The organism is Halorubrum sodomense, from assembly GCF_900111935.1.
Lineage (GTDB): Archaea > Halobacteriota > Halobacteria > Halobacteriales > Haloferacaceae > Halorubrum > Halorubrum sodomense.
Genome location: NZ_FOYN01000001.1, coordinates 110278 through 166563 on the forward strand (window position 1 = coordinate 110278; position 56286 = coordinate 166563).

54 protein-coding genes (2 of these 54 cut by a window edge) are annotated in these 56286 nt (G+C 70.5%); 19 read left to right on the plus strand and 35 right to left on the minus strand.

Annotated elements, in window-relative coordinates:
* The 3 genes in view from BM286_RS00570 to BM286_RS00580 are tightly spaced (at most 27 nt apart) and all read right to left on the minus strand, a layout consistent with a single transcriptional unit that may run on beyond the window.
* Positions 1-153: the 5' end (the start) of an ABC transporter ATP-binding protein gene (locus BM286_RS00570; RefSeq protein ID WP_092919404.1), read on the minus strand. 993 nt of this gene lie to the left of the window's left edge; only the first 153 of its 1146 coding nucleotides appear in the window; its start codon is at positions 151-153; its stop codon lies beyond the left edge, outside the window.
* The gene (locus BM286_RS00575; RefSeq protein WP_092919406.1) at positions 143-1993 is read right to left on the minus strand and encodes an ABC transporter permease; all 1851 of its coding nucleotides are present in this window, start codon (positions 1991-1993) and stop codon (positions 143-145) included. The genes BM286_RS00570 and BM286_RS00575 overlap by 11 nt, the downstream gene beginning before the upstream one ends.
* Before the next feature lie 27 nt (positions 1994-2020).
* Positions 2021-3244, minus strand: a complete 1224-nt coding sequence (locus BM286_RS00580; protein ID WP_092919408.1) for a thiamine ABC transporter substrate-binding protein — start codon at positions 3242-3244, stop codon at positions 2021-2023.
* 168 nt (positions 3245-3412) lie between these two features.
* Here BM286_RS00580 and BM286_RS00585 point away from each other — a divergent pair, with 168 nt between their 5' ends.
* The 3 genes from BM286_RS00585 (at position 3413) to hisB (ending at position 6595) form a co-directional block, all read left to right on the plus strand.
* On the plus strand, positions 3413-4231 hold the full coding sequence (locus BM286_RS00585) for a hypothetical protein (protein ID WP_092919410.1): 819 nt from the start codon (positions 3413-3415) through the stop codon (positions 4229-4231).
* A 588-nt stretch (positions 4232-4819) separates the two neighbouring features.
* Entirely contained in the window at positions 4820-5560 is a 741-nt protein-coding gene (gene hisA / locus BM286_RS00590; protein WP_092919412.1) for a 1-(5-phosphoribosyl)-5-[(5-phosphoribosylamino)methylideneamino]imidazole-4-carboxamide isomerase, read from the plus strand.
* 438 nt (positions 5561-5998) lie between these two features.
* Entirely contained in the window at positions 5999-6595 is a 597-nt protein-coding gene (gene hisB, locus BM286_RS00595; RefSeq protein ID WP_092919414.1) for an imidazoleglycerol-phosphate dehydratase HisB, read from the plus strand.
* A 42-nt stretch (positions 6596-6637) separates the two neighbouring features.
* Here hisB and BM286_RS00600 read toward each other — a convergent pair whose 3' ends face one another.
* Positions 6638-6859, minus strand: coding sequence for a hypothetical protein (locus BM286_RS00600; protein WP_092919416.1), 222 nt, complete (start codon positions 6857-6859; stop codon positions 6638-6640).
* 104 nt (positions 6860-6963) lie between these two features.
* Between BM286_RS00600 and BM286_RS00605 the strand changes: the two genes are divergently transcribed.
* Positions 6964-7860: a YkgJ family cysteine cluster protein gene (locus tag BM286_RS00605; protein ID WP_092919418.1), complete on the plus strand. Its 897-nt coding sequence runs from the start codon at positions 6964-6966 to the stop codon at positions 7858-7860.
* A gap of 45 nt (positions 7861-7905) precedes the next feature.
* On the opposite strand, the gene BM286_RS00610 is transcribed toward BM286_RS00605, so the two are convergent.
* From BM286_RS00610 to larE, 8 genes are all read right to left on the minus strand, one after another.
* Entirely contained in the window at positions 7906-8193 is a 288-nt protein-coding gene (locus BM286_RS00610; protein WP_092919420.1) for a DUF7861 family protein, read from the minus strand.
* Positions 8194-8212: 19 nt separating this feature from the next.
* A complete protein-coding gene (locus BM286_RS00615) occupies positions 8213-8926 on the minus strand; it encodes an N-acetyltransferase (RefSeq protein ID WP_092919422.1) in 714 nt (237 codons plus the stop codon).
* A 60-nt stretch (positions 8927-8986) separates the two neighbouring features.
* Complete coding sequence (locus tag BM286_RS00620; protein ID WP_092919424.1) at positions 8987-10153, minus strand: Brp/Blh family beta-carotene 15,15'-dioxygenase; 1167 nt, start codon at positions 10151-10153, stop codon at positions 8987-8989.
* Positions 10146-10976 carry a lycopene cyclase domain-containing protein gene (locus tag BM286_RS00625; protein WP_092919426.1) on the minus strand — a complete coding sequence of 277 codons (831 nt, stop codon included), beginning with the start codon at positions 10974-10976 and terminating at the stop codon, positions 10146-10148. The genes BM286_RS00620 and BM286_RS00625 overlap by 8 nt, the downstream gene beginning before the upstream one ends.
* A 105-nt stretch (positions 10977-11081) precedes the next feature.
* The gene (gene serB, locus BM286_RS00630) at positions 11082-11732 is read right to left on the minus strand and encodes a phosphoserine phosphatase SerB (protein WP_092919428.1); all 651 of its coding nucleotides are present in this window, start codon (positions 11730-11732) and stop codon (positions 11082-11084) included.
* Between the two features lie 81 nt (positions 11733-11813).
* The gene (locus tag BM286_RS00635; protein ID WP_092919430.1) at positions 11814-12002 is read right to left on the minus strand and encodes a hypothetical protein; all 189 of its coding nucleotides are present in this window, start codon (positions 12000-12002) and stop codon (positions 11814-11816) included.
* A gap of 89 nt (positions 12003-12091) precedes the next feature.
* Positions 12092-12295 (minus strand): hypothetical protein, encoded by a 204-nt coding sequence (locus tag BM286_RS00640; protein WP_092919432.1) that lies wholly within the window; start codon positions 12293-12295, stop codon positions 12092-12094.
* A gap of 110 nt (positions 12296-12405) precedes the next feature.
* Positions 12406-13329, minus strand: coding sequence for an ATP-dependent sacrificial sulfur transferase LarE (larE, locus tag BM286_RS00645; RefSeq protein WP_092919434.1), 924 nt, complete (start codon positions 13327-13329; stop codon positions 12406-12408).
* Between the two features lie 130 nt (positions 13330-13459).
* Here larE and BM286_RS00650 point away from each other — a divergent pair, with 130 nt between their 5' ends.
* Positions 13460-15523, plus strand: a complete 2064-nt coding sequence (locus BM286_RS00650) for a MutS-related protein (RefSeq protein ID WP_092919436.1) — start codon at positions 13460-13462, stop codon at positions 15521-15523.
* Between the two features lie 53 nt (positions 15524-15576).
* Here BM286_RS00650 and BM286_RS00655 read toward each other — a convergent pair whose 3' ends face one another.
* Positions 15577-15957: a RidA family protein gene (locus BM286_RS00655; protein ID WP_092919438.1), complete on the minus strand. Its 381-nt coding sequence runs from the start codon at positions 15955-15957 to the stop codon at positions 15577-15579.
* A 118-nt stretch (positions 15958-16075) separates the two neighbouring features.
* On the opposite strand from BM286_RS00655, the gene BM286_RS00660 reads away from it, so the two are divergent.
* The gene (locus BM286_RS00660) at positions 16076-16333 is read left to right on the plus strand and encodes a hypothetical protein (RefSeq protein ID WP_092919440.1); all 258 of its coding nucleotides are present in this window, start codon (positions 16076-16078) and stop codon (positions 16331-16333) included.
* Between the two features lie 537 nt (positions 16334-16870).
* Here the strand turns inward: BM286_RS00660 and uvrA are convergent.
* Entirely contained in the window at positions 16871-19822 is a 2952-nt protein-coding gene (gene uvrA, locus BM286_RS00665; RefSeq protein WP_092919442.1) for an excinuclease ABC subunit UvrA, read from the minus strand.
* 105 nt (positions 19823-19927) lie between these two features.
* Positions 19928-22153 (minus strand): twin-arginine translocase subunit TatC, encoded by a 2226-nt coding sequence (gene tatC / locus BM286_RS00670; protein ID WP_092919444.1) that lies wholly within the window; start codon positions 22151-22153, stop codon positions 19928-19930.
* 154 nt (positions 22154-22307) lie between these two features.
* Between tatC and BM286_RS00675 the strand changes: the two genes are divergently transcribed.
* Positions 22308-23507, plus strand: coding sequence for a twin-arginine translocase subunit TatC (locus tag BM286_RS00675; RefSeq protein ID WP_092919446.1), 1200 nt, complete (start codon positions 22308-22310; stop codon positions 23505-23507).
* A 419-nt stretch (positions 23508-23926) separates the two neighbouring features.
* Positions 23927-24082: a hypothetical protein gene (locus BM286_RS15375; RefSeq protein ID WP_167603283.1), complete on the plus strand. Its 156-nt coding sequence runs from the start codon at positions 23927-23929 to the stop codon at positions 24080-24082.
* A gap of 42 nt (positions 24083-24124) precedes the next feature.
* On the opposite strand, the gene BM286_RS00680 is transcribed toward BM286_RS15375, so the two are convergent.
* The 15 genes from BM286_RS00680 to BM286_RS00750 all read right to left on the minus strand — a co-directional run bounded on the left by BM286_RS00680 (position 24125) and on the right by BM286_RS00750 (position 40873).
* Entirely contained in the window at positions 24125-24484 is a 360-nt protein-coding gene (locus tag BM286_RS00680) for a DUF1648 domain-containing protein (protein ID WP_158293708.1), read from the minus strand.
* A 108-nt stretch (positions 24485-24592) separates the two neighbouring features.
* Complete coding sequence (gene argF, locus BM286_RS00685; RefSeq protein ID WP_092919450.1) at positions 24593-25492, minus strand: ornithine carbamoyltransferase; 900 nt, start codon at positions 25490-25492, stop codon at positions 24593-24595.
* Positions 25493-25561: 69 nt separating this feature from the next.
* Complete coding sequence (locus BM286_RS00690; RefSeq protein WP_092919452.1) at positions 25562-26737, minus strand: [LysW]-lysine hydrolase; 1176 nt, start codon at positions 26735-26737, stop codon at positions 25562-25564.
* Positions 26737-27864, minus strand: a complete 1128-nt coding sequence (locus BM286_RS00695) for an aspartate aminotransferase family protein (protein ID WP_092919454.1) — start codon at positions 27862-27864, stop codon at positions 26737-26739. Before BM286_RS00695 ends, BM286_RS00690 begins: the two co-directional genes overlap by 1 nt.
* Entirely contained in the window at positions 27861-28787 is a 927-nt protein-coding gene (locus BM286_RS00700) for an acetylglutamate/acetylaminoadipate kinase (protein WP_092919457.1), read from the minus strand. The genes BM286_RS00695 and BM286_RS00700 overlap by 4 nt, the downstream gene beginning before the upstream one ends.
* A complete protein-coding gene (argC, locus tag BM286_RS00705) occupies positions 28784-29860 on the minus strand; it encodes an N-acetyl-gamma-glutamyl-phosphate reductase (protein WP_092919459.1) in 1077 nt (358 codons plus the stop codon). Before argC ends, BM286_RS00700 begins: the two co-directional genes overlap by 4 nt.
* A complete protein-coding gene (locus BM286_RS00710) occupies positions 29857-30840 on the minus strand; it encodes a RimK family alpha-L-glutamate ligase (protein ID WP_092919461.1) in 984 nt (327 codons plus the stop codon). The genes argC and BM286_RS00710 overlap by 4 nt, the downstream gene beginning before the upstream one ends.
* A 78-nt stretch (positions 30841-30918) precedes the next feature.
* Complete coding sequence (gene lysW / locus BM286_RS00715; RefSeq protein ID WP_049932116.1) at positions 30919-31107, minus strand: lysine biosynthesis protein LysW; 189 nt, start codon at positions 31105-31107, stop codon at positions 30919-30921.
* Between the two features lie 250 nt (positions 31108-31357).
* A complete protein-coding gene (gene argH, locus BM286_RS00720; protein ID WP_092919463.1) occupies positions 31358-32890 on the minus strand; it encodes an argininosuccinate lyase in 1533 nt (510 codons plus the stop codon).
* On the minus strand, positions 32891-34120 hold the full coding sequence (locus tag BM286_RS00725) for an argininosuccinate synthase (RefSeq protein ID WP_092919465.1): 1230 nt from the start codon (positions 34118-34120) through the stop codon (positions 32891-32893).
* A 794-nt stretch (positions 34121-34914) separates the two neighbouring features.
* Positions 34915-36252 (minus strand): glutamate-1-semialdehyde 2,1-aminomutase, encoded by a 1338-nt coding sequence (hemL, locus tag BM286_RS00730; RefSeq protein ID WP_092919467.1) that lies wholly within the window; start codon positions 36250-36252, stop codon positions 34915-34917.
* A gap of 120 nt (positions 36253-36372) precedes the next feature.
* Complete coding sequence (locus BM286_RS00735) at positions 36373-38049, minus strand: ammonium transporter (RefSeq protein ID WP_092920466.1); 1677 nt, start codon at positions 38047-38049, stop codon at positions 36373-36375.
* Positions 38050-38595: 546 nt separating this feature from the next.
* Entirely contained in the window at positions 38596-39627 is a 1032-nt protein-coding gene (gene radA, locus BM286_RS00740) for a DNA repair and recombination protein RadA (protein WP_017343617.1), read from the minus strand.
* A 182-nt stretch (positions 39628-39809) separates the two neighbouring features.
* Positions 39810-40310: an ACT domain-containing protein gene (locus BM286_RS00745; protein ID WP_092919469.1), complete on the minus strand. Its 501-nt coding sequence runs from the start codon at positions 40308-40310 to the stop codon at positions 39810-39812.
* Between the two features lie 83 nt (positions 40311-40393).
* Complete coding sequence (locus BM286_RS00750) at positions 40394-40873, minus strand: DUF6789 family protein (protein ID WP_092919471.1); 480 nt, start codon at positions 40871-40873, stop codon at positions 40394-40396.
* Between the two features lie 239 nt (positions 40874-41112).
* Here BM286_RS00750 and BM286_RS00755 point away from each other — a divergent pair, with 239 nt between their 5' ends.
* A complete protein-coding gene (locus tag BM286_RS00755) occupies positions 41113-43311 on the plus strand; it encodes an ATP-dependent DNA helicase (RefSeq protein ID WP_092919473.1) in 2199 nt (732 codons plus the stop codon).
* Between the two features lie 44 nt (positions 43312-43355).
* Here BM286_RS00755 and BM286_RS00760 read toward each other — a convergent pair whose 3' ends face one another.
* The gene (locus BM286_RS00760; protein ID WP_092919475.1) at positions 43356-43715 is read right to left on the minus strand and encodes a DUF7473 family protein; all 360 of its coding nucleotides are present in this window, start codon (positions 43713-43715) and stop codon (positions 43356-43358) included.
* A 141-nt stretch (positions 43716-43856) separates the two neighbouring features.
* A complete protein-coding gene (locus BM286_RS00765; RefSeq protein ID WP_092919477.1) occupies positions 43857-44417 on the minus strand; it encodes a TATA-box-binding protein in 561 nt (186 codons plus the stop codon).
* Positions 44418-44501: 84 nt separating this feature from the next.
* On the opposite strand from BM286_RS00765, the gene BM286_RS00770 reads away from it, so the two are divergent.
* From BM286_RS00770 to rpiA, 3 genes are all read left to right on the plus strand, one after another.
* Positions 44502-45590: a methyltransferase domain-containing protein gene (locus BM286_RS00770; protein WP_092919479.1), complete on the plus strand. Its 1089-nt coding sequence runs from the start codon at positions 44502-44504 to the stop codon at positions 45588-45590.
* A gap of 105 nt (positions 45591-45695) precedes the next feature.
* Positions 45696-46820, plus strand: coding sequence for an ORC1-type DNA replication protein (locus tag BM286_RS00775; protein ID WP_092919481.1), 1125 nt, complete (start codon positions 45696-45698; stop codon positions 46818-46820).
* Positions 46821-46898: 78 nt separating this feature from the next.
* Positions 46899-47633, plus strand: coding sequence for a ribose-5-phosphate isomerase RpiA (gene rpiA / locus BM286_RS00780; protein WP_092919483.1), 735 nt, complete (start codon positions 46899-46901; stop codon positions 47631-47633).
* Between the two features lie 85 nt (positions 47634-47718).
* On the opposite strand, the gene BM286_RS00785 is transcribed toward rpiA, so the two are convergent.
* A complete protein-coding gene (locus tag BM286_RS00785; protein ID WP_004047560.1) occupies positions 47719-47886 on the minus strand; it encodes a DUF1931 family protein in 168 nt (55 codons plus the stop codon).
* A 285-nt stretch (positions 47887-48171) separates the two neighbouring features.
* Here BM286_RS00785 and larB point away from each other — a divergent pair, with 285 nt between their 5' ends.
* The 3 genes from larB to BM286_RS00795 all read left to right on the plus strand — a co-directional run bounded on the left by larB (position 48172) and on the right by BM286_RS00795 (position 49651).
* Positions 48172-48930 (plus strand): nickel pincer cofactor biosynthesis protein LarB, encoded by a 759-nt coding sequence (gene larB / locus BM286_RS00790; protein WP_092919485.1) that lies wholly within the window; start codon positions 48172-48174, stop codon positions 48928-48930.
* Positions 48931-49122: 192 nt separating this feature from the next.
* Complete coding sequence (locus BM286_RS16020; protein ID WP_008440770.1) at positions 49123-49275, plus strand: DUF7563 family protein; 153 nt, start codon at positions 49123-49125, stop codon at positions 49273-49275.
* A gap of 106 nt (positions 49276-49381) precedes the next feature.
* Entirely contained in the window at positions 49382-49651 is a 270-nt protein-coding gene (locus tag BM286_RS00795; protein WP_092919488.1) for a GIY-YIG nuclease family protein, read from the plus strand.
* A 15-nt stretch (positions 49652-49666) separates the two neighbouring features.
* Here the strand turns inward: BM286_RS00795 and hisG are convergent, their stop codons facing one another.
* Positions 49667-50557, minus strand: coding sequence for an ATP phosphoribosyltransferase (hisG, locus tag BM286_RS00800; RefSeq protein WP_092919490.1), 891 nt, complete (start codon positions 50555-50557; stop codon positions 49667-49669).
* Between the two features lie 442 nt (positions 50558-50999).
* Entirely contained in the window at positions 51000-51389 is a 390-nt protein-coding gene (locus BM286_RS00805; protein WP_092919492.1) for a hypothetical protein, read from the minus strand.
* A 128-nt stretch (positions 51390-51517) separates the two neighbouring features.
* Between BM286_RS00805 and uvrB the strand changes: the two genes are divergently transcribed.
* From uvrB to BM286_RS00825, 4 genes are all read left to right on the plus strand, one after another.
* Complete coding sequence (uvrB, locus tag BM286_RS00810; RefSeq protein ID WP_092919494.1) at positions 51518-53572, plus strand: excinuclease ABC subunit UvrB; 2055 nt, start codon at positions 51518-51520, stop codon at positions 53570-53572.
* Between the two features lie 98 nt (positions 53573-53670).
* Positions 53671-54201: a hypothetical protein gene (locus BM286_RS00815; protein WP_092919496.1), complete on the plus strand. Its 531-nt coding sequence runs from the start codon at positions 53671-53673 to the stop codon at positions 54199-54201.
* Between the two features lie 76 nt (positions 54202-54277).
* Entirely contained in the window at positions 54278-54868 is a 591-nt protein-coding gene (locus BM286_RS00820) for a hypothetical protein (RefSeq protein ID WP_092919498.1), read from the plus strand.
* A 532-nt stretch (positions 54869-55400) separates the two neighbouring features.
* Positions 55401-56286, plus strand: partial view of a ribonucleotide-diphosphate reductase subunit beta gene (locus BM286_RS00825; protein WP_092919500.1) — the 5' portion only. The gene runs 143 nt beyond the window's last position; only the first 886 of its 1029 coding nucleotides appear in the window; it begins with the start codon at positions 55401-55403; its stop codon lies off the right edge, out of view.

A 56286-nucleotide genomic window follows, 5' to 3' on the forward strand; every position in this document is an offset into this window, starting at 1 on the left:
GGAGGGGCCGACGAGCGTGAAGAACTCCCCTTCGCGCACCCGGAGGCTCACGTCGTCGACGGCGGCCGTCTCGCCGTAGCGCTTCGTCACGCCGTCGAGTTCGACGGTGACGGGGACGTCTCCCGCGACTTCCGTGCCGCGTTCAGAGCCCACGGTGGTCACCTCCGAGCCGCTCGATGACGACGAAGCTGAGCCCGGTGACGACGAGCAGGACGACGCCCATGGCGGTCGCCGGTCCGAGCCGCCGCCCGATGAACCGTTCGATCGCGACGGGCATCGTGTACGCGTCGGCGCCGGTCGCCAGCACGACGGTCGAGGTGAACTCGCCGATCGAGATCGCGAACGCGAACGCCGCGCCCGCGACGACCGCGGGCCAGACCAAGGGGAGCTCCACGTCGCGGATCACCCGCGCCCGCGAGGCGCCGAGCGCCCGCGCGGACTCGACGAGCGACCGGTCCAGTCCGGAGAGCCCGGGCGAGACGGTGCGCACGACGAACGGGTAGCCCGAGACCGCGTGCGCGACGACGATGGCGACCGCGCCGTTCGCGGCGATCCGCCAGCCGGCGACCTCGACGCCGAACACGAGCCCCCGCAGCAGTCCGAGGCCGACGATGATCCCCGACACCGCCAGCGGCGCCATCGCGGCCGCGTCGACCAGGGTTCGCCCCCGATATCGGCGCGTGGTCAACACCGCGACGACGACGCCCATCGGCAGCGCGAGCAGGGTCGCGGCCGCCGCGAACGCGAGCGAGTTCCGGATCGCGGGCCACGGCCGCACCTGAAACGCCGCCCCCGTCTGCTGGCGCTCGATCAGGAACCGGTAATGGTCGAGCGTGAGCGCGCCGTCCCCGCCCGTCACCGACGCGAGGATCATCGACGCGATCGGCGCGACGAAGATCACCCCGGCGACGGCGACGTAGGCGGCCAGGCCCGCCCGCGGCAGCAGCTCGCGGAGGGTGGGGGCCGGCGGGATCAGCGAGCGCCGCGGCAGCGGTCGCGCGCCGCGCGTGTTCGTCGAGCTGCGGGCCTCGTACCGGAGGTACGCGAGCAGGACGGAAAGCGAGATCACGAGTTCGACGATCGCCAGCGCGGCGGCCTCGGCGTAGCTCAGGTCGCGCACCAAGCGATAGACGAACACCTCGACCGTCGCCAGCTCGAACCCGCCGAGCGCGAGGACGATCGGGAAGGTGCCGAAGGTGAACACGAAGGTGAGCGCCGCGCCCGTGAGGACGGCGGGGTACACCTGCGGCGCGACCACGTCGACGAACGCCCGGACCGGACCGGCGCCGAGGCTCCGGGCGGTCTCGACCGCGCTCGCGTCCACCGACTCCCACGCGGCGGTCGTCACGCGCGCCACGAGCGGCGCGTTGTAGAACGCGTGAGCGATCACGACCGCTTCGAGGGTGAACAGCAGGTCGACCGGCGGGAGCCCGAGCGCGGTCAGGGCGGCGTTCAGGGTACCGTTCTCACCGAACGTGGCGACGAACCCGACCGCGACCATGATCGACGGGAGGACGAACGGGACGATGGTGAGCGAGCGCAGCGTCCGCCGGCCGGGGAACTCGAAGCGCGCGAGCAGGTAGGCGGCCGGGAGCCCGAGGGCGACGCTCGCGACCGTCGAGAGGGCCGCCTGGTACGCGGTGAAGCCGACGATCCCCAGCCGGCGGTCCGGAGAGAGCAGCGAGCGCGCGACCGCGGCCGGGGACTCGCCCGACAGCAGCCGCGCGAGTTCGCCGAAGTAGAACGGGTCGGTGAGGACGTCCGCGAAGACGCGGAGGGTGACGGCGCCGTCGACGACGACCGCCTCGACCAAGACGGTCGCGGTCGGATAGTAGAAGGCGACGACGAGCGCGGCGCTGGTGAGGAGCGCGAGCGCGGTCAGCGCGTGCGACTCGACGCCCTCCCGGAGGCGGGTCAGCCGGTCCGCACGCCCGCCGTCCTCGGTCGCCCGGTCGTCGTCACCGGTCGCACGCCCGCCGTCGACTCCAGTCACGCGCTCGCACCCACGTCGGCCACGGGGTTAGTTCCCGGCGAACTGTCGCTCCCAGGCCTCGACCCACGCGTCGACGGCGCCCTGGAGCTCGTCGTAGGTGAACGTCACCGGGTCGGCCGGCTCCTTCGCTAACTCGGCGTAGTCGCTCGGCAGCTCGGCGCCGTCGATCGCCGGGAACGCCACGTTGCGCTGTGCGATCTCCCCTTGAACGTCCGGCTCCAGCATGAACGACATGAACTGCCGGGCGAGGTCGGGCTCGTCGGCGTCGGCGAAGACGGCCATCCCCTCGGGATTCGCGTACGCCTGGTCGTTCAGAAATCGGATCTGATGTTTCTCGAGGTCTTGTCCCTCCATGTCGGCGAACACCTGATCGGTGGAGTAGGAGACGACCATCGGCGCCTCGCCCTCGCTCCAGGCGGCGTACGCCTCGTCCCAGTCTCCCAGCACGCGCACGCCGTTCGCCTGGAGGTCCGCCCAGTAGTCGAGGTAGTCGTACTCGAGGTCGCCGTCGCCGCCCTCGACCGCCTCCCCGTCCCCGTCGCTCGCGACGCCGCCGTCGCCGAAGCGGTTGATCGTGTGGAGGAGGAACGCGCGACCGGTCGCGGAGCCGCCGGGGTTCTGCGCGATGAGCGCGCCCGCGTGCTCGTCGTCGAGCAGCCCCTCGAACGTCTCCGGCGCCTCCATCGTCGTGCCGTCGTACACGAGGCTGATGTACCCGGTGTCGAAGGGGACGGCCCGGTCGAACGGGTCGAACCGGAGCCCCTCCTTGACCGCGTCGCGCCCCTCGATGTCGCCCGCCTCCGCGAAGAGGTCCTCGTCGAGCTCCTCGTCGACTCGCACGAGGTCCTCCGTGGTGAGCCCCACGTAGAGGTCGGCGTCGACCCCTACGCCCGAAGCGGCGCGCTCGACGTAGTAGTTCACCTCGTTTTCGGGGGTCGCCCACTCCAGTTCGGCGTTGTATCGGCTCTCGAACTCCGTTTTGAGCCACTCGCCGGGGCTCACGGAGGGCGCGTCGATGAAGTTCGTGTAGGTCGCGACGGTCAGCGTCGGCGTCTCTCCGTCGCCGTCGCCGTCCGTCCCGTTTCCGCCGTCGCTTCCCGCGCCGGTACCGCCGTCTCCCCCGTCGTCGACTCGTTCGGCGCTGCAGCCGGCGAGCGCGGCGGCGCCGGCCGCCCCGGCCGCCGTCAGGAAGCGTCGTCGGGTGCGTGGCCGGGCGCGTCGCCGCCGCGTCTCGCTCTTGTCGGTGGTCATCACTCGGTTGTTGTACTCGGTGGTTACATAAGGGATCCGTCCGCGTCCCGAGACCGGTTCCGAGCGGCGGTTCGACTCGGCGCGGCCCCGGTCCGAAATCGCTGTTTCGACCGGACGGACCGCTCGGACCGGCGACATCCATTTACTTCGCGGCGACCACCTCGACCTATGGACGAGAACCTCGGTGCGCGGTCGACGCGGACCACGCGGCGGCGACTGCTCGCCGGCGGCGCGGCGGTCGGGGTCGCCGGACTCGCCGGCTGTCTCGGCGGCCGCGACGGACCGGTGCCGGCCCCCGAGGTGACCAGCGACCGGATCGACGACTGGCGCCAGACAGACGAGTCCGAGAGCACGGTGTTCGAGCAGTCGTACGGACCGGTCACCGTTCGGGCGCGCGAACACACGCGGATCTTCGAGTACGCGCCCGTCGCGGACGCGCTCGCCGAAACGGTCGACGCGTCGGGGTCGCCCGTCGTCTTCTTCGCGACGCGGATCGACCTCCGGCCAGCGATCGATCAGCTCCCGGCCGGCGTCGGCAGGGAGCGGGTGATGAGCCGGGTGGAGACGGCCGCGACGGGCGCCTTCCGCGCGCAGCTCCGGACCGCCGGCATCGAGAGCGTCGCGGTCGTCGACGAGGGGATCACCACCGTCCGGTCCGGCCACACCGCGACCGCGTGGCGGCTGACGGGAGAGTACGCGCTCGACGGCGGGATCCCGCTTCCGACCGGGTCGACCGCCGAGGTGGGGCAGCCCGTCGAGATCGGGGCTCGACTCGGCGTCTGGCACGACGGAACCGACGTCATCGTCGCCGGCGGCGCGTACCCGACCGAGCCGCTCCTCGAGGTCTTCGACGCGGCGCTGCCCGACTCGGTCGACGCGGAGAGTGCGGTGACGCAGATCGCCGACGCCGAGACCGCCGAGGCGCTCGCGACCGACCCCGCCGCATTCGACGAGGACGTCTCGCAGCTGCTCATCTCGGTGGAGTGAGGGGATCGGAGGCTCCGGAATCACCGAGTTCCGTCGAAACTCTATCATTTATAAATGGGGTGCGGTGGCGCGTGCCTCCGAGTGGCCGCCCTCGGCGGCCGCGAGGAGCACGCGCGAGGGAGTCGGCCGACCGGAGGGAGGCCGACGAGGCTGGGGAGGCGTGAGGCTGCGGTCCCGCGAGCGACCGGAGGGAGCGAGCGGGAGTACGGAAGTCGCAGCCCGCGCAGCGAGCGAAGCGAGCGAGCAGGAACGTCTTCCGGCGGTGCGATCGCGGTCGGGTGGGACTCAAAGGGGCAGTCGCGAGGACGCCGTAGGCGACGTAAGCACCGCAGCGAAGGAGCGGTAGCGACTGAGCGAGGAGCGCAGCGAGCGTACGGCGTCCTCGCGACTGGGGCTTTGGCGGTGTTCGCCGTCGATCAGCGGCCACCCACGTACAGCCGAGCGACTGGGGCTTTGGCGGTGGTCGCCGTCGATCAAGTCTCAGCTATTTATAAACGAGCGACTGAGCCTTCGGAGACGTTCGCCGCGCAACCCTCCGTTTCGTCTCGAACCGACCAGTTTAATCGGCGTCCTCGACTCTCGTTCCGTATGAGCGACTTCCCCGAGTTCGAGGTGATCCCCGCCGTCGACGTTCAGGACGGCGAGGTCGTCCAGCTGGTCGGCGGCGAGCGCGGGACGGGCAAGCGCTACGGCGACCCGGTCGCGGCCGCCGAGCGCTGGATCGAGGCGGGCGCCGAGACGCTCCACCTCGTCGACCTCGACGGCGCGTTCGAGGGCGAGCGCGTCAACGCGGCGGCGATCGAGGCGGTCGTCGAGAGCGTCCCGGACGAGACCGGCCTCCAACTGGGCGGCGGCATCCGGACCGCGGAGGGCGCGCGCGACCTCCTCGAGTTGGGCCTCGACCGCGTCATCCTCGGCACCGCGGCGGTTGAGACGCCCGAGATCGTGGGCGAGGTCGACGACACCCACCCCGGAACCGTCGTCGTCAGCCTCGACGCGAAGGACGGCGAGGTCGTGGTGTCGGGGTGGACCGAGGGGACCGGGCTCGACCCCGCCGAGGCCGCGGCGCGCTACGAGGAGCTGGGCGCCGGCGCGATCCTCTTTACGAACGTCGACGTGGAAGGGCAGTTAGAGGGGATCGACCGCGAGGCGGTCGCGAGCGTCGTCGAGGCCGTGGACATACCCGTCATCGCCTCCGGCGGCGTGGCGAGCGTCGAGGACGTTGTCGATTTAAAAGAGGCCGGCGCGGCCGCGGTCGTCGTCGGCACCGCGCTGTACGAGGGCGAGTTCACGCTCCGAGAGGCGCAGAAGGCCGCGGACGAGGGTTAAAAGCGGAGCGCGGGGTCGTCGTCGATCGCTTATAAATAACTGACTTCGGATCATCGGCGAACACCTCCAAAGCCCCAGCCGGGAGGGCGGCGCACGCTCGCTGCGGTCCTCACTCGGTCACTCACTGCGTTCGCTCCCTCATTGCGGTCCTTACGTCGCCTGCGCCGCCCTCCCGGCTGCCCCTTTGAGTCCCGCCTCGCACGGCACCGCAGCCTCACGCCTCCCCAGCCTCGCGGCTCCCTCCGCTTCGCTCCGGTCGCCGCGTCCCTCGCGCGGTGCTCCTCGCGGCCGCCGAGGGCGGCCGCTCGCAGGCACGCGCCACCGCACCGCCTATTTATAAGTACACTCTGAACTCCTCAATCACATCAGCTCCTCTCTCGCGGACTCGAACGCCCTCACACCCGCAACCGACTTACGAATCCCCCGCGACGGGCCCGTATGAGCGAGCACGACCGGACCGCGGCCGTCACCCGCGAGACGAGCGAGACGACGATCGAACTCACCCTCGCGGTCGACGGCGACGGGGAGAGCGAGGTCGACACGGGGATCGGCTTCTACGACCACATGCTGGCGTCGTTCGCCAAACACGGCCTCTTCGACCTCACGGTCCGCTGTGACGGCGACCTCGACATCGACGACCACCACACCGTCGAGGACGTGGCGATCTGCCTCGGCGAGGCGTTCGACGAGGCGCTCGGCGACAAGCGCGGCATTCGGCGATACGCCGACCGCCGCGTTCCCCTCGACGAGGCGGTCGCGAGCGTCGTCGTCGACGTCGCGGGGCGGCCGTACTACGAGTTCTCCGGCGAGTTCTCTCAGGAGTCCGTCGGGGAGTTCACCAGCGTCATGGCCGACCACTTCGCGCTCTCTCTGGCCCACAACGCCGGGCTGACCCTCCACGCGACGGTCGAGACGGGCGACAACGCCCACCACGAGGTCGAGGCGCTGTTCAAGGCGCTGGCGCGTGCGCTCGACGACGCCACCCGCCTCGACGAGCGCCGCAGCGACACGCCGAGCACGAAGGGCGAACTCTGACGCGACGCCCGCGCTCGCGGCGCGCGCCCTCCCGGCGTCCCCTCACTCGGGCGCGGCGAACTCGTTGTACTCCCCGTGGTGGTAGACGAGCTCGCCCTCGTCTTCCAGCTCGTGAAGCAGGTCGAACACCTCGCTGTACCCGCGGTCGCGGTCGTACTCGACCGCGAGCCGCTGGACGAGGATCCCCGGCGTCACCGCCGCGGCCTCGTGTTCCTCGACGATCCGGACCGCGAGCCGTCGGAGCTCCGCCGTTTTCGGATCCATTTCGTGACGCCGTTCGGCCCGCCCCGACAAAACGCTCCGGGCCCGCTCGCATCCCCCGTGCTCCGCCGACCACTTATCACCGCGCGAACCGTTGACACGCTCGCATGGAACTCGACTGCGAGGGTTGCGCCGGCTGCTGCGTCGACTGGCGCCCGCTCGACCCGGCCGCGGCGGGCTCGGACCGCACCGGCCCGCGCCCCCCGCTCGACGACGCCTACGACCTCGTGCCGCTCACCCGCGACGAGGTGGCCCGATTCGTCGACGACGGCCTCGCTGACACTCTGGTACCCCGACTCTTCGAACCCGCCGAGCGCGACGACAGCGTCCGGATCGACGGGACCGACCTCGCCGCCGTCGACGGTCGACCCGTCTTCGTCGTCGGCCTCCGGAACCCACCCAAGCCGGTCGCGCCGATCGGCACCGACGAGCCGCGCTGGCTCGACGCGTGCGTCTTCCTCGACCCGACGACGCTCCAGTGCCGGATCCACGACACCGACCGCTATCCGCGAACCTGTGCGAGCTACCCCGGGCACACCCTCGAGCTCGGCGCCGAGACGGAGTGCGAGCGCGTCGAGGCCGCCGGCGGCGGCGACCGGCTCCTCGACGACGCGCCGCCCGCTGACCTCCCAGCGCCGGCGTTCGGCCCGCAGGCGCTCGGCGCGACCGTCTTCGCCTATCCCGACCCCGACGACCTCGACGGCGTCGTCGCCCGTCTCCGCGACGGGGCGGGGACCGCCGCCGACCGCGCCCGCTTCGCCGGCGCCGCCGTCGGCTCCCGCCCCGGGTCGCTGTCGGTGACCCGCGAACGCATGGCCGAGGCCCGGGAATGCGCCCGCGAGGCCGACTCGTGGGTCGGCCGAGCGATCGAGGCGTGGACCGAGCGCGCCGGCGCCGACGGCGATCGCGTCGCCCTCGACCGCGACGCGCGCGACCGGCTCGTCCGTGAGACGGAAGACGACGCCGGCGCGCCGGGCACGCCGGGGTGGAGTTCTGAGGGATGAACGCCGACCGCGGGAGGGGGGACCGCGACCGTTCGCCTCCTCCCTTCACCCGCCCCGCTTCCGGTACCAGACGCGCTCGCCGACCGGCGACTCGCCCTCTCCGATCGGGAGCCGGCTCACGAACAGGTCCCTGACGGCGAACGTGATCACCAGTTCGACGGGCGCGGCGTCGGACTCGGCAGCGTCTCGCTCGCCGCCGGCGTCGCCCGACGCGACCGGCCGCACCGTCACGACGCAGTGGCCGTCGCGCTTCCCTATCGACTCGACGACGCCGACGGACCACCGGTCGACCCGATGCGCCGGCTCCCGGGCGTGAACGCGGTCGTGGTTCACGCCGGCCTCCGTGCGTCGGTCACGACGTCCCCGCTTCCGCGTCGTCCTCGTCGCCCGCGACCCGTCGCACCGCGAGCGCCCCCTCGCAGACGCACTCGCCCTCGCACTTCGGACACTCCTCGGCGGATCGCTCGATCGGGTCGCGGTGGACCGTCTCGTACCCGTGCGCGTCGAACAGTTTCTCCGGCGAGTCGTCGCCGCCGTGGTACCACGAGTCCGCGAGGAACAGGTCGACGCCGCGCGCCGCGCCGACCGCGTGTAGCCGTTCGAGCAGTCGGCTCCCGATCCCCCGACCGGTCGCCGCCTCGCCGACGTATCCCATCTCGAGGTGGCCGTACCGGTCGGCCGCGGGGAGCAGATCGCGGTCGTCGAAGAAGTACATCTCGTCGGCGAGCTCGGCCGGGTCCGCGAACTCGCGGAGCGCCATCACGCCGCAGACCGCGTCGCCGCGGTCGCCCTCGCTACGGTCGTCGCCCGACTCGGCCACGTTCGCGTCGCCGCCCGACTCGGCCACGTTCGCGTCATCGCCCGACTCGGCCACGTTCGCGTCGTCGCCCGACTCGGCCACGTTCGCGTCGTCGCCCGACTCGACCGCGACCAGCACGTGGTACGTCGGGTCGTCGAGTCCGAGGTCGACGCCGTAGGTGCTTCCCTCGCTGAAGTGAGCGGTGATCAGCTCCTCCAGCGGCTCGGCGTCGCCCGGCCGCGGGTCTCGGATCGCGAACTCCGTCATCTACCGGACGGACGCCGCGGCGGAGCAAGAGCGGTTCGGTGTCGGAAGCGGGGGTCCCCGTCAGCTCCCGGCGCCCGGCCGCCAGACCTCCTGCCGTCGGTCGAGCCACGCCACGACGACGACGTGCGGCAGCGTCATCGCGGCGATAGCGACGAGCGACACGGCCAGCAGGTCGCCGGGCGCCGCCACGCCGGCCGGGACGCTCGCGCCGACCGCGCCGACCACGAGGAACCCCCCGAGCGTGAGCGGCGCGGCGTCGCGACCGAAGCGTGCGAGCGCTCCGACGGCATCGCCGGCCGACGCCGCGCTCGCGGCCCCGGGATCGACGAGGACGAGGCGCCCGACGTGCCGGAGCGCGTGCCACAGCGCGAAGTACACCCCGATCGCGAACACCGGCGCCGCGAGCAGGAACCACGCCCACAGCACCGCGAGCTCGCCGACGTCGCGCCGCCAGCCGCCGGGGTCACGCCGCGAGCCGTCGGGACCCCGGCCGCTTCGGACCCGCCGGTAGCCGAGGGCGACCGACGCCAGCGTCGCGGCCGCCATCCCGAGGCCGACCGCGAACCGGACCTCGGGGACGAACAGCGGGGCGACCGCGCTCGTGGCCGCGCCCGAGTCGACGAGGAACAGCCCGACGATCCACTCGGCCACCAGCCGGTACTCCTCGGGGTGCGCGAGGAGGGGAACCCCCATCGGGAGCCCGCCCCGGACGACGAGGGCCAGCCACCGCTCCGCCGACGAGGGCAGGTGTTCGACGCCGGCGATCGCGAGCGTCGCCACGTCGCCCTGTCCCCAGTGGAGCCACGTGAGCGCGATGAAGCCGACGAACGCCGCGACGGGCGCGACGAAGAACGCCGCGACGACCGCCCCGCCGAGGACCGCGTAGACGACCGAGACGACCGCGATCGACCGCCGGAGCGACACGCCCGGCGCGGCTCGGAGCGGGACGAGGTGGTCGACCGCGCCGTGCGCCATCCCGACGGCGAGGGTACCGAGCGCGAACGTCGCGACGCCGACTTCGACCGGAAACAGGGGGGTCACGGCACCGATCGGCAGCAGCGCGGCCAACGCCAGCGCCGGGCGACGCGCGAACCAGCGGTCGACCCGCTCGGCCGCGGACTCGGGTTCGGTCTGCGCGTCCGCGGGGGTCGCTCCGGCGTCGCGCTCGCGGGCCGCCGCGGAACGGGACTCGCTCGCGTCCGTCGACGCCGCCGGCGCCTCAGTCATCGACCACGTCGGGGTCCGGGTCGGCCGGCGCGTCCGGACCGGGGACGTCGCGCTCGGTTCTCCCGGACGGCGCCGGTTCCGCGGTCTCCCGCCGCCGGTCGTTCCAGTCGAGGACCCACTCGAACAAGACGAGGCCGTTGATCGTCATCACTCCCGCGGCGACGAAGAACAGCATCTCCTCTATCGGAAGTCCGAGGACCGTGATCCCGCTCGTCAGCTCCGGCGACAAGTACCAGGTCCCCATCCCGATCGCGATCCGGTCGGCGACCCAGAAGTACGCTGCCGGGACCAGCGTCGCCGTGACCCACAGCCGAGGCGTGCGCGCGAGGTACCCCCCGCCCACGCTCCACTGGAGCGCGAGAACCGGCCCGACCCACGCGATCAGCCCGCCGAGATACAGGAACGAGGGGTCGAGCCGGACGAGCGTCAGCCCGATCGGCACCATCGCGAGGCCGACGGCGACCCCGGCGGCCCGCGGCGCGCGGTCGAAGTCTCCCTCCCGGAACGTCGGGTCGAAGCCGATCCGGTGGAGCGCGAGCGCGACGACGACCGTCTGTACCGTGAAGAAGAGGTACTCCCCCAGCGGGATCGACAGCGCCCGCGCGACGACGGCGCCGTCGGCGTATCCCCACGCCCCCCGTCGGATCATGTAGCTGATCCACGGCGTGGTGTAGGCGTACGCGATGGCGACCAGGATCGCGATCCCGACCGCCGCGCGCCGACGCCGCGTCGGTTCGTACCGGGGCGCGAGGTACCACAGGAGCGCGAGGACCGGGAGACTGAAGACGAGATGGAACTGGAGATACGTCAGCGTCGGCAGCATCGACTCACCCCAACGAAGACGCTCATACCTTCGCTTACGCTCCGTTTCTCTTTAACCCTTCAGCCGAACGTCGTCAGGTACCGCCGGACCGAACGCGTTCGGGCGTCACTCGTCCGCCGCGAGGACGCCGTGCGCCGCCAGCACCTTCCCGAGCCGATACATGGACGCGACGACCGAGTCGCAGACGGGTCGCACCGCGGACTTCGGGACGAAGCCGACAGCGAGCCCCGCGACCTCCAGCATCGGAAGGTCGTTCGCGCCGTCACCGACCGCGACCGTCTCCGTCATCGGCACCCCGACCTCGGCCGCGAGGTCGGCCAGCGCGTCGTCTTTCGTTCCCTCGATGAGCGGTCCCTCGGCCTCGCCGGTGAGCGCCCCGTCCGGTCCGGTCGGTAATCGATTCGCGACGATCGTGTCGACCGCGACGCCCTCCCGGGCGAGCGCCGCCTCGACGCCGTGCTCGAACCCGCCGGTGAGCACGGCGACGTGGTGGCCCTCCTCCCGCAGGCGCTCGATGAGGCGCGCGGCGCCGGGCCGGATCCGGACCGCGTCGAACGCGTCGGCGACGTCCGCCGCCGAAAGCCCTTCGAGCAGCGCCGCGCGCTGATAGAGGCTCTCGGCGTAGCTGAGCTCGTCGTTCATCGCCCGCTCGGTGATCTCGGCGACCTCGTCGGCGACGCCGGCCCGCTCGGCGAGCAGGACCGTCATCTCGGAGTCGGAGAGTGTCCCGTCGAAGTCGAACGCGATGAGACTCATGACGTCCGTTCGTCGCGGCGGGGCCTTGAAGCGCGCGGTCGGCCGCGACGTCGTCGGGACGGCGCCCTCCGAAGCGCCCCCTTACGGCCGCTCGCCGCGGTACTCGACGTAGGTGACCTCCTCCGCACACCAGGAACACCCGCACTCGCTGTAGTAGCCGCTCCGCCCGGTGAGCCGATCGGGGTGAGTGATCTCGATGCCGCGCTGGAACCGCTCCGCGAGCTCGTGGTAGCGGTCACACTCTTCCCAGAACGACGCCGCAGCGTCCATCACGTGCGACCACGAGAAGCTCGTATTTGAACGTTTCTCCGAAATCAACCCGCTCAGCCCCGTTGTAACCCCTTCCCACGCCGATCCCGTCACTCGCCCTCCGCGTCGGCGAGGAACTCCACGTCGCCGGCGATGACCGCGCTCGCGATGACGCCGACGCCGACGGCGGTCGCGACTCCGAGGGTCGTCAGCGTCACCGAGATCGCGGACCCGCCGACCGCGACGCCGACGAACGCCCCGACGGACCCGCCGACGCCGCCGGCGATCACCGCGAGCGTCTGGGCCTCTCGCATAGGTGTCGATTCAGTAACACGGGTTATAAGCGTTCCTCCCGGGTTCTCTCGGGTGATAACGCCGTCGCGGCGGGCGAGGAGAACGCGAAACGCGGCTCCGCCCGCCCGTCTCAGCGCGGGTACTGCCGGCCGATGTCGAGGCCGTCTCCCGCCGACTCCGCCTCCGCGGACGCGTCCCCTTCCTCCTCGCCGCCCGGACTCACGCTCCCGGTCCGGTAGCCCGCCATGTCGAGGGTGACGTACTCGAAGCCGAGGTCTGTGAGGTGTTCGTGGACGGCGTCGGCGAAGGCGGGGTCGAGCGCGCGCTCCAGTTCCTCCGGCGCGATCTCGACGCGCGCGAGGCCGTCGTGGTCGCGGACGCGGAACCCCGAAAAGCCCCACTCGCGGAGCACGCGCTCGGCCTTCTCGACGCGGGTCAGGCGCTCCTCGGTCACCTCCAGCCCGGTCGGGATCCGCGAGGAGAGACACGCCATCGAGGGTTTGTCGGCCACGGAGAGGCCGTAGGACTCCGCGATCGCGCGGACTTCGTCCTTCGTGATCCCCGCGTCGAGCAGCGGCGAGAACACGTCGAGCTCCTCGACCGCGCGGAGCCCGGGCCGGTGTCCCTCGCCCGGGTCGTCCGCGTTCGTCCCGTCGCAGACGGTGTCGATGCCGAGTTCCCTGGCCGTCTCGTACATCCGGCCGAGCCGCATCGTCCGGCAGTGGTAACAGCGGTCGCCGTCGTTGGCGACGAAGTTCGGGTCGTCCAACTCGGAGAACGTCACCGTCTCGTGAGCGATTCCGATCTCCTCGGCCACTCGCCTCGCGTCGTCGAGTTCGGCGGCCGGGAGCGTCTCGCTTCGGGCGGTACACGCCACGGCGTCGTCGCCGAGCGCGTCCGCCGCCAAGGCGGCCACCACCGCGGAGTCGACCCCGCCCGAGAACGCGACGAGGACCCCGTCGCGCTCGCCGAGCGCGTCGCGGGCCGCCGCCGCTTTCGCCGCCGTCTCGGAGGCGAGCGACCCGTCGCCGACGCCTCGCGCCGTCTGGCTCATGGCCGGCGTTGGCGGCGGGCGCGAAAAAGGGCGTCGCACGCGGAATCGACCCGGCCGGTCGCGCCCCGCCGCGCCGGACCCCGGGAGCGACCCGCACGCTTTACACCGTTGCCGCGATACCGGCGAGTAGATGCAGCTGGAGGCGATCCCCGGCGTCGGCGCCAAGACGGCCGCGGCCTTACGCGAACTGGACGACCCGGCCGCGACCGTCGAGTCCGGCGACGTGGCCGCCATCGCCCGCGCGCCGGGCGTCAACGAGGCCCGCGCGGCCCGCATCGCCCGCGGGGCGATCCGCCGCCGCCACGGCGACGACGGGCGCGTGCTGGCCACCGACCGCGCCCGCGAACTGTACCGGGAGGCGATAGACCTGCTGCGCGAGCGCACCGTCACCGACTACGCGGCGAAGCGACTGGAGACCTTCTACCCGAGCGCGTCCGCCTCGCGGATCGCGGAGGCGCAGGCGTTCGCGGCCGACGCGACGGACCGCGATCCCGACCCGGCGGTCCGCGAGGCGCTCGCGGACTGCGCGCCCCTGTCGGACCCCCCGACCGTCCGCGTCCGCGACCGGTGCCTCGCGACCGCCGACGCCGAGACGCTCGCGCGCGCCGAGTCGGCCGTCCCCGAGCTCTCCGTCGAGACCGTCGAGGACGCGCGCGACATTTCCGAGCTCGGCCGGTCGTACGCCTCCGTGATCGTCTTAGACGAGTCGTTCGCCGGGCTCGACGTGGAGGGCGACGTGAGCGTGCGGCCGGACGCCCTCGAAACTCCCGCCGAAACCGTCCCCGAGCGCCTGCTCGCGTTCTTCGCCGAGAACCGCGAGCGGCTGGAGGCGGCCGCGGCAGTCCACGAGGCGGCCGCGGCGGCCGGCGACCCGGTCTCTGGCGGCGACTCGGCCGAAGAGGGCGACTCCGACGCCGGCCCTCCGGTCGACCTCGACCGCCTGCGCGACGCGCTCTCGCGGCTCGACGACGACGGCACCATCGCCGGCGACGCGGAGTTAGACCGGCTGACCGGCGCCGTCGACGACCTCGACGCCGCGGTGTCGACGGCGGCCTCGGTCGCCGACGACCGGCTGCGCGAGGCGATCCGCGAGCGCGACGTCACCATCGAGGGGACCGACTTCCTCTCCTTAGTCGAACAGGGCGCCCGCGTCGACTCGCTGCTCGACCGCGAGCTGGCCGACGAGTACGACGCGGCGGTCGACGCCGCCCGCGAGCACCTCGCCGACGCGCTCCGCTTGGAGCCCGAGGAGGCGGAGCTGGCCGACCGCGTCTTCGGCGGCGACCCCTCTTTCCCGGTCGAGCACGACGAGAGCGCGGTCTCGCGGCTCCGGACCGAGCTCTCCGCGGCCCGCGACCGCCGCGCGGCGAAGCTGAAGGCCGACCTCGCGAGCGACCTCGGCGACCTCCGCGAGCCGGTCGAGGCGCTCGTGCGCGACGCCTTGGAGCTCGACGTCGAGCTGGCGATCGCGCGGTTCGCCCGCGACTTCGACTGTACGATTCCCGAGGTGGTCGGGCCGGAGAGAGGCGACGCCGAGGCCGGCGGCGACGCGGTCGCGGGCTTCCGCATCGAGGGCGGCCGCTCCCCGCTGCTCGACGTCGACTTCGCGGACGTCGAGCCGGTCGACTACGCCGTCTCGGGCGCGACGCTCCTGTCGGGGGTCAACTCCGGCGGGAAGACCTCCACGCTCGACCTGGTCGCCCTGGTCGTCGTCCTCGCGCAGATGGGCATGCCCGTGCCCGCCGAGTCGGCGACCGTCGAGCGCTTCGAGGAGGTCCACTACTACGCGAAGTCGCAGGGGACCCTCGACGCGGGCGCGTTCGAGGCGACGCTCCGCGACTTCGGCGACCTCGTCGACGGCGCGGACGGCCGGCTCGTCCTCGTCGACGAGCTGGAGTCGATCACCGAGCCGGGCGCCTCCGCGAAGATCATCGCCGGCATCTTGGAGGCGCTCGACGACCAAGACGCGACCGCCGTCTTCGTCTCCCATTTGGCCCGCGAGATCCGCGACGCCGCGGACTTCGAGGTCGCGGTCGACGGCATCGAGGCCGCGGGGCTCGTCGACGGCGAGCTGCGGGTGAACCGCTCGCCGAAGAAGGGTCACCTCGCGCGGTCGACGCCGGAGCTCATCGTCGAGAAGCTCGCGGACGACCGCGGCGGCGAGTTCTACGGCGACCTGTTGGAGAAGTTCTGAGGGGCGGCTCGTCGGCGCCGACCCTACTCGCCGTCGTCGTCGGTTCGGTCGGCTCAGTCGCCGTCGAGCTCCGCGGTGACCGTGATCTCGACGTCGAGCGGCGCGGGGAGCCGAGACACCTCGACGCAGGTTCTCGCCGGGTACGGCTCCGAGAGGAACGCCCGGTACGCCTCGTTGACCGCGTCGTAGTCGCCCATGTCGGTGAGGTAGACGGTCGCCGACACGATCGCGTCCGGGGTCGTCCCGGCCGCCTCCAGGATCGCGGCGACGTTTTCGAGCGTCTGCGTCGTCTGTTCGGCGACCGACTCGGGGGCCTCGCCGGTGTCGGGGTCCACGCCCGTCTTCCCCGAGACGTGGACCGTGTCGCCGGAGACGATCCCCTGTGAGTACGGACCGAGGGCCTCCGGCACGTCGTCCGTCGTGATTTCTCGCATTGCTCGGAGGACGACGCGCCGCGGTATCAAGATGCGGGTCGCAGGGGTCACCCCGACCGCTCCGGACGCTCTTCGCCCCGCCGACATATTCATACAGGCTCGGTCGGAATCGAGCCGTATGCCAGCCGTGTCCCCGTTCGGCGTCCTCCTCTTCGCGGCGCAGGTCGGCGTCGGCGCTCAGGTGTCTCGCTCGCTTTCGACCACCGGCCGCGCTCGTCGCGCCGCGGTCGGGCTCGCGGTCGCGGTGCTCGGACTGTTGGTCCTGTTCCGCTTCGGCGCCGTCGCGGCGCTCACGGCCGACCTGATCGCGCTCCTCGTCGTTGCGAGCGCGACGGGATCGTCCGGTCGCCGCCCGACCGCAGGGTGTCCTTTATAAGTTAGACCGTGGTGTCGCTGTCGGCTGTTTATAAACGACCGACGCTGCTGGGGTGCCGGTATCCAAAGCCTCAGCCGCTCGTTTATAAATAGCTGCTAGCAAGCCCACGGACGACGCCTCCAAAGCCCCAGTCGCGAGGGCTCGGTGCGGTCGCTGCGGTCCTCGTCGGTCGCTGCCGCTCCCTCCCTGCGGTACTTGCGTCGCCTATGTCGGCCTCGCGGCTGCCCCTTTGAGTCCCACCCGCACCGCTCCGCACCTCACTCCTCCCCAGCCTCGCCGCTCACGCTTCGCGGCTGCGCCGCTCGCGTTCGCGGCGTCCCTCGCGGGCTGGCTCGCGGCCGCCGGTGGCGGCCGCTCGCAGGCGCGCCACCGCACTTTCTTTTTATAAGCGCTCGTCGCCGTCGCTCACGGCTATTTAAATACTACATTGCGGCCGCCGATCCGCGATACTTCCTCTCGCTATCGCTCGACGACCGGAAATATCAGTTGTGTCTCCGTTCGATCCGAGGCGCGGAACCCCGCCGAAGCGCTCCTGCCTCAGTCGTCGTCCGCCACCGCGGGCTTCCGGCGGTCGTCGCGGGGGCCGTCGAGGTCGACCTTCGGGAGCATGTCCCGGAGGTAGCGCCCGGTGTGAGACGCCTCCTCGCGGGCGATCTCCTCGGGGGTGCCGCTGGCGACCAGCTCGCCGCCGCCGTCGCCGCCCTCGGGACCGAGGTCGATCACGCGGTCGGCGTTCTTCACGAGGTCGAGTTCGTGCTCGATGACGACCACGGTGTTGCCGGCGTCGACGAGCCGGTGGAGCACGTCGATCAGCTTGCGCTCGTCCTCCTTGTGGAGCCCCGTCGTCGGCTCGTCGAGGAGGTACAGCGTGTCGCCGGTCGCGCGCTTGCCCAGCTCCTCGGCGAGCTTCACGCGCTGGGCCTCGCCGCCCGAGAGGGTCGTCGAGGGCTGGCCCAGCTCCATGTAGCCGAGCCCGACGTCTTTCAGCAGCTTCAGCCGCCGTTCGAGCCCGCGGTGGCTCTCGAAGAACTCGTGGGCCTCCGTGACGCTCATGTCGAGCACGTCGGCGATGGTCTTCCCCTTGTACTCCACGTCGAGCGTCTCGTCGTTGTAACGCGAGCCGCCGCACTCCTCGCAGGGGACGTACACGTCGGAGAGGAAGTTCATCTCGATCTTGACGGTGCCCTGTCCGCCGCACTCCTCGCAGCGCCCGCCCTTCACGTTGAACGAGAAGCGGCCCTTCTCGTAGCCGCGGCGCTTCGAGAGCTTCGTCTCCGCGAACAGCTCGCGGACGTGGTCGAACACGTCGGTGTACGTCGCGGGGTTCGAGCGCGGCGTCCGCCCGATCGGCGACTGGTCGATCAGCCGCACGGTCTCCACCTCGTCGAGCCCCTCGATCGCGTCGTGCTCGCCGGGGTCGACCGAGGTGTTGTCGTTCATCTCGCGGGCGAGTCCCTTGTAGAGGATGTCGTTGACGAGCGTCGACTTCCCGGAGCCGGAGACGCCGGTGACGGTCGTCAGCGTGCCGAGCGGGATCGGCACGTCGAGGTCCTTCAGGTTGTGCTGGCGGGCCCCTCGAACCGTCAGCTCCCCGTCCGGCTCGCGGCGCTCGTCGGGCACCGGAATCTCCTTCCGGCCCGCGAGGTAGTCGGCGGTCACCGACTCGTCGGCCGCGACCACCTCGTCGAAGTCGCCCTGCGCGACCACCTCGCCGCCGCGCTTGCCGGGGCCGGGGCCCATGTCGATGATCTCGTCGGCGCGCCGCATCGTCTCCTCGTCGTGTTCGACGACGATGAGGGTGTTGCCCAGGTCCCGGAGCCCTTCGAGCGTGTCGAGCAGGCGGTCGTTGTCGCGCTGGTGGAGCCCGATGGAGGGCTCGTCGAGGACGTAGAGGACGCCCACCAGCCCGGAGCCGACCTGCGTGGCGAGCCGGATGCGCTGGCTCTCGCCGCCCGACAGCGTCGACGCCTCGCGGTCGAGCGTGAGGTACTCCAAGCCGACCTCCTCCATGAAGCCGAGCCGCGCGCGGATCTCCTTGAGGATCTCCTCGGCGATCGTCGTCTCGCGCTCGTTCAGTTCCGCTTCCATCCCCTCGAAGTGCTCGCGAGCCTCCGCGATCGACAGCTCGTTCACCTCGGTGATGGCGGTGCCCGCGACGAGGACGTGCCGCGACTGCTCCTTCAGGCGCGTCCCCTCGCACTCGGGACACGTCGTCACGGCCATGTACTCCTCGATGTGGTCGCGGGCGCGCTCGGAGTCGGTCTCCACGTGGCGGCGCTCTAAGTTGGGGATGACCCCCTCGAACCGCTCCGTCTTCTCGCGGGTGCCGTTCTTCGTGGTCCACTCGAAGTGGACGACGTCGTCGGTGCCGTAGAGGAACTGCCGCCGGATCGACTCGTCGAGCTCCTCGAACGGCGCGTCGAGGTCGACGCCGAAGTGCTCCGCGACGTTGTCGAGCTGGCGCGAGTAGTAGGTGCGGTCGTAGCTCCACGGCTCGAACACGTGCTTGAGGGGTTTCGAGGGGTCCTCGACCACGAGCTCCTCGTCGACCTCCTTCGTCGAGCCGATTCCCTCGCACTCGGGACAGGCGCCGTACGGGCTGTTGAAGGAGAACGAGCGCGTCTCGATCGCGGAGAACTGGACGTCGGTGTTGGGGTTGCCGAGCTCCTCGGAGAACTCCACGACGAGCCGGTCGTCGCCGTCGGCGTCGGCCGCGAGCGACCCCGTCGAGCGCGCGTTCGACGCGAACGGCACGTCCTCCGGCGGGTCGGGGACGATCAGCTTGAGGGCGCCGTCGGCCTCCTCGAGGGCGGTCTCGACGGAGTCGGTGATCCGCGAGCGCGCGTCCGGGGCGACCCGCACGCGGTCGACGATCACGTCGATCGTGTGGTCGTAGTTCTCGTCCAGGTCCGGGTCGTCCAAGGTCAGGTCGACCGGTTCGCCGTCGACCTCGACGCGGCTGTACCCCTCGCTCACGAGCTCCTCGAAGAGGTCCTCGAACGCGCCCTTCTGGTCGCGGACGACCGGCGCGGCGACCTTCGCGCGGGTGCCCTCGTGGAGCTCGAGGATCTGGTTCACCATGTCCTGGGCGGACTGCTCGCCCACCTCCTCGCCGGTGACGGGGTCGTACTGGGTGCCGATCCGGGCGTACAAAAGGCGGAGGTAGTCGTGGAGCTCGGTGACGGTCCCCACCGTCGACCGGGGGTTGTTCGCGGCGTTCTTCTGGTCGATCGAGATCGCGGGCGAGAGCCCCTCGACGGACTCCACCTGCGGCTTGTCCATCTGTCCGAGGAAGTTGCGGGCGTACGCGGACAGCGACTCGATGTAGCGGCGCTGCCCCTCGGCGTAGACGGTGTCGAACGCGAGCGACGACTTCCCCGACCCCGAGAGCCCGGTGACGACGGTGAACTCCTCCCGCGGAATCCGGACGTCGAGGTCCTTGAGGTTGTGTTCCTCGGCGCCGCGGACCTCGATGTACTCCTTGCTCATTTCACTCCTCCGTTGCGGGCGCGCGCGGGAATACCCGTCGGTCTCGGGGGTGACATTCGGGAAACCGCGCTGTTGCCGCGGAGCGGGAACCGCGCGCCGGACGGCTCAGCGCCCGACGAACTCCGCGGGCGGCGAGAGGTCGCGCCGGCCCCCGAATGTGACGAGGAAGAGGACGCCGACGCCGACGCCGTACGCGGTCATCAGCGGGACCGTCGCGAGGAGCATCGTGATCACGTCGGCGGGGGTGAACACGGCCGCGACGAGCATGATCCCGATCGTCACCTCGCGCCAGCGCTCCCGGAACACGCGGTACGGGACGCCGGCGTTGTTCAACAGGACCATCGCGATCGGGACGTCCGCGAGGAAGCCGATCCCGATCGTCGTGTAGATGACGAGCCAGAGGAAGTCGCTCACCCGATAGGTGATGATCATGTCCGCGAGGCGCGCGTCGGTGACGAGCCACCCGATGAGCCCCGGCGCGATGTACGCGTAGCCGAGCGCGAAGCCGCCGATCATGCCGGCGCCGAGCGCGCCCGCCCACAGGTACACCTGGTAGATCCGCCCGGCGACGAAGCCGCGCTCGCGGAGCGCGGGCCACGCGTAGTAGAGGACCACGGGGAACGCCGCGAGGATCCCGAGCATCACCGAGAACTTCACCATGAAGATCAGCGCCTCGACCGGGTGGAGCGTGATGATGTTGATCCCGCCCTCTATCTCCGCCGGCACGCGCCGTTCGAGGTCGCCGCGAACCGTTCCGAGTCCGCCGAGGTACAGCCACGTGAACGCGGCCGCCATCACGACCCCGAAGACGGCGACGATCCGGAACGACCGCGTGCGCAGCGAGTCGAAGATGAACTTGAGGTCCTTGTAGTAGCCGCCGATGTCGTCTTCGGCCGCCTCCTCGTTACCGTCCGTGAGCTCCGCGAGGAACGTCGAACTCGCGCGCGAGGTCCGGTTCTGGACGGTGCCGACCAGCCCGTCCTCGCCGGCGTCGCCCGCCCCGCCCGCGCTCGCGGCGGAGTCGTCCGCGTCGCCCTCCGCCCCGTCCCCGTCGCCGCCCTCGTTCACCTCGTCGAAGCGGTCGAGGATCGCCTGCGCCTTCTCCGCGTCGTCGTCGTCTATCGCGGCCTGCGCGAGCGCGAGCGACTCCTCCTCGTCCATCTCCGCGAACGCGTCCGCGGGGGCCGCCCGCACGCCCGCGGCGTCGAGTTCGCTCACGTCGACGGCTGTCGGGTCGCCGTACCGGTGACCCGCGCTCGCGGTGTCGAGGTCGGTGTACACCGCCCACAGCGTCGCGACGGCGGTGAACGCGAGCGCCCACGCGACGACGTAGATCCCCAGCGTCGTCGCGGGGTCGAGGCCGAACCCCTCGCCCGGCGCGAGGAACCGCCGGTCGCTCCCAGCGAGCCGCAGGAGGTCGTTGAGCGCGGTTCGGCCGCCGTACTCGTAGAATCCGTACACGAGCGCGCCGCCGAGGACCGTCGCGCCGACGACGACGTTCCAGTGGTTCCGGACGGCCCCGAGCACGTCGATCCGGTCGGCGCTCCGGTTGGCCGTGACGACGAGCTTCGCGAGGTAGAGGCTGAAGCCGTACAGCGCGACCAGCGGGAACGCCCACAGCAGCTGGGTGAACGGGTCCGGCGGAGAGAAGACGGCGCCGAACACGAAGATGAGGACGACCGCGTGGCGCCACTTGTCACGGAACGTCTCGTACGGGACGATCTCGGCGTACGAGAGGCCGGTGATCACCATCGGCATCTGCCCGGCGAGCCCGAAGGAAAGCGAGAGGAACACGATGAACTCCGTCCACATCACGATCCCGTAGGTGGGCTGGATGTCGGCCTCCAGGCCGAACTCCGCGAGGAAGCCGAACATCAGCGGGAAGAAGGCCAACACGCCGTAGGCGACCCCGGCGGAGAAGAGGCCGGCGGCGAGCAGCCCGAGCAGCGCGAGCTTCCACCGAGCGATCGGGGATCGCGGCCACATACCGCGACGCCGCAGCTCGTCGCGAGTGACGTAGATCAGCGGCGGAATCGCGGCGACCGCACCCACGATCAGTCCGATCTTCGCCTGGAGGAGGATCACCTCGAACGGCGTCGTCGCGATGATGTCCGCCTCCGCGGCGACCGCCGCGCTCATGCTCGATTCGGTGACTTCCCGGAGCCGGTCCCAGATGTACACGCGGAGCGCCCAGAACGTCGCGAGGAAACTGATCAGGAAGACGACGAACACCTTCTGGAGATCCTTCTGGATCGATCGAAGGAACGCCTTCGCCGTCTCGCGGCCCTCCGCGATCGACTGCTGGGTGTCCTCGTCGAGGGCGCTCGCCATACGGAGGGCGAAGGCCGTCGCCGTTATCAACCTTTTCGACCGCGGACGACTCCGCCGTCGACGCGCTCGGACGGTCGGGGAGGGGGCCGATCGACCCCGCGCGGCGCCGCTATCCGAAAAGGTTGATAACCGCCCGGTCGCGTAGGGAAACTGAATGGACGACTCGGACCGGTCGCGCGACGACGACTCGGCCGCCGCTGACGGGTCGACCGACGAGGCCGAACCCGAAAGCGACGGCGCCGTCGACGAGGGGTCCGAGGCCGACGAATCCGCCGACTCGGAGGCGTCCGAGGCGGTCGAGTCCGAGGTGACCGCCGAGGTCGAACCCGAGGTGGGGTCGGCCGGAAGCGACGCGGACGGGCCCGGCGACGAGCGGCCGGACGCGCTCTCGGGCCCGGACGAGGTGGTCGAGGCCGAGGACGCCGGTCGGTCGGACGCCCTCGACGACGGGAGCGAACGCAACGAGGAGTCTCCCGACGGCGCCGCGACGGAAGGCGACTCCGTGACGGCGGACGACGGCGCGACCGCGGATACCGAGGCCGCCGGCGACGGCGGCACTCCGGCTACGACCCCGGACGCCGCGACCGCCGACGCCCCGACGGCGGTCGACGACGATCCGTTCGAGGGTATCGAGGGGCCGGAGACGGACGAGGAGATGCCGCTGGCGGCCCACATCGAGGAGATGATGCGCCGGCTCGCGGTCGTCTTCCTCATCGGCGGCCTGGCCACGCTCGTCGTCATCACCGAGTCGACGGAGCTCATCAACTACTTCTGGAGCTACCACATCCCGGCGCCGATGGAGAACCGCCCGCGGCTGTACGGCCCGCTCGAACTCCCGCTCACCCAACTGAAGGTGGCCGGACTCGCTGGCGTCGTGGTGGGGCTCCCGGCGTTCGTCTACCAGACGTACCGGTTCATGCGACCGGGGCTCTACGAGACGGAGCGGCGCTACTACCTCGCGGCGGTCCCGACCAGCCTGATCCTCGGCGGGGTCGGGATCGCGTTCGCGCACTTCCTCGTGTTGCCCGCGATCTTCTCGTATTTCACCACCTACACCTCCGACGCGGCGACGATCGCCTTCGGCCTCGCGGAGACGTTCAACCTGATCGTCATCATGCTCGCGTTCATGGCGATCGTCTTCCAGATCCCGCTGTTCATCATGCTCGCGATCATGATGAACCTCGTCACGCGGCAGTGGCTGGAGGCGAAACGGCTGATCTTCTGGGGGACGTTCCTCGGGATCGCCTTCCTGTTCAGTCCCGACCCGACCGGGATGGCGCCGATCATCGTGACGCTGACGATGATCGCGCTCTTCGAGGGAACGCTCGCGATACTGCGCTGGACCGGGAACTAGACCCGGTCCCCGTCGGTCGTTTGTAACTAGTCACCCGCGAATCTCCGACGATCTCCGCCAACGCCCCAGCCGCTCGCTCATAAACCGCTAACAACAGATCGACGGTGATCGCCCCCAAAGCCCCAGCCGTGAGGCGCTACGCGGCACGGGCAACCGGCGGCGGAGCCGCCGGTGACTGCCCCTTTGCGTCCCGCCCCGCACCGCTCAGCACCGCAGCCTCACGCCTCCCCAGCCTCGTCGCTGGCACCCTCCGCTTCGCTCCGGGAGCCAGCGACTCCCTCGCGCGGTGCGGTTCGCGCCGCGGTGCGGCGCTCACCGGCACGCGCCACCACTTCGGCGGTTTATAAGGGAGTGTGGCAAGTGATACTCCTCACGAACAGCACACACGTATTTATATTCAAACGGCAAGTCCCACCGATATGGTCCTCGGCCTGTTCCTTCCGGCGGCAATCTCGTTCGTGTTCGCCGCGGTCGCGGCGTACGTGGATGCCCTCCGCGCGCTGGAGGTCTACTTCGACCCGAACCAGGACAGCGTTTTTCTCATGGACGACCGCGACCCGCCGCGGCGCCCGTGACGCCGCGGTAGCCGTGGCCGAGATTCGTCCGGCCGCGGTCTTCTAGAACCGACCCGATCGGACCGCGTACGCCACCAGTAGGCCGGCCAACGCGAGGATCGGGAGGACCGCGCGCCCCACGTCGAACCGGTACCCGAGGTTCCAGACGAGCACCGTCGCCTGGACCCAGGCGAACGTGACGCCGAGGAAGAGCACGGAGAGGGTCGTCCCGCCCGGCGTGCTGGTGGCCGAATCCGGTGCGATCCGGACGAAGGCGACGCTCGCGGCGCCGAACGCGAACAGTCCGACCGTCGCCAGCGGCTTCGCCACGACCGTGTCCGGCGTCTCGCCGTTCCAGTGAATCGCCATCTCCGCCGGCAGCGACCCCCAGAGCAGGGCCGCCGCGACGAGCGGGAGGGCCATCGTTCCCACTGCGACTGCGTCTATCGACCGCGTGGAGGGCACGTTCATCGGTTCGCGGTCCGAGGGTTCGCTTCCCGACCAATTAAATCGTAGGTCCCTTGCGGTGTGTCACGCCCCGCCGAGCAGCTCGACGAGCAGCGCGTTCTGCGCGTGCATCCGGTTCTCCGCCTGGTCCCAGACGAGGGCGCGGTCGGATTCGAGCACGTCGTCCGTGATCTCCTCGCCGCGGTGCGCGGGCAGGCAGTGCATCACCTCGGCGTCGGTGCCGGCGAGCAGCTCCTGATTCACCTGGAACCCGTCGAAGGCGGCGAGTTTCTCCTCGCGCTGGTCCTCCTGCCCCATCGAGATCCATACGTCGGTGTAGACGACGTCGGCGCCCTCGACCGCGGCCTCCGGGTCCGTGGTGGGGGCCACGTCCAGCCCGAATTCGGCGGCGCGGTCGAAGACGGATTGGTTCATTCCGTAGTCGGCCGGCGTGGCGACCTCGACGTCGATACCGGCCATCGCCGCGCCGACGACGAACGACTGGCCGACGTTGTTGCCGTCGCCCACCCACGCCACCGTCGCGTCCTCCCCGACCGTCTCGCGGATCGTGAGCAGGTCGGCGAGCGTCTGACAGGGATGCGCCTCGTCGGTGAGCCCGTTGATAACGGGGCAGTCGGCGTACTCGGCGAGGACCTCGACGTCCGCGTGGTCGAACAGGCGCGCCATCACGCCGTCCACGTACCGGCCGAGGACGCGCGCGGTGTCGCGCAGCGGCTCGCCGTGCCCGAGCTGGATGTCGTCGGGCCCGAGGAACATCGCGTGGCCGCCCAGCCGCGTCATCCCCGTCTCGAAGGAGACGCGGGTGCGCGTCGAGGGCTTCTCGAAGATCATCCCGAGCGTCGCGTCTGCCAGTCGGGGGTCCGTCTCGCCCGCCTTCATCGCGGCGGCGCGGTCGAGCAGGGCGTCCAGTTCGGCGGGCGTCACGTCGTCGATGTCGAGGAAGTCGTCGGTGGCGAGTGGCATCGTGTGTGGTGTGAGTGTGTGTCGTGGTGTCGTTCGAAAACGAGCGTTGACGAGGGGTGACGAGGCGCGTTAGGGTCGCTCGCGGCAGACGTCGGTCAGCACGCGCACGGCGCGGTCGAGGTCCGGCAGCGGCAGCCGCTCGTCGGGCGCGTGGTCGAGATCGGAGTTTCCGGGGCCGTAGGTGACCATCGGGCAGTCCCACGCGGCCGCGAAGAGGTTCATGTCGCTCGTGCCGGTCTTCCGGAGCAGGCGCACGTCACCGCCGGCGGACCGGATCGCGACGCGGAACGCCCGCGCGAGGTCGGTCCGCGGGCTCTCCATCACCGGCGGCATCGGCTCGCCCCACTGGACCGAGCCGGTCGACAGCTCCGCCTCCGCCAGCTCGTGGACCTCGTCGACCGGGCGCGACGGCGGGATCCGGAGCTGGACGTCCATCGTCGCCTCCACGGCGAGGCCGTCGTCGCTCAGCCCGCCGTCGACCGAGATGGGCTTCGTCGTCACCTGGTCGAAGACGGCGGTCTCCGGGTCCTCCGGCGTGAACGCCGCCTCGACGCCGTGCCACCAGTCGATCGCGTGCTGGATCGCGTTCGGCTCCGGCCGCGAGGAGTGGCCCGACTCGCTGGTGTTGACGTAGGTCCCCTCCAGCAGGCCGCGGTAGCCGAGGGTGATCCCCCGCCAGCCCGACGGCTCGCCGTTGATAACGGCCTCGGGCGCGTCGCGGTCGTCAATGAGGGCGCGCGCGCCGCCGGAGTCGACCTCCTCGCGGACGACGCCCGCGAACGAGACGCCCGTCTTCACCGCCGCGACCGCCATCGCGACCAGCGGGCCCGTCGCGTCGACCGCCCCGCGACCCCACAGCACCGGGTCGCCGGGCTCGCCGACGCGGACGTCCGAGGGATCGGGCAGTTCGCCCTCGGGCGGCGCCGGCCGCACCTCGACGGGGATATCGCCGGGAACGGTGTCGACGTGGGAGGTGAGGAGGACGGCGTCGTCCGCCGGCGCGCGGACGTTCCCGACCGCGTCGATCCACGCCTCGCGGCCGTTGGCCTCGAAGAAGTCGACGAGCCGCTCGGCCGCCCGCTCCTCCTCGCCGGACGGCGAGGGGATCGAGACCATGTCGTACAGCAGCTTCCGGGCTGGCGTGTCGCAGGCCGCGGGGTAGCCGCCGCCGGCGACGACGTCGGTGGCGTCGCCGGACGAGGACCCTTCGTCCCCGGCGAGGTCCCGCTCCTGTCCGGTCGCCATCACCCGATCACCTCCGCGATCGCGTCCACGACGGCGTCGGCGTGCTCCCGCTCGATCGTCAGGGGGGGAAGCAGCCGCAGCACGGTTCGGCCCGCCGGCAGCGCGAGGATCCGGTGATCGATGGCGAGGTCGCGAAGCAGGCGGTTCGACCCGCGGCGCACCTCGACGCCGATCATTAGGCCGTCGCCGCGCACGTCGCGCACGTCGTCGCCGAGGCGGTCGCGGAGTTCGCCGCGGAGGTACTCCCCCATCTCCTCGGCGTGCGCGGGCAGGCCCTCGCGCTCGATCACGTCGAGGGTGGCGCCCGCGGCCGCCGAGACGACCGGCCCGCCGGAGAACGTCGAGCCGTGGTCGCCGGCGTCCGCGGCGATCCAGTCGCGGCACAGCGTCGCGCCGATCGGGAGCCCGCTGCCGAGCCCCTTCGCGGTCGTGAGGATGTCCGGGACCACGTCGTGCTTCTCCGCCGCCCACATCGACCCGGTGCGACCGAGCCCGGTCTGGATCTCGTCGAGGATCATCGCCGCGCCCGACGTGGCGGTCGCGACCCGGACGGCCCGGAGGTACTCGGTCGAGGCGGGGTTGATCCCGCCCTCACCCTGGAGCGGCTCCAGGATGACCGCGGCGGTCTCCTCGTCGACGGCCTCGCGCATCGCCGCCGCGTCGCCGTACTCGACGAACTCGACGCCGCCCGCCAGCGGCCCGAACCCCTCCTTGTACTTCTCCTTCCACGTCGTCGCGAGCGTCCCCATCGTCCGGCCGTGGAACCCCTGCGTGGTCGCGACGATCTTCTCGCGGCCCGTCGCGTGGCGGGCGAACTTCAGCGCGGCCTCGTTCGCCTCGGTGCCGGAGTTGCAGAGCCAGACGTTGTCGACGTCGACGGGCGCGACCTCGGCCAGCTGCTCGTACAGCGCCGTCCGCGCCGCGTGCGGGTACGACGCCTGGACGTACACCAGCTCCTCCAGCTGGCTCGTCGCGGCGTCGACGACTTCGGGGTGGCAGTGGCCGACGGGCGTACACGCGTAGCTGGCGCCGAAGTCGAGGTACTCGGTACCGTTCGTGTCGGTCACGTGGACTCCGTCGCCCGAGGCGATCTCGATCGGCTTCTCCGAGAAGACGAAGCCGCTCACGCGGTCTCACCCCCGTCGGTCTCGACCCCTTCCGGTTCATCCGCGTCCTCGGACCCGTCCCCGAGCGCCGACCGCTCGACCGTCGTTCCCTCGCCGCCGAGCGCGGCGACGACCGGGTCGCGGACGTTGGCGTCCGCGATCACGACGCGGCCGGACCCGCCTTCGAGCGCCTCCTTGGCGGCCATCACCTTCTTGCCCATGAACCCCTCGGCGGCGTCCTCGACGGCCGCCAGCCCCTCGGGCGTCGCGGCCGCGTCGATTCGCGTCTCGGGGTCGTCCGGGTCGGCGTACACGCCCGACACGTCGGTCAGGAGGACGAGGTCGGCGCCGAGCGCGCCCGCTATCGCGGCCGCGGCGCGGTCGGCGTCCGCGTTGACGGGGGTGACCTCGCCGTCGCCCTCGTCGCCGGCCATCGGCGGCGAGACGACGGGGGTGTAACCGTCGTCGAGGAGGCCGGTCAGGAGGTCGGCGTTCACCGACTCGATCCTGCCGGAGTGGTCCCCGCGCCGGATCTTCCGCTTCCCGTCCTCGACGACGCGGACCGCCGATTTGCGCGGGCCCGCGAGGAGCCCGCCGTCGACGCCCGAGAGGCCGACCGCGTCGACCCCGGCCGAGCGGAACTCCGCCGTCAGCTCCGTGTTGAGCTTGCCCGCCATCGCCATCGCGAACGCCTCCATCGTCTCCGCGTCGGTGAAGCGGCCGGTGACGCCGGAGGCTGACTCGACGTACTCGGGCTCGATGCCGAGCCGTTCGAGCGTCTCGTCGACGACCGTCGAGCCGCCGTGGACGACGACGACGGAGCGGCCGTTGGCGGCGAGGTGGGCGACGTCGCCGACCGCGCCGGCCGGGTCGACCGCCCTCGCGCCGCCGACCTTGACGACGACGGGCGGCTCGGTCGTCGATTCGGAATCGCTCCCCGTCATGGCGATCCCACCGGGTGGAGCCCGTCGAACTCGAGGCCGGCGGTCTCGGGCAGCCCGAGCGCGACGTTCGCCGCGTGGACCGCCTGCCCGGCGGAGCCTTTGGTCATGTTGTCGATGGCGGAGAACACGACGACCCGGCGGTTGCCGGGGTCGAGCTCGAAGCCGACCTCGCCGTGGTTCGTCCCGGCGACCGACTTCGGCTCGGGGTAGCGGTAGACGCCGCCCCCGCCCGAGACGATCCGCACGAACGGCTCGTCGGCGTAGGCGTCGCGGTACGCGCCCCACAGGTCCCCCTTCGAGACCGGCTCGTCGGGGAAGACGTGGCAGGTCGCGCTCGCGCCGCGGACCATGTCGACCGCGTGGACCGTGAAGGAGACGGAGAGGCCGAGGTACGCCTCGATCTCCGCCTCGTGGCGGTGGCCGGTGGGCGCGTACGGGCGCACGACGCCCGAGCGCTCCGGGTGCGAGGAGGCCGCGCCGCCGCCGGCGCCGCCCTCCGAGGATCCCACCTTCACGTCGACGACGACCTCGCCGGTCTCGGGACCGAGCGCGCCCGCGTCCACGAGCGGCTTGAGGCCGAGGATCGTCGCGGTCGCGTTGCAGCCGCCGCCGGCGATCAGGTCGGCGCCGGGGAGGTTCTCGCGGTTCAGCTCCGGGAGCGCGTACTCGGCGCGTTCGAGGTACTCCGGCGACTCGTGGCCGTCGTACCACTCGTCGTAGGCGTCGGCCTCGGGGAGCCGGAAGTCCGCCGAGAGGTCGACGACGGTGTCCGCGGCCTCGAAGAACTCGTCGATCCGCTCCATCGAGACGCCGTGCGGCGTCGCCGCGAACAGCACGTCGACCGACGCCAGGTCGTCGGGGTCGGAGAAGCGCAGGTCGAGCCCGCGCAGGTTCGGGTGCGAGCGCCCGACGGTCATGTTGTCGGCCGACCGCGAGGTGGCCTGAACGACCTCGAAGCTCGGGTGGCCGGCGAGGATCCGCAGCAGTTCGCCGCCGGTGAAGCCGGTGCCGCCGACGACGCTCGCGGTGTGGGTCTCGTCGGTCGCGTCGCTCGACTCGGCGTCGGCGGTCACGCGTCCACCCCCGCGACCGCGCCGTCGGCCAGCTCGGCCGCCTTCGCCTCCAGCCAGTCGACGACCCGCGCGGGGACGTCGACGTCGGTGGCCGAATCGAGCGCCTTGAACTCGACGGTGTGGTTCACCTCGTGGACGGTGTAGTCGTCCGCGGTGCCCTCGGCGGGGTCGTCGTCCGGGTCGACGCCGGTCTCGGCGCCGTCGCCGTCCGGGTCGACGCCGGTCTCGGCGCCGTCGCCGTCCGGGTCGACTCCCACCTCCATCAGGTCGACGCCGAGCATGCCGCCGCCGACCGCGTCGGAGGCGCGCTCGACCAGCTCGGTCGCGCGCTCGTCGAGGTCGAACGACTTCGTCTCGCCGCCCTTCGCGGCGTTCGTGAGCCAGTGGTCCGACGAGCGCGTCATCGCCGCGACGGGCTCGCCGTCGACCGCCAGGACGCGGACGTCGCGGCCGGGCTTGTCGACGAACTCCTGGACGTAGAACACCTTGTGTTCGTAGTGGCCGAGCGTCTCCTTGTGCTCTACAATCGCCTCGGCGGCGTTGCGCGAGTCGATCTTCGCCATCAGCCGCCCCCACGAGCCGGTGACCGGCTTGAGGACGCACGGGTAGCCGAACGACTCGATCGCCTCCAGGGCGGCCTCCTTCGTGAACGCGACCTCCGTCGCCGGCGTCGGCACGTCGGCCTCCGCGAGCGCGAGCGAGTTCTTCGCCTTGTCGGCGCAGACGTCGCCCGTCTCGGGTGAGTTCACCACGGGAACGCCGTAGCTGTCGAGGAACCGGGTCGCGTACAGCGACCGGCTCGTCGACAGGCAGCGGTCGACGACCAGATCGAGGTCGTCGACGGCGGCGGTCGTCGACTCCAGTCCGAACCGCTCCTTCCGGACGTCGATCTTCTCGATCTCGTGGCCGCGGTCGCGGAGCTCGTTGAGCAGGAGCTTCTCGTCCTTCCGGATCCGGGAGTAGAGGATCCCTACGCGCACGTCGACTCCCCTCCGTTCGCGTCGGCGCTCACGCGCATGTCGACCACTCGCGTGTCGCGGCCGTGGCGGTCGTCGCCATTACTCGCCCCAGTCCTCCTCGAGCTCGGGCGCCTCCTCTAAGACGACCGGGTCGAGCGAGATGACCTCCAGCTCGGTCCCGGTGACCGGACTGTCGATGATCTCGCCGACCTCGACGTCGGCCGGGATCTCGATCTCCTCGCCCGCGATCGGGTCCTCCGCGGTCAGCGTGTCGGTGTCGCTCGTCATCGTGCCAGCAACTCGACCGTGAACGAGCATAAAGGCTTCGAACTTATTGGAAATTTTACATAAAGCGGATCGGCCGCTAACGGAAGAGAATAGGCAAAATCGAGCCGTTTCGAGATCGGATATCAGATCCCGGTAATAATTGTGTCCCCCTTACGGGGACGGTCGTCGGCGTCGATCGGGGCAACGCCGATCGGGCCGGAGTCGGTCCGCCCGGCGTCGACCGAGCGGACGACCGCCGCGCGGTCGCGGCTCAGACATAGCGATCGACCTCCGCCTCCAGCGTCTCGCTCGCGGCGGCGAGCGCGTCGCGCTCGGCCGCCAGCGCGTCCTCGTCCGTCTCGATCCCGGCCTCGGCGGCGGCGAGCGCGTCGGCGACCGCCTCGGGAGCCGGTCCCCCGGCGGAGTCGCGGCTCGCGACGCTGGCTGCCGGGTCGAGCGCCGACTCCACGTCCTCGCGGCTCACGTACGCGGAGAGGGGCTCACCCGTGACCTTTCGAGCGGCCTCGTCAACTTTTGCGGCCGCCGCGTCCGGTGAATCGCCGTCCTCGACCGCCTCCGCGGCCGCCGCGACGATCTCGTGGGCCGTCCGGAACGGCAATCCGCCCATCGCGAGCAGGTCCGCGACGCCCGTGGCCGTGGAGAACCCCTCGCCCGCGGCGGCCGTGAGCGCGGCCTCGTCCCAGTCGGCGGTCGCGACCGCGCCCGCGGCGACCTCGGTCGCCTCGCGTACGTCGCCGGCGACCTCGAAGACGCTCGCGTGAGCGCGCTGGAGGTCGCGGTTGTAGGCGCGCGGGAGCCCCTTCAGCAGGCTCAGCGTGCCGGTCGCCTCGCCGATCGCGTCGCCCGCGACGCCGCGAGTCAGCTCCAGCGTGTCGGGGTTCTTCTTCTGGGGCATGATCGAGGAGGTCGACGAGTACGCGTCGGAGAGCTCGACGAGCCCCTCCTTCGAGAATATGATCAGGTCCTCCGCGAGCCCCGACAGCGTCGTCGCGAGCGTCGCGAGCGCGCCCGCCGACTCCGCGAGGAAGTCGCGCGCGGCGGCGGCGTCCATCGAGTTGCGGACCGTCCCGTCGAACCCGAGCAGCTCGGCGGTGCGGTCGCGGTCGACGTCGAACGGCGTCCCCGCGAACGCGGCCGCGCCGAGCGGCGACCGGTTCACCCGGTCGTACGCGTCGAGCAGGCGCTCCGCGTCGCGCGCGAGCCCGCCCTCGTACGACAGCAGGTAGTGCGCGACCGTCGTCGGCTGGGCCGGCTGGAGGTGGGTGTACCCCGGCATCACCGTCTCCGCGTGCTCGCCCGCGACGTCGACGAGCGCCTCGCGGGCGGTGAGGGTCGCCTCGACCGCCGCCAGCAGGTCCTCGCGCAGGCGGTAGCGGATACACGTCGCCACCTCGTCGTTGCGCGAGCGGGCGGTGTGCATCCGGCCGCCGTCGGGGCCGATCCGGTCGATGACGGCGGTCTCGATCGCCTCGTGGACGTCCTCGCCGTCCGGAAGCGCCCCGTGGCCGGCGGCCTCGATGTCGTCGAGCGCGCCGAGGATCTCGCCAGCGACCGCCTCGTCGACGATCCCCTGCTCCGCGAGCATCACGACGTGTGCGCGGTCGACCGCGAGGTCGGCCTCGAAGATGGCCTCGTCGGCCGCGAGGCTCGACAGGAACTCGCGGGCGGGGCCGCCGCTGAAGCGGTCGCGGCGGACGGCGGTGTCGCCTCCCGCGGCTCCGCCGCTTCCGTCGCTGGCCTCGTCGGCGTCGTCCGCCGCCGCGTCGGGGTCGTCGTCCGTCATCTATTCGCTCTTATCGTCGACTCCGCTTCCGTCCGTCGCGAGTTCCGGCTTCGAGACGCTCGCCTTCACGTCGTTGGCGAGGCGCTCCTGGAGCCCGTGGTACTTCGCGACCCCCGTCGCGTCGGACTGGGCGATGCCCGCGACGTCCTCGGTGTTGAACGAGGCCATCTCCTCGGAGTAGACGGCGTACTCGGAGTCGCGCGCGACGACGCGGCAGTCGCCGCCAGACACCTTCACCGTCGCCGTGCCGGTCACCACGTCCTGCGTCTCGTCGACGAAGGCGTTCAGGGCGTCGACGACGGGCGCGAACACGAGCCCCTCGTACGCCTTCTCGGACCACTCCTGCTCGATCCCCTGCTTGAACGAGCGCTCGTTCTTGGTGAGGACGAGGTCCTCGAGCGCCTGGTGCGCGGTCAGCAGGACGGTCGCGGCCGGATGTTCGTAGTTCTCGCGCACCTTCAGCCCGAGCATGCGGTCCTCCATCACGTCGGTGCGGCCGACGCCGTAGCCGCCCGCGTACTCGTTGAGGTGCTGGATCAGCGGGACCGGGTCCATCGCCTCGCCGTCGACGGCGACCGGGACGCCCGCCTCGAACGTCACCTCGATGGTGGTCTCGCCCTCGGGCTCGGCGGTCCACTCGTAGATGTCCGCCGGCGGCTCGTAGTCGGGATCCTCCAGCTTTCCGCCCTCGACCGCGCGCGACCAGATGTTCTCGTCGATGGACCAGACGCCGCCGTCGCCGGCCTCGACGGGCAGGTCCTTCTCGGCGGCGTAGTCGATCTCCCACTCGCGGGTGAGGCCGAGCTCGCGCACGGGGGCGATCACTTCGAGGTCGGAGCCGCGCCAGACGGCCTCGAACCGGAGCTGGTCGTTCCCCTTGCCCGTACAGCCGTGAGCGATGGCGTCACAGCCCTGCTCCTCGGCGACGCCCAGAATGGCCTCTGCGATGACCGGGCGCGCGAGGGCGGTGCCGAGCGGGTAGCCCTGATAGCTGGCGTTGGCCTTCACGGCGTCGAAACAGAGGTCAGCGAACTCCGCCTTCGCGTCGACGACGTGGATGTCGAGCCCCAGCGCCTCCGCGGTCTCTTCCGCCTCGTCGAACTCCTCCGTGGGCTGGCCGACGTCGACGTTGACGCCGATGACCTCGTCGTAGCCGTACTCCTCTTTCAGCAGCGGTACGCAGACCGTGGTGTCGAGTCCACCGCTGAACGCGAGTGCAACGCTCGTCATTACCAGAGTACACCCGGTCTACACTCTTAAATTCAGCGGTTTAAATTTTGTAAGAAAGTAGCAGAGCGGTCGCTCGCGGAACGCGGAGTCGAGACTCTTCGGAACGGAACGGCGCGAACGCGACGAGAGGTGAAAGTTATCGGCCCGAGGGGCCTCGTCGTCGCGCCGCGCCGGAAGCCGGTCGCGGCGGTCGGACGTCTCGTCGCGGTCGCAGGGCTCGTCGGCCTCGGAAGAGGGCGGCGTCGAGACGAGCCGCTGCGGTCATCGCGTGTAGGTACCGATCTCCGATATAAAACTGTTCCGCTATACGTGGTCGATAACGGATCGACGGCGAACTCCTCCAAAGTCCCAGTCGCTCAGTTATAAATACTTGATAACGGATCGACGGAGAGCACCACTGAAGCCCCAGCCGCTTGCTTATAAATGGCTCATGGCGGATCGATGGAGAACGCCACCAAAGCCCCAGCTGCGAGGCCGGCGCACACTCGCTGCGCTCCTCACTCGTTCGCTCCGCTCACTCGTTCCGGTGCTTACGTCGTCTGCGCCGGCCTCGCGGCTGCCCCTTTGAGTCCCACCCCGCACAGCACCGCACGGCCTCACACCTCCCCAGCCTCGCGGTTCGCGCTCTTCGAGCGCTCACCGCGTCCCTCGCGCGGTGCTCCTCGCGGCCGCCGAGGGCGGCCGCTCGCAGGCACGCGCCACCGCACCGCTTTTATGAGTAATCGTCGCTACGACTTCATTTATTCAAAGACCGCCGCGACGACAGCAGCCTCAAATAACGGCTCTCGCCGACTTCAGATCGCTTCCCGGTACGCCTCTAAGGTCCGCTCGACGTCCGCCTCCGTATGCGCGTAGGAGGTGAACTGGCACTCGAACTGGTTCGCGGTGAGGAACACGCCGCGGTCTTTCATCTCCTGCCAGAACACGCGCTCCCAGCGGTCGGTCGCGGCCGCGGCGACGTCGGCGCCCGTCTTCGGACACGCGTCGTACCGGGCGCAGTCGGGGTCCTGCCGACAGCCGCCCGGACAGCAGGCGTCGACGTCGTCGGGCGCCTCGCGGGTGAATATCGTCTTGAACATCGAGTCGGTGCCGACGACGGTGTACTCCGGCGCGCGCTCGGCGCAGATCTCGGCGATCCCCTCGCGGAGCTGCCGCCCGAGGCGGTTGACGTGCTCGTACACGTCGTTCTCCGCGGCGTACTCCAGGGTCGCCTTTCCCGCGGCCATCGTCACCGGGTGGCCCGAGAAGGTGCCGGACTGGAACACCTCGCCCGCGGGGGTGAACCCCTCGATTATCTCGGCTTTCCCGCCGATCGCGCCGACCGGGAACCCGCCGCCGATGATCTTCCCGAACGTCGTCACGTCGGGGGTGACGCCGAACTTCGACTGCGCGCAGCCGAGACCGCCCACCCGGAACCCGGTGATCACCTCGTCGAAGATCAGGAGCGAGCCGTGGTCGTCACAGAGGTCCCGCAGCGTCTCGTGGTACCCCTCTATCGGCATGACGATCCCCTTGTTGGCGAGGATCGGCTCGACGAGGACGGCTGCGATCTCGTCGCCGTGCTCCGCGAACACCTCCTTCGCGGCCGCCTCGTCGTTGAACGGGATCGGGAGGGTGTGCTCGGCGAACGCCTCCGGGATCCCCTTCGTCGAGGGGTGCGCGTCCCCGGGCGACCCCTCGACGAGCGTCGACTCCTGCGCGCCGTGGTAGCCGCCCTGCATCACGACGATCTTGTCGCGGTCGGTGTGGCCGCGCGCCAGTCGGACCGCCGAGACGGTCGCCTCCGTGCCGGAGTTGACGAAGCGGATCGACTCCACGCTCGGGACGTGCCGGGCGACGAACTCCGCGTGCTCGACCTCCACCTCCGTGGGCGCGCCGTACATCGGCCCCGCCGCGACGTGCGACTGAACCGCGGCCTCCACCGGGTCCGGGAGGTCGTGGCCGTACAGGAGGGGCCCGTACCCCATCACCCAGTCGACGTACCGGTTCCCGTCGGCGTCGATCACGTGGCCGCCGTCGCCGCGCTCGACGAAGAACGGGTGCGGCATCGTCGCCCGGACGGATGAGTTGACGCCGCCGGGCATCACCGACAGCGCGCGGTCGTACAGCCCGCGCGAGCGCTCGTGGTTCATACCGATCGGTTGGAGCGTCGGGCTGAAAGTAGTTGCTGAACCGGGCGAACCGGTTCGGACGCTGAAAAGGGACCGCGTCGGTTCGCGCGCTACGCGCCTCCACCGTCTCCGGTCCGGCCGCTACACCGCCTCCGGCCCGGTCGCGCCCGTGCGGACCTGGAGCGCGTCCTCGACCGGCATGATGAACACCTTGCCGTCGCCGGGCTCTCCCGTCTCGGCGGCGTCGGCGATCGCCTCCGCGACCTCGTCGGCCGGGATGTCGGCGACGACGACCTCGACTTTCACCTTCTGGTGGAGGTCGACGGTGAACTCCTCGCCGCGCCACTGCCCCTTCTTTGCGGGCTGGCTGCCGCGGCCGGAGACGTTCGTCACGGTGAGCGAGGGCGCCTTGACCTCGGCGAGCGCCTGCTTGATCGCCCCGAGCTTGTCGGGGCGGACGACCGCGGTGACCATCTTGATCTCCGCGCCCGCCTCCTCGCCGCCGTCGGCGCGCGGGGACTCACTGTCGGAGTCGGTCGCGTCGACCACGGACGGACCGCCGTCGGTCGCGACGCGGTCGCCGCCGAACTCGGGGTAGGTCTCGACGCCGTGCTCGGAGATGTCGAGCCCCTCCTGTTCGTGTTCCGCGGTGACGCGCGCCTCGCCGCTCACCTTGAGGACGTACCAGACGGCGGCGGTCGCGGTGAGCGTCCACCCGCCGATGATGACGACGCCGGTCAGCTGGGCGACGAAGTGGGCACCGATGCCCGCGCTGAGCTCGCCCGGCGCGGCGACGAACGGGAAGAGCAGCGTGCCGAGCACGCCGGCGCTACCGTGGACCGGGAACACCGCACAGACGTCGTCGATCTTCAGCGTGTCCGAGACGAACTCGAAGACGAGGGGGAGCTGTCCGCCGGCGAGGAGACCGACGACCAGCGCGCCCCACCACGCCGTGGTGTCCGGGATCGCGGTGATGCCGACGAGCCCCGCGAGCAGCCCGTTTGCGACGTACAGCGTGTCGACCTTCCCGGTGCGGAGCCACACGACGGTCGCGGCGCCGATCCCGCCGGCCGCCATGGCGATCGTGGTCCCCATCGCGACGAGGTTGAGCGTCAGCGTGTTGAACACGCCGCCGCTGACCACGGACGCCGTGCCGACGTTAAACCCGTACCAGCCGAACGCGAGGACGAGCGTCCCGAGGACGGCGAACGTCAGCGAGTGGCCGGGGATGACGTTCGTCGACCCGTCGTCCGCGTAGCGGTCCATCCGCGGGCCGAGGACGGCCGCGGCGGTGAGGCCCGCGATACCGCCCATGCCGTGGACGATCATGCCGCCGGCGAAGTCGTGGAACGCGGTCCCGGTCAGCTGGGCGACGAGCCCGTCACCGGAGGCCGACCACGTGAACGCGATGACCATCGGGTAGATGACCGCGGCGAGCAGGAACGTGTAGGTGACGTACGCGCGGAGCTTCGCGCGACCGGCGACCGCCCCGGAGACGATCGTCGCGGCGGTCATCGCGAACACCGCGCCGTAGAGCCAGTTGACGTACGGACCGATGACCCCCTCCTCGACGGCGAGTTCGCCGCCGGAGAACAACGAGCCCGCCGCGGAGGCGATCCCGGGCGACCCGTTCACGAGGCTCGTGAACGCCGTGCCGATCAGGAAGAACACCGTCACGCCGATACTCCACGTGAGGAGGTTCTTCGTCAGCTGGTTGGCGACGTTCTTCGAGCGAACCTGCCCGGCTTCAAGCATCGCGAAGCCGGCGTGCATGAAGAAGATGAGGAACGTCACGACCAGGATCCACGTCCCGTTCATCGCGGACGTGAACGTGCTCGGGTCGATCGTGGCGAGTACGCCGCCCGTCACGTTTCGACCACCCCTACTGAACGCTCGTCTAATTCAAACTGCGCTTCTCTTGTGTTCATGTGCTGAATCACGTTTCCACTCGGGGGAACGGCTATACATAAACGTTAGAGTTGAGTTTCACAAGAAAACAGCTTGATAATACGGTGAGCGTTCGATATAATGACGTGACCATGGTGTATAAGGACGTTTCCTCGGAGATTTCGCGGCAATTGCTGCGCTCGAAACCAACGAATGTTGTGTATGATTTCTGTCTATTTCGGCGTGATCCGCGGTCAAAACCCTTCTCACGACCGTGCGCGGCGGCTTTTGGCGAGTATTGCCAGCCTCCCGTCTCGCGATACGACTCTATACGGCCCGACGCCCGTGATTTCGGGAGTTTCTGGCCGTCTCGGTAGAAATTGACGTTCGTCAACCAGTTTCGCGATCAGCTGTTCGTCTCGGTTAGTCGCCGGCAGCGCCGCGCCGCCAATGTCGACTGAGACCGCCGAAAATCACTTACTCCGGCTTCAGCCCCTCGTTCTGGACGCGCATCACGGCCTCGCCGTCGGCGAGGTTCGGCGCGTCGACGAGCCGGACGATCCGCTTGTCGCCCTTCGACTTCCGGAGGTAGATCCGGAACGTGGAGGCGTGCCCGAGGATGTTGCCGCCGATCGCCTGCGTCGGGTCGCCGAAGTAGGAGTCCGGGTTCGACGCCACCTGGTTGGTGACGAGGATGGCGGTGTTGTACAGGTCGCCGAGCCGCATCAGGTCGTGGAGGTGTTTGTTGAGCTTCTGCTGTCGCTCGGCGAGCTCGCCGCGGCCCACGTACTCCGCGCGGAAGTGCGCGGTGAGCGAGTCGACGCAGACGATCCGGATCGGCCACTCCGTCTCCTCGTGTTCGCCGGCCAGCTCCTTCGCCTTCTCGGCGAGGAGGATCTGGTGGTTGGAGTTGAACGCCTTCGCGACGTGGATCTGGTCCAAGAACGCGTCGACCAGGTCTTCTAAGGCCGCCTCGTCGTTCGGGGTGCCCTCGATCTCGCGGCGCTCCATCTCGTCGGCGAGGATCTCGTCGTCGAGCCCGCGGACCATGTCGTCGATCCGCTCCGGGCGGAACGTGTCCTCGGAGTCGACGAAGATGCAGCCGCCCTCCAGCCCGCCGTTCTCCTTCGAGAGCTGGACGTTGACGGCCATCTGGTGGGTGACCTGCGACTTGCCGGAGCCGAACTCGCCGTACACCTCGGTGATCGACTGGGTCTCGATGCCGCCGCCGAGCAGGTCGTCGACCTCGTCGATCTGCCAGGAGAGCTTGCCGATCTCCTGGCGGCGTTCGAGGACGGTCGCGCCCGTCTCGAAGCCGCCGACGTCGGCGGCCTCGCGGGCGGCGTTGATGATGTCGCTGGCGGACGACTCGCCGATGTCGGCGGTGTTGGACATCTCGCCGGGGCTCGCGACGGCGATCGACTGGTAGCTCTCGAATCCGTTGTCAACGAGCTTGTCCGCGGTCGCCGGGCCGACGCCGGGGAGGTCCTCGAGTTCGTCTTCAGGCATGTACACGACCCTTGTTCGCCATCGGGTATAAAGGCTGGTTTACACCCTAGTGAAAGTGAAACGCACGCGGCGCCGGCGCTCGGTCGCGGCTCGCTATCCCTCGAACGGGCTCGCCGGAACGGGCGCTCGGACCGACCGGTGAAACTGGTCGGCGAGCGGTCGCGGCGGCGGCCGACGGAGCCTCAGAAGCCGACGCGGCGGACGTACTCCAAGTCGCGGATCTCCACGAGCAGGTCGCCGGACAGGTCGGCGTCGGTGATCACGTACAGCTTCGGGTCGTCGGTGAACTCGGGGTCCTCGCTCAACACCTGCCGGATCGAGACGCCGCGGTCGGCCAGGATTCCGGTCACCTCGGCGACGATCCCGGCCTCGTCGGCGGCCGCGACCTCGATGGTGAGGACCGTGAGGTCCAACACCGGGGCCAGATCCATCAGGCTCGGGATCGACGAGATGTTGGTGAAGATGCGCTTCAGCTCGGGATCGGCCAGGATGGCGTCCGTCGTCGAGTCCACGACGCGCCGGTCGACGTCGAGCTCGCGCGCGATGCCGGTGTACGGGATCTCGATCCCGCCCGAGACGACCCGCCCCTCCTCGTTGACGGAGAAGCCGCGCTCCAAGAACAGTCGGATCACGGCCTGCTGGCTGGGTGATCCCTCGAACTTCTCGAGGATCTCGTCGAACATTCGTTACTAAGAGCGGTGTCGGCGCGGCGTGATAAATCAGGGTGCGTCGCGGCCGCCGAAACGCGGACGACTCGGTCCCGCGGTCAGTTCGCGAGGGCCGCGTACGCCCCGCCGAGCACGACCCCGTACGCGAGGTGCCCGACCGCGCTCATGGCGCTGACGTTGGGTAGCGGCGGGTTCGCCGGCGAGCCGACCGCGGAGAGCCAGATCGGCATCACGATCACCGCGAGCGCGACCCAGACCGCGATCCCGTAGGCCGCGCCGGCGCCGAGCGACTTCGACACGTCCCCGCCGACCGAAGGCCGCAGCCCGACGAGCGCGGCGAACCCGACGCCGAGGACCGCGCCGTGCGCCATGTGGATCACCCAGCCGACGAACGGGGCCGCCGGCGGCGCGAGGCCGTACATCGACGGGATCACGACTTCCAAGAGCGGAGCGGCGATCGCGTACGTCATCACGAGTCCGAAGACGGCGCTCCCGGCGAGCCCGCCGGCCACGCCCGCCTTCCAGTCTCCGGTCTCGGTCGATACCTCGCTCGTCGCGGTAGCCGTTTCGGTCGCCATGTCGTTCGGTCGACGGCGCCAGAAGCGGTAAAATACGCCGGAATTGTGCGGTCGGGACGCACTCTCCCGGCAGTTATATTTGATTCCTGAAACGATATCGAGGATTACGGAAAATTCGAGGCGAAAGCCTCGCGCTTTAGCGCGGGGAGGATGTCAAGACCGGAGAGATCCCCGCGGCGCCGGACCACTTCCGTCCCGCCACCCGACCCCTTTTGACCGGTGGCGCCGAACCCCATCCCGTGCCAGAGTCGCCGCACCTGCGGTTCTTCCCGTACGAGGAACCCTACCCGAACCAGCGCGAGGCGATGGACAGGGTCGCCAACGCGTTAGACCGGGGGCAGGACGTGCTGTTCGAGGGCGCGCCCGGGACGGGGAAGACCCTCTCCGCGCTCGTGCCCGCGCTCGAACACGCCCGCGAGCACGACCGCACGGTCGTCATCACGACCAACGTCCACCAGCAGATGCGGCAGTTCGTCGAGGACGCGCGCGCGATAACTCGCGAGGAGCCCATCCGCGCCGTCGTGTTCAAGGGGAAGTCGTCGATGTGTCACATCGACGTCGACTACCAGGAGTGTCAGACCCTCCGGGACACCACCCGCGAGATGGTGGAGACGGAGACCGAGGTCCGCGAACTGGAGTCGCGCCAGCGCGAACTGCTGGCCGAGAGCCGCGAGGGCGACGCGAGCGCCGCGGAGGCCCGCGAGGCGATCATGGAGGAGCTCGACGAGTTGGAGGGCGAGATCGACGAGTACGAGGCCGCCAACGTCTGCGAGCACTACCGTAACAACCTCACCCGCGACACGGACGACTTCTTCGCCTGGCTCTTCGACGACGTTCGGACTCCCGACGACGTGTACGAGTACGCCGAGGAGCGCGAGCTGTGCGGCTACGAGCTGCTGAAGGAGGGGATGGAGGGCGTCGACCTGGTCGTCTGTAACTACCACCACCTGCTCGACCCCAACATCCGCGAGCAGTTCTTCCGGTGGATCGACCGCGACCCGAGCGAGATAATCACCGTGTTCGACGAGGCGCACAACATCGAGGACGCCGCCCGCGACCACGCCACTCGGACGCTGACCGAGAACACTCTCGACGCCGCGCTCGACGAGCTCGCCGACAGCGACGACTCCCGGGCGGAACCCGCCGAGAACGTCCTCCGGGCCTTCCGCGACGCGCTCGTCGAGACGTACGAGGGCGCGGTCGGCTTCGGCGGCTCCGGCTCCGTGACGGAGAACTGGGAGGACGTTTCGATCGCCAACGACGACCGCCGAGACGACCTCACGCTGGCGTTCCTCCGAAACTACGAGGGGAACGGGATCGACGCCGAGACCGAGCTCGCGGTTCAGCTCGGACAGGCGATAGACGAGGAGTACGAGCGCCGCTACCGCGACGGGGAGGCGACGACCCGCTCGGAGTCGCAGACGCTCGCGGCCGCCCGGTTCGTCGCCACGTGGATGGACGAGGGGACGGAGTTCGGCCAGTACCCGGTGGTCTCCGTCCGGCGCGACGCGGGCACCGACGAGGTGTACGGGCGGGCGGAGCTGTACACCTGCATCCCGCGGAACGTCACCGCCGAGCTGTTCGACGAGGTGGCCGCCTCCGTCCTGATGAGCGCGACGCTGCGCCCGTTCGACGTGACCGAGGACGTGCTGGGGCTGGAGGACGCCGCCTCGATGGCCTACGAGATGGGATACCCCGAGGCGAACCGCCGGACGTTCGCGGCCGACGTGCCCCCGCTCTTCGCCTCCGAGCGCAGCGACCCGGAGACGCAGGCGGCGGTGTCGTCGCTGCTCCGGGACGCGATCCGGTTCACGCCCGGCAACACGCTGGCCTTCTTCCCGTCGTACGCCGAGGCCGAGCGCTACCACGAGCGGCTCACGGGCGGCGGGAGCGCCGCGGGCGGCGACGACCCCGACATCGGCCCGATCCACCTCGACGGTCCCGGCGAGGACGAGGAGCGACTCCGCAGCGAGTTCGTCGCGGACGACGGCGCCGCGCTGTTCACCTCGCTGTGGGGGACGCTCGGCGAGGGGGTGAGCTTCGACGGCGACGACGCCCGGACGGTCGTCGTGGTCGGCGTCCCGTACCCGCACCTCTCCGATCGGACCGAGGCTGTTCAGGACGCCTACGACCGGGCGTTCGCGGACCGCGACCGCGCCCGCGATCCGGGTTGGACCTACGCGGTCGAGATCCCGACGATCCGCAAGACCCGGCAGGCGATCGGTCGGGTGATCCGCGGCCCGGAGGACTTCGGCGTCCGGATCCTGGCCGACCGCCGCTACACGACCGCCGACATGGGGAAGTACTCGGTCCGATCCGCGTTCCCCCCGGAGGAACGCGAGGAACTGCTCGACGTCGACCCCGAGAAGCTGAAGTTCGCGATGCTGAACTTCTATCGGGACCACGACGCCTACGACGGCCCGCCGCCGTCGCCGTGAGGCGGTCGCGTGGGGTCGCCGTCTCGCGTGGGGTCGCCGTCGGCCTACCCCGGCATCGACGCGAGCAGGATCGAGACGAAGAACAGAACCATGCCGAGCAGCGTCGTGACCACCGCGTGGATCAGCGTCATCGCGGCCACGGCCCGCCGCGGCTGCCCGTAGCTCCACCAGAACATCGTTCCGTCGACGAGGAGCGCGGCGAGGACGATGAGCCCGCCGGGAGCGTCGAGCGCGTTGCCGGCAACGCTGATCACCGCCGGGAGCGGGCCGATGTAGAGGGCGCGCCGCGGGTCGACCGTGCCGAGGACGTTCCGGGCCGCGACGTGTGCGGTCACGGAGAGGAACAGCGCCAACAGGACGGTCGTCCCGAGCACGGAGACCGGCGTCACCGTCTGTAAGAGCATGGTCGACCTACGGGGCGGGGGGTAAAAGTGGTCGCGGAACGGGCTCGCGGTGCCGCCGCGCCGAATCCGCGTCGTCGTTTCGGGTCGAATCCGCGTCGTCGTTTCGGGTCGAATCCGCGTCGTCGTTTCGGGTCCGGTGTATCAGTCCAACAGCCCGAGTCCGTTCAGCTCCTCAACGATCACGTCGACGGCGGCCGCCGCGTCGTCGGGGCTCGTCCCGCCGGTGACGACCACCTTCCCGCTGCCGAACAGCAGCGCGACGACCTCCGGCTCGTCGAGCCGATAGACGAGCCCCGGGAACTGCTCCGGCTCGTACTCGATGTGTTCCAAGCCGAGGCCGATCGCGATCGCGTTCAGGTTCAGGCTCTCGCCCAGGTCGGCCGACGTGACGATGTTCTGGACCGTTATCTCCGGGTCCTCGATCGGAATCTGGAGCGCGCGGAGCTCCCCGAACACGATGTCGAGGCTCTCGTGGACCGCCTCGGTCGAGTTCGCGCCGGTACAGACGATCTTCCCCGACCGGAAGATCAGGGCGGCCGACTTCGGGTCCGTGGTGCGGTAGACGAGGCCGGGGAACTGCTCTGGGTCGTAGTCGGCGCCCTCGAGGTCCATCGCGACGCTCTGGAGATCGAGCTCCTGTCCGATCCCCGTGGAGGCGACGACGTTCTCTACGGTGATCGTCTCCTTCGGGTCGGCCGTCATCACCTCGATTCTCGCCCGAACGCACTTAAATGGTGGCTGGTCGGAACCGCCACGCTATTCCCGTCGCCGCGCCGAGCCGTCCGCGTGTACTGGCTCGAACTCGCCGGCGAGACCGACGCCTTCGCCGCCCGCGAGGCCGCGACCGCCGCGACCGGCGTCGACCTCCTCGCGCCGGGGGTCGCGCGCACCGGCGGGATCGACCCCGCCCGCGTCCGCCGGCTCGCGTACACCCGCGCCGCGCACGAGGCGGTCGTCCGGACCGACGCCGACGTCGACGCCGCGGTCGTCGCCCTCCGAGCGTCGTCGCTCGATCGGTCCGGGAGCGTCGCGGTCCGCGCCCGGAACGTCCGGGGGACGGCCGACGTCTCGACCGAGGCGGCCGAGCGCGAACTCGGCGGCGTCCTCGTCGACCGCGGGTTCGACGTCGACCTCGACGACCCCGACCACGTCCTCCGCGCGCTGTTCGCGGCCGGCCCGCGCGCCGATCACGACGCGGTCGCCGGCGCGGACGGCGGCGACGCGGACCTGTGCGCGCTCGGCTGGGTCGCGGTCGAGGCCGCCCGCGACTTCGCGCCGAACCCCACCGACCGCCCCTTCTTCCAGCCGGGGAGCATGGCGCCGGCCGACGCCCGCGCCTACGCCAACCTCGCGGGTGCGGCCCCGGGACGGACCCTGCTCGACCCGATGTGCGGTACCGGCGGCCTCCCGCTGGAGGCCGGCCTCGTCGGCGGCGACGCCGTCGCCTGCGACGCGCAGCCGAAGATGGTTCGCGGCGCCCGGGAGAACTTCCGCGAGTACCTCGGTCCTCCCGGCACCGACGGGTCCCCCGAGTGGCACGTCGCGCGCGGCGACGCGACCGCGCTCCCCTTCCCCGACGACGCGGTCGACGGGGTCGCGTTCGACGCCCCGTACGGGCGGCAGTCGAAGGTCGCGCGCCACGAGCTCGCGGACCTCGTCGCGGGCGCGCTCGCCGAGGCCGCCCGGGTCGCGCCGCGCGCGGTGCTGGTCGCGGACCGCGACTGGCGCGGCCCCGCCCGCGACGCCGGCTGGACGGTCGACGCCGCGTTCGAGCGCCGGGTCCACCGGTCGCTGACGCGCCACGTGCTGGTGTTGCGCCGCGAGGAGGCGGCGGGTCGGACGGGCGACCCCTCCGTCCCAGCGGACCGAGAGTGAACGACCGATCGGCGGAATCGCTCCGATCGGGCGCTCGCGCGACAAGTTTCAGTTTCGCCCCGCCGCCGGGCAACGGTTAAGTGCGCGGCCTCTCGTGGTACTCGCATGACCGGGGACGCCGGCGATATGCTCTCGTGGGACGAGTCGGTGTTCCGCGACGAGTCGGTGTTCGAGATCGACCACGTTCCCGAGACGTTCCGCCACCGCGAGAGCCAGCTGGAGAACCTCAAGTACGCGCTCCGCCCCGCGGTCCGCGGCTCGCGCCCGCTCAACACGATGGTCCGCGGACCGCCCGGCACCGGCAAGACCACGGCGGTCCAGAAGCTGTTCGGCGAGCTCGGCGCTCGGACCGAGGTGCGGACGGTACGCGTCAACTGCCAGGTCGACTCGACGCGCTACGCGGTGTTCTCCCGGCTGTTCGAGGGGATATTCGAGTACGAACCGCCCTCCTCGGGCATCTCCTTCAAGAAGCTGTTCGGCCAGATCACCGACCGGCTCGTTGAGGAGGACGAGGTGCTGGTCGTCGCCTTAGACGACGTCAACTACCTCTTCTACGAGAACGAGGCGTCCGACACGCTGTACTCGCTGCTCCGCGCCCACGAGGCGCACTCCGGCGCGAAGATCGGCGTCATCGTCGTCTCCTCCGACCTCGGCCTCGACGTGATCGACGACCTCGACACCCGGGTTCAGTCCGTCTTCCGTCCCGAGGAGGTGTACTTCCCCGTCTACGACGCCACCGAGATCTACGACATCCTCGCGGAGCGCGCCAAGCGCGGCTTCCACGAGGGGGTCATCGGCGACGCCGAGCTGGAGCGCGTCGCCGACCTCACCGCCGAGAGCGGGGACCTCCGGGTCGGGATCGACCTCCTGCGCCGGGCCGGGCTCAACGCCGAGATGCGCGCCTCGAAGACGATCTCCGAGGCGGACGTCGAGGAGGCGTACGACAAGTCGAAGCACGTCCACCTCTCGCGGTCGCTCCGCGGGCTCTCGGAGTCCGAGCGCGACCTCGTCCGCGTCCTCGCCGAACACGACGGCGAGCGCGCCGGCGCGGTGTACGACGCGTTCAACGACAAGACCGACCTCGGCTACACCCGCTACTCCGAGATCATCAACAAGCTCGACCAGCTCGGCGTGATCGACGCGGAGTACGCCGACGTCGACGGCCGCGGCCGCTCGCGGGAGCTGTCCCTGGCGTACGACGCCGAGGCGGTGTTGGACCGGCTGGAGTGACGGCGACGCCGGCCGCACCCGCACCGGCGTCGGTTCCCGCCCGACGCCTTTTCAACGCCGCCGCACGCAGTCGCTCTCATGAAGACGAGCGGCGGGAGCGACGCGGCGAAGCGACGCGCCGGCGAGTCGGCGGCCGAGGCGGCGACCGACGGCGACGTGGTCGGGCTGGGGACCGGCTCGACGGCGGCGCACGCGATCCGGCGGCTCGGCGACCGGGTCGACGCCGGCCTCGACGTCCGGGGGGTTCCCACCTCCTTCGCGAGCCGCGAACTCGCGGCCGAGGAGGGGATCCCCCGCCTCGACCTCTCCGAGGCGGTCGGTCCCGACGGGCCGGGGATCGACATCGCGATCGACGGCGCCGACCAGGTGGCGACCGGCGGCGAGGCGGGCGACGCCCTCGTCTCCGGCGGGGAACTTATAAAAGGCGGCGGCGCGGCGCACGCCCGCGAGAAGCTCGTCGACGCCGCGGCCGACCGCTTCCTCGTGGTCGTCGACCCCTCGAAGGAGTCGCCGCGGCTGGACCGATCGCTTCCGATCGAGGTGCTCCCCGCGGGACGGACCGCGGTCGCCGCGGCGGTCCGGGAGGCCGGCGGCGAGCCGACGCTGCGACGCGCGGACCGGAAGGACGGGCCCGTGGTGACCGACAACGGGAACCTCGTCCTCGACTGCGCGTTCGGTGAGATCACCGACCCCGCCGCCCTGTCGACGACGCTGTCCGCGACTCCGGGCGTCGTCGAACACGGACTCTTCGTCGGGCTCGCGGACGAGGTCCACGTCGGGACGGCGTCGGGCGTCCGCGTCGACGAGGTCTGACCGAGCCGTCGCGGCGAACCGGTCGACGTCGCGGCCGCTCGGCGGTCGGCGTCCGAATAAAAGCGGTACGGAAACGAGTTCCGTCTTAGAGGTCGCGCGGCTGGACCGTCTTCCGGTCGTTGGCCTCGGCGCGGCGCGCGGCGTCTTCGAGCAGCTCGTCCACTTCGTCGTCCAGCGCGTCGTAGAAGTCCGAAGCGACGTTCTTGTCGTCCAGGGCTTCCTTGACGGCCGCTTTGACAATAAGGTCTGCCATGCGCTCGACGATATCCGTCGACAGTTAATAAGAGTTCCTGAATTCGACCGCGAGGGGCGCCGTGACGCCGGTTCGCGGAGGGCCGCGAACACAACCACTTATATATCTTGTGAGATTCCCGTCTCGGCGTCGACTCGAACTCGGTCCGGGGCCGCCTCGCAGCCCACTCGTTCGGGTCGCGTGGCGCTCGGTGCGCGTACAGGCCCCGTCGCTCGGTTTCGCGCGCGGCGCGTCCCCGGGCGCCGAACCGACAGGTTCGACCGGCTCCCCGGTCGACGGTCGTCCATGCGAGAGACGTTGGCGGCGCTCGAGGCGGGCGATATCGGGATCGAGGAGGCGGAGTCGCGGCTGGCGGGCTACGCGACCACGGACGCGGGGCGGTTCGACGCCGCCCGCGAGCGGCGTCGCGGGATCCCCGAGGCGATCCTCGCGGAGGGAAAGACGCCCGCCGAGGTCGCCGCGCTGGCCGCGACGGCGCTCGACACCACGGGCCGAGCGCTGGTGACGCGCGCGGACGAGTCCACGGCGGAGGCGGTCGCGTCGGCGGTCGACGTGGACGCGACGGTCGACCGCGACGACCGGGTCGGGACCGTCGTCGCGCACGCCGCCGGGTTCGAGCCGCCGTCGCTCGACGCCGCGGTCGCGGTCGTGGCCGCCGGCACCGCGGACGCGCCGGTCGCCGGTGAGGCGGCGGTCGTCGCCCGCGAGGTCGGGGCGACGGTCGACCGGGTCGACGACGTCGGCGTCGCCAACCTCGACCGGATCCTCGATCAGGTCGACCGGATCCGCGAGGCCGACGCCGTCGTCGTGGCGGCGGGCCGCGAGGGCGCCCTCCCCACCGTCGTCGCCGGCCTCGTCGGCGCCCCCGTGATCGCCCTCCCGGTCTCGACCGGCTACGGCGTCGGCGGCGAGGGCGTCGCGGCGCTGGCGGGCGCGCTCCAGTCGTGTTCCGTGCTCACGACCGTCAACGTCGACGCCGGCTTCGTCGCCGGCGCGCAGGCCGGCCTGATCGCCCGTGCGGTCGACGCGGCGCGGGCCGAGTGAGCGCCCTCGTCCGCCGCGGTCGGGGGTCGCTCGGGACCCCGGTCGACGGCCCCGATCGGTCCCCGTCGGACCCGTCGATCGCCGGGGACCTCGGCTCGCATTAAACGCGCGAATACCGGAAGTCGACGGGCCCGAGAAAGGGTATTTGTTCGTCCAGTCCCTACCGACTTTGCCGACGCACGTCGGCACCACATGCCACGCTGTGACCACTGCGGGTCGCACGTCTCGGACCGCTTCGCGCGCGTTTTCGCGGACGAGCGCGGCGACCTGAACGCGTGCCCGAAATGCTCCGCGAACGCGGGCATCGCCGAGGTGTCTCGCGAGCGGACTCGAACCGGGGACTGACCGGCCGAACGCCGATCGAAGACCGAGCGCACCGAGAGCGGCGGCGCCGTCTTCCGGCTTCGGGCGCATCCCCACGCATTTTGCGCTCGCGCTCGCACGGTCGCCCGTGGCCGACCACCACGTGTACGTGATCGAGTGCGCCGACGGCACCCTCTACACCGGGTACACGACCGACGTGGAGCGCCGCGTCGCCGAACACGACGCCGGCGAGGGCGCGAAGTACACCCGCGGTCGGACCCCCGTCACCCTGCGCCACGTCGAGTCGTTCGCCTCGCAGTCGGCGGCGATGTCGAGGGAGCACGCGATCAAGTCGCTGTCGCGCGCGGAGAAGGAGCGGCTGATCGGCGGGGACGGTGAGGGCGACGGCGAAAGCTGAGGGTTCCGACCCCGTTCACTCGACGAGCCGTTCGATCTCGGTGACGAGGATACCGGTCGCGCCGACCGACCGGAGCTCGGAGATGGTCTCGAACACGTCGCGCTCGTCGACGACGGCGTGGACCGCCACCATCCCGTTGCCGTCCTCGTCGGCCTCGACGTCCATCACCGTCGGGCCGCCGAGCCCGGGGATCACGTCTTTCACGTCGTCGAGCCGCGCCTTCGGCGCGTTCATCATCAGGTAGCGGCGGCCGTCCGCCGCGAGGACGGACTCGAAGGCGGTCACCACCTGGTCGACCTTCGCGTCGTCGACGACCTCGGGCCGAGCGAACAGCCGCACCGAGGAGTCGAGCACGTCGTCGATCACGGCCAGCCGGTTCACCTTCAGCGTCGTCCCCGTCGAGGTGATGTCGACGATGGCGTCGGCCATGTCGACGTGCGGGGTCAGCTCCGTCGCGCCCGTCACCGTGACCACGTCGGCGTCGACGCCCACGCGGTCGAGGTACTCGCCGGTGACGTTCGGGAACTCGGTGGCGATCGTCCGCCCCGCGAGGTCCTCGACGGCCGCCACGTCGCCGTCCTCGGGCGCCGCGAGGACGAGCTTACAGGAGCCGTACCCCAGATCGAGCAGGTCGACGAGGTCGCCGTCGGCCGCGGACGCGGCGTCGTCCGCCACCCCGCCGGACTCGGCCGCCTGATCGAGGCCCGTGACGCCGAGGTCGGCCGCGCCGTCGCGGACGTACTCGGGGATGTCGGCCGCCCGCGCGAACAGCACCGTCACGTCCTCGTCGACGGTGTCGGCGTACAGCTGGCGGTCGGCGGTCTCCTCGACGTGGAGCCCCGCGCGCTCCAACAGCGAGAGCGTCGGCTCGTGTAGGCGGCCCTTGTTGGGGACGGCGATGCGCATACGCGACGACTCGCGGGGACAGGGGGAAACGTTTTCGTCCGGCCGTCGCCGGGAGCGGGAAGCCGAACGCCTCGTGGTGGCGCGTGCCTGCGAGGCCGCTTCGCGGCCGAGCCGCGAGGGACCGGAGGTCCCTCTGGAAGCCGGCGCGAAGCGCCGGCGACAGCACCGCGCGAGGGAGTTGCGAGCGAAGCGAGCGACGAGGCTGGGGAGGCGTGAGGTGCGGTCGCTGTGCGGAGCGGGTGGACTCAGAGGGGCAGCCGCGAGGGCGGTGGTGGCCGCAAGTAAGCACCGCACCGAGCACCGCGAGCCAGGAGCGCAGCAAGGCCCCCGAGCCGTCGCGGCCGGGGCTTTAGAGGCGTTCACCGCCGAATCCAGTTCTAGTCACGTATCGCCGAGCGGCCGGGGATCCGGATGCTTCGATCACCTCTCCCGACCGAGGAATTCAGCCCGCGACCGCATCGAATCTCGTTCTCACCACCCAGTGCGCGACGGGGAGACAGCCGGCGAACGCGATCGGCCACGTGGTCAACTGCGAGGTCGGATCGGGCGGCGACACGAGACTCCCGACGACCAATCCACCGAGACCGGCGATAACGACGGTGGCGGTGGCTCGCTCCAGTCGGGACGGCGGCCACTCCCGGGACCGACCGCGACGCCACCACAGCAGGTAGTAGAACAACACAATTCCCGAGAGCGGTGCGAGAACGCCCCAAACGGCCGGATAGTCGCTCCCGCGAGCGTGGGCGTCGAAGTTGACCCAGACGCCGGACGCGAGCCAGACGGACAGGACGAGGGCGGCGCCGAACGCGACGGCGGGTGTGAGGAGGGACACGATCGAGTGTTCAGCCCGATCGGTAATCGGTCTTCCCCCAGAATGAATCGTCCGCGCGAGACCGATTTCTTCGAAGTCACCGACGTAGCCGCGCCGCTCAAGTGCCTCGCCGCCCAACGACGCGTATCGTGAGCGACGCCGACTCCCCCCTCTCGGAGGACCGCCCGACCGTCGACCGCCCGCTCCGCGTCGACGCCCCGTTCGAGCCCGCGGGCGACCAGCCGGAGGCGATAGAGCAACTGGTCGAGGGGTTCGAGTCGGGCGCGGACAAGCAGACGCTGCTCGGCGTCACCGGCTCTGGGAAGACGAACACCGTCTCGTGGGTCGCCGAGGAGTTAGACCAGCCCACCCTCGTACTCGCCCACAACAAGACGCTCGCGGCCCAGCTGTACGAGGAGTTCCGCGAGCTGTTCCCGGACAACGCCGTCGAGTACTTCGTCTCGTACTACGACTACTACCAGCCGGAGGCGTACGTCGAGCAGACGGACACGTTCATCGACAAGGAGATGTCGATCAACGAGGAGATCGACCGCCTGCGCCACTCCGCGACGCGCTCGCTGCTCACCCGCGACGACGTGATCGTGGTCGCGAGCGTCTCCGCCATCTACGGGCTCGGCGACCCGGGGAACTACCGCGACATGGCGCTCCGCCTCGAAGTCGGCGAGCAGGTCGGCCGCGAGGAGCTGCTCGCCCGGCTCGTCGACCTGAACTACGAGCGCAACGACGTGGACTTCACGCAGGGCACCTTCCGCGTGCGGGGCGACACCGTCGAGATATACCCGATGTACGGGCGGTACGCGGTGCGGGTCGAGCTGTGGGGCGAGGAGATCGACCGGATGCTCAAGGTGGACCCGATGCACGGCGAGGTCGTGAGCGAGGAGCCCGCCGTCATGCTCCACCCGGCGGAGCACTACTCGATCCCGGACGACAAACTGGAGCAGGCAATCGCGGAGATCGAGGAGCTGATGGCGAAGCGGGTCAGCTACTTCGAGCGACAGGGCGACCTCGTCGCCGCCCAGCGCATCGAGGAGCGCACCACCTTCGACCTGGAGATGCTCCGGGAGGCCGGCTACTGCTCGGGGATCGAGAACTACTCGGTCCACATGGACGACCGCGAGTCCGGCGACGCGCCCTACACCCTGCTCGACTACTTCCCCGACGACTTCCTCACCGTCGTCGACGAGTCCCACCAGACGATCCCCCAGATCAAAGGCCAGTACGAGGGCGACAAGTCGCGGAAGGACTCGCTCGTCGAGAACGGGTTCCGGCTCCCGACCGCGTACGACAACCGCCCCCTCACCTTCGAGGAGTTCGAGGCGAAGACCGACCGCACCCTCTACGTCTCGGCGACGCCCGGCGACTACGAGCGCGAGACCTCCGACCGGATCGTCGAGCAGATCGTCCGCCCGACCCACCTCGTCGACCCGAAGGTGGAGGTGACGGGCGCCACGGGACAGGTCGACGACCTCCTCGAGCGCGTCGACGAGCGGATCGAGCGCGACGAGCGGGTCCTCGTCACCACGCTCACCAAGCGGATGGCCGAGGACCTCACGGAGTACTTCGAGGAGGCCGGGATCGACGTGGCGTACATGCACGACGAGACGGACACCCTCGAACGCCACGAGATCATCCGCGACCTCCGCTTGGGCAACATCGACGTGCTCGTCGGCATCAATCTGCTCCGGGAGGGGCTCGACATCCCGGAGGTCTCCCTCGTCGCCATCCTCGACGCCGACCAGGAGGGATTCCTCCGCTCCACCACGACGCTCGTCCAGACGATGGGGCGGGCCGCCCGCAACGTCAACGGCGAGGTCGTCCTCTACGCCGACGAGGTGACGGATTCGATGGAGGCCGCGATCGAGGAGACCCAGCGCCGCCGCGAGATCCAGCTCGAGTACAACGAGCAGCACGGGTACGAGGCGACCACCATCGACAAGCCGGTGGGCGAGACGAACCTCCCCGGCTCGAAGACGGACACCTCGAACGTGAGCGTCGGCGACGTGGAGAGCGAAGACGAGGCGGAAGCGCAGATCGAGGCGCTCGAAGACCGCATGGACGAGGCCGCGAGCAACCTCGAGTTCGAGCTGGCGGCGGACATCCGCGACCGGATCGCGGAGCTGCGGCGCGCGTTCGAGATCGACGCGGGCGACGAGGGAGTCCCGGCGCCGGCGATGGACGAGTAGCGGTCGGAGCGCCCCCGCACGTCGACCCCGCGGCTCCGATTCTCAGTCCGCGTCACCGTGACGACGGGGTTTTACCTCGCTGCGTCGGAGGCGGGCACGTGTACCGTCGCGCGGTCGTCGCCGGCGCGCTCGCCGTCGCCACCGGCGGGTGCGTCGACCGCCTCCACGACGTCGCCGCCTCGACGCCCGGCGACCTCGGCGTGCGGAGCCGGTACGTCGACGGCAACCCGATGGTCGACGACCGCAGCGTGCTCGCGCGCCCCGAGGAGCTGGTGACGCACGCGGCCTCCTTCCGTTCCGCCGCCGCGGCCCGCGGCGCGCTCAAACCCGACGCGACCGAGTCCCGGGCGTTCGTCGAGCGCACCGACTTCGTCGACGACGGCGGCGACGCGATCCTCGTGATCGCCCAGCGGCTCACCGCGCCCGAGGTCCGGCTCCGCCTCGGCGGGATCAGCCGCACGGGCGACCGCTCGCTCCGGATCGCCGTCGACCGGGGCGGCGTCCGCGGCGAGGTCGAGACCGACGAGCCGGTCGTGAAGACGCTCCTGTTGCGACTCACAGACGAACGCGGGCCGCCGGAGCGCGTGATCGTCGTCATCGGCGACGGGCGCGCCGGAATCACGGTGTGAGTGCGCTCGGCCCGAGGCGCCCCTTCCTCGACTCGGTCCCGCGATCGTTTTGTGATCGGAACGCGTCCGACCCTCCATGTCACTCCGCAGTCGGCTCCTCGGATCGGCCCTCCTCGTCGTCGGCGTCGCCGCGATCGCGGCCACGGTTTCCCTCGCCCCCACGGTCCCTCCGGAACCGGCGGCCGACTCGGTATCGCTCATCGTTCCCACGCCGTACTCCCTCATCGCGACGCCGCCCCTCCTCGCGCTCGGTTCGGTGTTCCTGGTGGGCGGGGCCGCCGCGTTCGCCGACGCGACCCTCTCGGCGCGCGCGACGCTCGTCGCGCCCGTCCTCGGCGGGATCGCCGCGTTCGCACTCGTCACCGGCGTCGTCACCGCGCCCGCGGCGACCCTCCCGGCGCTCGCCGAGGCGGACGCGCTGGTGGCCCTGACCTCCGGGCCGCCCGGTACCATCGCGACCGGTGCCGTCGGCGGCGGCGCCGTGGCGCCGATCGTCCGTGCGACGATCGCCGAGGACACCGCCGCGCTGCTCGCGGGGTCGGTCCTGCTGTTCGCCGCGCTCGCGGCGGGGGCGTCGGACCCCGTCTCGCTGGTCGGCGGCGGGGTCGGCGGCGCTCTCGCGGTCGGCGTGCTCTGGGCGGTTGATCCCGATCGCTGGCGGCCCTGACTGACTCCCGACCGGTCGCCCCCGATCAGTTCCCCGACCGATCGCTCTCCGTCTCCAGTCGATGTCGCGGTCGGCCCCGCGAGTCGCCGCCTCCTTCCGGGTGCGATCGGTGTTGTCCGCGTCTCACGTCTCGTCGCCCGCTCGCGCCCGGCTCCGGGCTCGCGCTTCTCGCCGAACCGTTCGGCTGAGTCCTCGCACTTGGACTACCGTGGGGGGCTTGACGCCGCCAGTTTAGAACTGTAGCGATCCCCCGTAACCGGAGATCACTACTCAGTCCCCGTCTCCGTACCGCCCGTTCGTGGATCGGAGGAACAACCCCGCTCCCCACTATGAAAGTGAAATTGTTGTACTACAATTTTGTTGGTAATACTTATACCAGTGGAGTCTGTGTGGTCCGATACGGTTCACACGGCTACACACACGGTGCGCTGTGAGACCGTCTCCCGAGCGACACGACAGCGGTCGGACTCACCAGACTGACGATAGACAGTGGCAGCGGCAATCCAACGCAATCGGTCATGTTTGAGACGCGATGAGTGAAAGCGAAAACGCAAACACGAACGCGAGTACAGGCGCAGATACAGAGCCGGACATTTTCTCGGAGAGAACGCAGCTGAAGCCCTACGAGTACAGCGAGTTCCTCGACTACGTCGAGGCGATTCGGAACAGCTACTGGGTGCACACGGAGTTTAATTTCGACGGCGACGTCCAAGACTTCAAGGTCAACACGACGCCCGCCGAGCAGACGGTTATCAAGCGGACGATGTTGGCTATCGCGCAGATCGAGGTGCAGGTGAAGACGTTCTGGTCGGACATCTACGAGGAGATGCCCAAAGCCGAGGTCGGGAACGTGGGCATGACCTTCGCGGAAAGCGAGGTGCGGCACATGGACGCGTACAGTCACCTACTGGATGTCTTAGGGATCACGGACGACTTCGAGCAGGTGACCGAGGAGCCGGCGATCAAAGAGCGGATCGAGTACCTCGACGAGTATCTGGAGAAGAGCGAGAGCGACGACGAGCGGGAGTACGTGATGAGCATCCTGCTGTTCAGCACGTTCGTCGAGCACGTGTCGCTGTTCAGCCAGTTTCTCATCATGACGAGCTTCGACAAGCACGAAAAGAAGTTCACGGGGATAGCGAACGCCGTCGAAGCGACCAGCAAGGAGGAGCAGATTCACGGGCTGTTCGGGGTCGAGCTGGTGGAGACGATCAGAGCGGAGAACCCGGACCTCTTCGACGACGACTTCGAGGAGGACGTCCAGGAGGCCTGTCGGCAGGCCTACGAGGCGGAGACGGAGATTCTGGACTGGATATTCGCCGACGGCGAGCTGGAGTTCCTCCCCAGGGCGCAGGTCGACGCGTTCCTGCGAGACCGGTTCAATCAGAGCTTGGAGAACGTCGGCGTGGAACCGATAT

What these genes read in the sequence shown, in the direction of transcription:
- BM286_RS16020 (WP_008440770.1), top strand. Translation starts at nt 49,123, where the DNA reads ATGCCACGCTGTGACCACTGCGGGTCGCACGTCTCGGACCGCTTCGCG.
- BM286_RS00655 (WP_092919438.1), bottom strand. Translation starts at nt 15,957, where the DNA reads ATGCGAGAAATCACGACGGACGACGTGCCGGAGGCCCTCGGTCCGTAC.
- BM286_RS00650 (WP_092919436.1), top strand. Translation starts at nt 13,460, where the DNA reads ATGCAGCTGGAGGCGATCCCCGGCGTCGGCGCCAAGACGGCCGCGGCC.
- tatC (WP_092919444.1), bottom strand. Translation starts at nt 22,153, where the DNA reads ATGGCGAGCGCCCTCGACGAGGACACCCAGCAGTCGATCGCGGAGGGC.
- BM286_RS00615 (WP_092919422.1), bottom strand. Translation starts at nt 8,926, where the DNA reads ATGACGGAGTTCGCGATCCGAGACCCGCGGCCGGGCGACGCCGAGCCG.
- BM286_RS15375 (WP_167603283.1), top strand. Translation starts at nt 23,927, where the DNA reads ATGGTCCTCGGCCTGTTCCTTCCGGCGGCAATCTCGTTCGTGTTCGCC.
- rpiA (WP_092919483.1), top strand. Translation starts at nt 46,899, where the DNA reads ATGAAGACGAGCGGCGGGAGCGACGCGGCGAAGCGACGCGCCGGCGAG.
- BM286_RS00700 (WP_092919457.1), bottom strand. Translation starts at nt 28,787, where the DNA reads ATGACGGGGAGCGATTCCGAATCGACGACCGAGCCGCCCGTCGTCGTC.
- BM286_RS00660 (WP_092919440.1), top strand. Translation starts at nt 16,076, where the DNA reads ATGCCAGCCGTGTCCCCGTTCGGCGTCCTCCTCTTCGCGGCGCAGGTC.
- BM286_RS00725 (WP_092919465.1), bottom strand. Translation starts at nt 34,120, where the DNA reads ATGACGAGCGTTGCACTCGCGTTCAGCGGTGGACTCGACACCACGGTC.
- BM286_RS00620 (WP_092919424.1), bottom strand. Translation starts at nt 10,153, where the DNA reads ATGACTGAGGCGCCGGCGGCGTCGACGGACGCGAGCGAGTCCCGTTCC.
- larB (WP_092919485.1), top strand. Translation starts at nt 48,172, where the DNA reads ATGCGAGAGACGTTGGCGGCGCTCGAGGCGGGCGATATCGGGATCGAG.
- BM286_RS00640 (WP_092919432.1), bottom strand. Translation starts at nt 12,295, where the DNA reads ATGCGAGAGGCCCAGACGCTCGCGGTGATCGCCGGCGGCGTCGGCGGG.
- serB (WP_092919428.1), bottom strand. Translation starts at nt 11,732, where the DNA reads ATGAGTCTCATCGCGTTCGACTTCGACGGGACACTCTCCGACTCCGAG.
- BM286_RS00785 (WP_004047560.1), bottom strand. Translation starts at nt 47,886, where the DNA reads ATGGCAGACCTTATTGTCAAAGCGGCCGTCAAGGAAGCCCTGGACGAC.
- hisA (WP_092919412.1), top strand. Translation starts at nt 4,820, where the DNA reads ATGAGCGACTTCCCCGAGTTCGAGGTGATCCCCGCCGTCGACGTTCAG.
- hemL (WP_092919467.1), bottom strand. Translation starts at nt 36,252, where the DNA reads ATGAACCACGAGCGCTCGCGCGGGCTGTACGACCGCGCGCTGTCGGTG.
- BM286_RS00585 (WP_092919410.1), top strand. Translation starts at nt 3,413, where the DNA reads ATGGACGAGAACCTCGGTGCGCGGTCGACGCGGACCACGCGGCGGCGA.
- uvrA (WP_092919442.1), bottom strand. Translation starts at nt 19,822, where the DNA reads ATGAGCAAGGAGTACATCGAGGTCCGCGGCGCCGAGGAACACAACCTC.
- larE (WP_092919434.1), bottom strand. Translation starts at nt 13,329, where the DNA reads ATGAGCCAGACGGCGCGAGGCGTCGGCGACGGGTCGCTCGCCTCCGAG.
- BM286_RS00690 (WP_092919452.1), bottom strand. Translation starts at nt 26,737, where the DNA reads ATGGCGACCGGACAGGAGCGGGACCTCGCCGGGGACGAAGGGTCCTCG.
- BM286_RS00750 (WP_092919471.1), bottom strand. Translation starts at nt 40,873, where the DNA reads ATGGCGACCGAAACGGCTACCGCGACGAGCGAGGTATCGACCGAGACC.
- BM286_RS00625 (WP_092919426.1), bottom strand. Translation starts at nt 10,976, where the DNA reads ATGCTGCCGACGCTGACGTATCTCCAGTTCCATCTCGTCTTCAGTCTC.
- BM286_RS00765 (WP_092919477.1), bottom strand. Translation starts at nt 44,417, where the DNA reads ATGACGGCCGACCCGAAGGAGACGATCACCGTAGAGAACGTCGTCGCC.
- BM286_RS00605 (WP_092919418.1), top strand. Translation starts at nt 6,964, where the DNA reads ATGGAACTCGACTGCGAGGGTTGCGCCGGCTGCTGCGTCGACTGGCGC.
- BM286_RS00760 (WP_092919475.1), bottom strand. Translation starts at nt 43,715, where the DNA reads ATGCTCTTACAGACGGTGACGCCGGTCTCCGTGCTCGGGACGACCGTC.
- argF (WP_092919450.1), bottom strand. Translation starts at nt 25,492, where the DNA reads ATGCCACTCGCCACCGACGACTTCCTCGACATCGACGACGTGACGCCC.
- BM286_RS00820 (WP_092919498.1), top strand. Translation starts at nt 54,278, where the DNA reads ATGTCACTCCGCAGTCGGCTCCTCGGATCGGCCCTCCTCGTCGTCGGC.
- lysW (WP_049932116.1), bottom strand. Translation starts at nt 31,107, where the DNA reads ATGACGAGCGACACCGACACGCTGACCGCGGAGGACCCGATCGCGGGC.
- argH (WP_092919463.1), bottom strand. Translation starts at nt 32,890, where the DNA reads ATGACGGACGACGACCCCGACGCGGCGGCGGACGACGCCGACGAGGCC.
- BM286_RS00735 (WP_092920466.1), bottom strand. Translation starts at nt 38,049, where the DNA reads ATGAACGGGACGTGGATCCTGGTCGTGACGTTCCTCATCTTCTTCATG.
- BM286_RS00600 (WP_092919416.1), bottom strand. Translation starts at nt 6,859, where the DNA reads ATGGATCCGAAAACGGCGGAGCTCCGACGGCTCGCGGTCCGGATCGTC.
- hisB (WP_092919414.1), top strand. Translation starts at nt 5,999, where the DNA reads ATGAGCGAGCACGACCGGACCGCGGCCGTCACCCGCGAGACGAGCGAG.
- BM286_RS00580 (WP_092919408.1), bottom strand. Translation starts at nt 3,244, where the DNA reads ATGACCACCGACAAGAGCGAGACGCGGCGGCGACGCGCCCGGCCACGC.
- BM286_RS00635 (WP_092919430.1), bottom strand. Translation starts at nt 12,002, where the DNA reads ATGGACGCTGCGGCGTCGTTCTGGGAAGAGTGTGACCGCTACCACGAG.
- hisG (WP_092919490.1), bottom strand. Translation starts at nt 50,557, where the DNA reads ATGCGCATCGCCGTCCCCAACAAGGGCCGCCTACACGAGCCGACGCTC.
- BM286_RS00775 (WP_092919481.1), top strand. Translation starts at nt 45,696, where the DNA reads ATGACCGGGGACGCCGGCGATATGCTCTCGTGGGACGAGTCGGTGTTC.
- BM286_RS00675 (WP_092919446.1), top strand. Translation starts at nt 22,308, where the DNA reads ATGGACGACTCGGACCGGTCGCGCGACGACGACTCGGCCGCCGCTGAC.
- BM286_RS00745 (WP_092919469.1), bottom strand. Translation starts at nt 40,310, where the DNA reads ATGTTCGACGAGATCCTCGAGAAGTTCGAGGGATCACCCAGCCAGCAG.
- BM286_RS00680 (WP_158293708.1), bottom strand. Translation starts at nt 24,484, where the DNA reads ATGGCCCTCCCGCTCGTCGCGGCGGCCCTGCTCTGGGGGTCGCTGCCG.
- radA (WP_017343617.1), bottom strand. Translation starts at nt 39,627, where the DNA reads ATGCCTGAAGACGAACTCGAGGACCTCCCCGGCGTCGGCCCGGCGACC.